Here is a 55,737-nt window from a genome sequence, read left to right as displayed (position 1 = left end):
AGCGGGGGCGAATCCGGGGACGCTCGGGCCGGGCGCGGGATGGTTTCTCAGAATCGAGCGATTTCTGAGCCTCTCGCGCGAGCGATTCCTTTCCGGCGGACGGCGGTCTACATGGGTGAAGGCACGTCCCGAGAACGGAAGAGGATCAGCATGACCGAGGAACGTCAGGTGCTCGCGGTGCTGGACGAGGTCTACGCCGCGTGGGCCGCCGACGACGCGGACGCCGCGCTGGTGTTCGGCAAGGGGGCCGTGGTTCCGTCCGGTGACGCCGAGCCGGGTCCCGCGAGCCGGTCGCTGGAGACCCGGGTGCTGTCTCGGTGGGACGGCGCCTGGCGCGTCGAGTCCTTTCACAGCTGTGCGGCCTGAACCGGGGGAGAGATTCGATGGCGAGCAAGCAGTCCGAAGCGGTCAGGCGGCACTGGGCGGCGGCACGGCTGGCGATGATCAGTCCGGACGCGGAGCAGCCCGACAATGAGTCTTGGGGCGATCTCACCGCTGAACCCCGTGGAGTGGACTACATCGAGGTCGAGGCGGGCGGCCTGCCCGCGATGTGGCTGGTGCCCAAACACGGCGTCCAGGACCGGGTGCTGCTGTGCCTGCACGGCGGCGGCTTCGTCGGCGGCTCGATCTACACGCACCGCAAGATGTTCGGCCATCTGGCCAAGGCGGCCGGAGTGCGTGCGCTGATCGTCGACTACCGCCTGGCCCCCGCCCACACCCATCCGGCGCAGGTGGACGACGTGACCGACGCCTACCGGTGGCTGCTCGACCAGGGAATCGACCCCGCCCACATCGCCTTCACCGGCGATTCCGCCGGCGGCTGGCTGTCGATCACCGCTCAGCTCCGGGCGCGGGAGCGAGGCCTGCCGCTGCCCGCCGCCGCGATGCCGTTCTCACCCTGGACGGACATGGAGGCCGCCGGGGCGTCCTACCAGACCAATCAGGATAAGGACCCGTTTTTCTACGCCGAGACCGTGCGGATGCTCGCGGCCACGTTCCTCGGCGAGGGCGGTGATCCCCGTGACCCGCTGGCGAGCCCGCTGCACGCCGATCTGGCCGGGCTCGGACCGGTGTACATCCAGGTGGGAGGAGACGAGTCGCTGCTGGACGACGCCCGCATGCTCGACGAGCACGCCCGCAAGGCCGGCGTCGACGTCCGGCTGGACGTCTTTCCCGGTATGCAGCACACCTTCCAGATGGCCGCGGGCAGGGCGCCGGAGGCCGACGACGCGATCGGCAGGATGGCCGGATGGGTAGGTCCCCGACTCGGGTTGTGACCGGCCCAGAGCCGAGAAGGGAAGAGGAGGGGCGGGTGCCCGACGAGCACGAGTTCGCCCGCAGTACCGAGCCGTTCCGGCGCGAGCTGCTGGCGCACTGCTACCGGATGCTCGGATCGCTCGACGAAGCCGAAGACCTCGTCCAGGAGACCTACCTGCGGGCCTGGCGCTCCTACGGCACCTTCGAGGGACGGTCATCGCTGCGGGTCTGGCTGTACCGCATCGCCACCAACGCCTGCCTGACCGCGCTGCGCAACCGCGGCAGGCGGGCGTTGCCGTCCGGCCTCGGGGCTCCGGCCGACGACCCCGACGCCCTCCCTGAACACGGGGCGGACCCGGACGTGGCGTGGCTGCAGCCGATCCCGGACGCGCTGGTCACCCCGCAGGAGGACGACCCCGCCGCGATCGTCGCCGCGCGCGAGCACCTGCGGCTCGCGCTCATCGCCGCGCTGCAGTACCTGCCGCCCCGGCAGCGTGCCGTGCTGCTCCTGCGTGAAGTGCTGGGCTTCCCCGCCGCCCAGGTCGCGGCCATGCTCGACACCACGATCCCGGCGGTCAAAAGCGCGCTGCAACGGGCCCGCGCCCGTCTGGACGAAGCCGCTCCCGAACGCGAGCGACTCACCGACCCCACCGCGCCGCACGCCCGCGCACTGCTGGAGCAGTACATCGTCGGCTTCCAGAACGCCGACACCCAAGCCCTGGAACGAGCTCTGCGCACCGACGCCGCCATCGAGATGGCCGGCAGCCGCACCTGGTTCCGCGGCATCGCGACCTGCCTCCGCTACCTCGCCCGGGTGAGCGGATCGCCCGGCGACTGGCGGATGACCCCCACCTTCGCCAACGGCCAGCCCGCCGCGGCGGCCTACCTCCGCGACACCGACGGAACCCACCGCGCATTCGGCGTCGGCGTCCTCACCACAAGCCCTCAGGGCATCACCCGCATCACCGTCTTCGGAGGCGGCCCCGCCCTCCTCGCCAAATTCGGCCTCCCACCCACCTGGAAACCCCCTCTGACCAGATGACCCGCGCTGCGCCCTGGGTCAGGGTGGGGCTGTGATCGGGCGGCGCCGGTACTCGTAGACCAGATGCGTCGTGATCGACTGCACCGATTTCGCCGAGGTGACCTTGCGCCAGGCGAAGGTGCGGAGATGTTCGGCCGACGGTACGGCGACGCGCAGCAGGACGTCGATCTCACCGGACACGACGGTCGCGTCGATCACGCAGGGATCGTCCATCACCGTCCTCAGGAAGCGCTCGACGACGTCCTCGCTCTGGGGACGCAGCCGGACGGCGATCATGGCCTGCATCGGCCGGCCGAGCGCGGCCGGGTCGATCTCCGCGGTGAACCGCTTGATCACACCGCCGCGGACCAGGCGCCGGAGGCGTTCGTGCGTCGTCGACTCGGCGGCGCCGAGCCGCTTGGCCAACTCGCGGTTGGTCAACCGAGAGTTCTCCTGAACAGCGACCAGGATCTCCAGGTCGGCCCGTGACAGTTCCATAAATGACCCGCAGTTTCCGAGAGAGTTCCAGATCATCATAGATACCGGCGAAGGGGCTGTAGCTTTCGCCGCATGCATCCGATCACCTCCTGGGACGAGCCCGGAACCGCGCGCGAACGCTTTCACCGCGACGGATTCGTCGTCATGGAAGCCGCCTTCACGCCCGACCAGTGCCGGTGGGCGCGCGACCGCCTCGCCGGGCTCTTCCAGGGCCGTTTCCCGACCGGGATCTATCCGGACGAGTGGTACTGGCGTGAAGGACTGAGCCGTCCCGACGCGACGCGGCACATGGCCAATGCCTGGAAGTCCGACCACCTCATCGCGTCGATCGTCCAGGCGTCCTGGGTCGGCGACTGGATCGCCTACCTCAACGGATGGCCCGGGACGCGCCTCGGCCAGGACACGGTCTGGATCAAACCTCCGTCGGCGCGGCCGTCGGGCCTGCACCAGGACAACTCCTTCGTCGGCTTCCTGGCGCCGGCGGCGATGAGCACCTGCTGGATGACGTTCGACGACACCCACGCCGACGCGGCGACGATCGAGTACGTCCCCGGATCACACCACTGGCCGACCGCCCCGCTACCGGCCGACTTCCACGACCCGGGCGACCACCGCGCCCGGATGCGGGCGTCCGCCGCCGCCGCGGGAGTCGCGGAGCCGGCCGTGGTCCAACTCGAAGTCCCGGCAGGCACGATCGTCTTTCACGACGGCAACGTCTGGCACGGCGCGGCCGGTTCTCACCGACCGGTGGAAGCGTGGCGCCACACCTTGGCGGCGCATCTCCTGCCCGCCGACGCGCGCTTCACCACCGCGCCGGGCGGCTACATCTACCGCCGCTACCAACTACCCGGCGACGACACGCTTCACGACGCCTTCTTCCCGCCCTATCCGCAACCGGACCCTCGACCAGGCCGCCCTCACCTCCTCACTCTCACAACACAATCCTGAATGAATACCGCTGATTCTCGATCGTGCCGCGCCTGATCACCCCGGCCGCCCGCCTACGTTCGCGGCGCTGCGATGGGTGGTGTCGGACTGGGCGCGTACGATCGCTGGCCATGCTGGGAGTGCATTTCGCCATCACCGACGAGCAGGAGCGGGCCCTGCTGGCCGGAGATGAGGACGCGGTGGCAGAACTTCTCGAAGACCTCGAGGAGAACTGGCGGGACGATGACCTCAAGGTCGATACCGACAAGGCGTGGGAGGCCATCCATCGGTGCCTGGGCGACGGCACGCTCGACTATGAGGGTTATCCGCTTTCGCATGCCGTGCTCGGTGGCCGTCATCTGCACACGGAAATCTACGTGGTGTATGTGTCCGTAGCCGAGGTGCGTGACGTCGCCGAAGCCCTCCGGCCTCTGGGAAGGGATTGGTTGCGGCGGCAATGCGATGCCCTGGGTCCCGGCGGCTATGACGGGCCGCACGACCACACGGCCTTTGAGTACATCTGGACGAATTTCGCAGACGTCCAGAACTTCTATCAGCGAGCGGCCAAGGCCCTCCGCGCGGTCATTTTCACCGCCACCTGAAGGGGTGGAAGCGTCCCCCGGCGGTTCCACTTCCGGATAAACGGTCGATGGGAGCATTCATAGGGCGGTTGTGTTCTTGAATGCCGTCTGGTGGTTCAGTCGGGGGCAGCGGGTCCGCTGAGGCCGTGGTGGAGGATGTCGAGTAGGCGGTGCACCTGGTCGACATCGGTCTCTGAGACGGCGACCGCGTTTGCGAGCGTCAGTACCTCGGTCACGGTGAGGTCTGTGCGTATGGCGCCCGCCTCCTGGGCTTTGGAGAGCAGCTTCTCCGCGGTCGAGGTCAACGAGGTGTGCCAGCGGGCGAACAACTCCGTGCGCCGTTCGCTGCCGCTGTCGGTACCGGCGAAGGCCAGCGTCCGCCTGGTCGCCACGTGGACGGCGAAGGCGCGCAGCCAGGTGAGGAACGCCTCACCGGGGGCCTGGTCACGCAGCAGGGCGGCGCCTCGGTCGCAAAGCGCGGCGATCTCGTCGGCGTAGACCGCCGTGAGCAGGTCATCGCGGGTGGGGTAGTGCCGGTAGAGGGTCGCGTTGCCGACGCCCGCCCGCCGGGCCACCTCGTCCAGGGCGACGTCCGGACCGCGCTCGTCGAAGAGCGCCCTGGCCGCCGCTATCAGCAGCCGGGCGTTCCGGTCGGCGTCCGCGCGGCGCGCCCGTTTGGCAGGGGGCGGCATCTCTGATCTCCCTGGGTTGCTAAACGGGGATGTCCCCGCTTAGCTTAGCCGAGACGATGACCGGGGAGCTCCCCGGTTCGTTCCGGGCGAGGTCGAGTGCCTGCCGGGCCGTCTCAGGAGGAGCGATGACCTTCACCGCCGACGACCGCGTCGCGGTCACCGAGCTGATCTCCATGCACGGCCACCTCTGCGACAGCGGGGAGCTGGATCGGCTGGACGAAGTGTTCACCCCCGACGTCGTCTACGACGTCTCGGATTTCGGGCAGGAGCCCTTGCTCGGCGTCGCGGCCTGCGCCGCCGCGGGACGTGCGCTGGGCGAGCTCAACCCGGTCGGCCATCACGTCACCAACGTCGTCCTCACCGAGATCGCCCACGACCGGGTGCACGCGCGGTCCAAGGGGATCGGTGTCAACGCCGACGGCACCACCGGGAGCGTGACGTACGAGGACGCCGTCCTGCGCGCCCCGCGAGGCTGGCGGATCAGCCACCGCAAGGTCCGCGCGCACCGCACGCCCCTGGGCGGACGAGGCTGAACCGCGTCATCTCGTGCCGCCTTCACCGCATCGCATCAGCGACCGAAATCATCTGGACGGCGTTCAAGGGCAACGCCTCCACACGAAGAGGTACTGCGCGCTGCTGTTGGTGGCCTTGACTTCCAGGTGAATTGGGATGGGCCGGGTCCGCTGGTCGCTCCGCCCGAAGGGCTGCCGCGCCCGAGGGCTGGGCGCGGCAGCGCTGCCGGTCGTGCCGGGGGCCTTCCCCCGGCGGCACGGGGGGTCAGGTAAGCGAGGGTGACATCCGTACCTGCTCAGTGCTTTCGGCGTTGTGCTGTTCGGTCCAAGTGGTCAGGGCGGTGCGGCAGGTGTGGTCGAGGTGGTGCAGCCCGGTCAGGTCCAGCTCGATGGGACGGTTCTTGGGCAGTGCTTCCAGGTCGTCCAGGATTTTGGGCAGTCGCAGGAAAGTGGCGTTGCCCGACAGGTGAGCGTGGACGGGGCCGGAGCCCTCGTCCACCACCTCCAGCTTGATGTGCGAGGTCTGCCAGGCGGCCTTGACCACGGACAGGAGGACGCCGATGAGGACACCCTCGAACATGCTGATGGCGACGATGGCCACGGCGGTTGCCGCGAGGATGACGGCCTCCCCGCGGTGGGCGCGCCACAGGACGGGGAACTGCTCGACGGGCAGGAGCTTGACCCCGGCGTAGACCAGGACACCGGCGAGCGCGGCGAGCGGGATGAGCGCGAGGACCGCCGGCAGCAGGGCGGCGAACAGCAGCAGCCACACGCCGTGCAGAACCCGGGACGCCTTGGTCCTCGCGCCGGCCTGGACGTTGGTGGCGCTGCGGACGATGACCGCGGTCATCGGCAGCGCGCCGAGGGTCCCGCAGACGATGTTGCCCGCGCCCTGGGCGATCAGCTCCCGGTCGTAGTCGGTACGCGGGCCGTCGTGCATGCGGTCCACCGCCGCCGCGCTGAACAGCGACTCGGCGGAGGCGATGAGGGTGAAGGCCAGGACGGTGCCGATCACGCCGGGGCCGAGCGTCGCGAGCACGTCGGTTCCGGGCGGCTGGATGGAGTCGATCAGGCCGCGGACCTCGACCGTCTTCACGTCGAGGCCCAGCAGCCAGGTGACGGCGGTGGCCGAGGACACCGCCACCAGCGCGCCGGGCGCGACGCGCGCCCTGGCGGGCAGGCGCTGCCACAGCGGCATCAACGCCATGGTGCCCGCGCCGATGGCGAAGGAGGGCCACAGCGTGGCGGAGGCGGCCAGGTCACCGGCGAGCCCGGGCAGACCGGCGATCTTTCCGATGCCCGATGCGGGGGCGGCGACGCCGGCCATGGCGTACAGCTGCCCGGCGATGATGACCAGGCCGATGCCGGCGAGCATCCCCTCGACCACGGCGGTCGAGATGCCGCGGAACCAGCTCCCGCATCTCAGCGCTCCGAGCAGCACTTGCAGCAGGCCCGCCGCCAGCACGATCGCGCCGAGGGCGGGCAGGCCGTAGGTCTTGACGGCTTCGTAGACGAGGACGGTCAGGCCCGCGGCGGGCCCGCTGACCTGGAGGCTGCTGCCGGGCAGCAGGCCGGTGACCAGGCCGCCGACGATGCCGGTGACCAGGCCGAGTTCGGCCGGGACTCCGGAGGCGACGGCCACGCCCACGCACAGGGGAAGGGCGACGAGGAAGACGACGAGGGATGCGGCGATGTCATGCCGCGGGATGGCGTTCATGAGGTCCTTGGCAGGTGGCGGGGGGACGGGTTTCGGCGGGGCGGGAGCGGTTCACAGCGGCAGGAAGGCGTCGTCGCCGGGCCGGTGCTCGCACACCAGCCCGGTGTGGACCTCGTAGAACCAGCCGTGCAGCCGCAGCCGCCCCTCGGTCAGGCGGCGGGCGACGCCCGGATAGCCGCGCAGCCGCCGAAGCTGCACCAGGACGTGACGCTGCACGGGACCGGCGAGATCCGCGGCGGGCTGCCCGCCGTCGCCGTCCCGCGGGAACGGGGAGGCCGCGTGGGCCAGCCAGTTCTGGACGGCGGGGACGGCCGTCAGGTCCTCCCCGCGCGCCAGGGCGCCCACCGCTCCGCAGTGGGAGTGGCCGCACACCACGATGTCCGCGACCCCGAGCACTTCGACCGCGTACTCGATCGTGGCCGCCTCGCCGGACGGCCGCTGAAGGCGGTACGGGGGAACGATGTTGCCCGCGGTGCGCATCTCGAACAGCTCACCCGGCTTGGCTCCGGTGATCAGTGAGGGGACGACACGTGAGTCGGAGCAGGTGATGAACAGGGCCTCGGGCGACTGGCCGGCGGCCAGCCGGTCCAGCGCGCCGGCGGCCCGGCGGTGGTAGGAGCGGGCGTGGTCGATGAGGGAGCGCATGTCAGGTGCCTCCTGCGCGCCGACGGGGCGCGTCGATGGGGTGAATTCGGGACGGACCCGGCGGGAGCGTGCGGGCGGCGGGCGGCCGCCCGGGCGCGAGTGGGCGAAGGACGCCTCACCGCCCGAGGGGGTCCGATCGACAAGGTCGGGAAGATGGCGCGGGCCCGTGCCTCACAGCCCGGCCGCCCTGGACGGGGAGCCGGTGCGGCTCGCCCGGAGTGCGTGGGTGACGATCACTCCCAGCGTCCGGGCACGCCCTGGCGCGCCCGCGAACCAGCGGCATGCCAGGAGCGGATACGGCCTCACGAGGGCGAGGAACGGGGACGGTCTGTCAGCAGCGGAGGACCTGCAGCGTGGCAGGTGACGGCGGCTTTCCGACCGGCTCGCACGGCATCCGCGGGCAAAGCGCGCAAGCGCACGGTGCTACCGGCGGACGCAACGTCCCGAGACCTCGGGGCACCGACAGGTTCACCGACGAACCACGCCCAAGCGCCCGTCCCAAGTGTCCGGGCGCCTCTTCAAGCCGGGAGGGGGCGTCGCACATCTGCGCCTCGGAGACGACCGCTCCCAGAAGCGGGTGCGAGTCGGAAGCGGCGGCGGTGTGGGAGAAGAACAACACCGCCACGACAGCGGCCAGCAGTGCCGCGACGGCATGTACCGGACGCCTGCTCCCCGCCACGCCCACCCTCCCTTCCGGCCCCTGCTCCGCGGTAGCGCGATGATCTCTGAGTGCCGCCATTCATTTCGACGATCGACCCGCGGCAAGAGTGCCAAGCTGAGTATAAAAGGCGCGTAATGAGTGGACCGCGAACACGAACGTGCTGATGGGAACAGTCCAACGCCTCACGATCAGTGCAACGCCCGATCAAGGCAGGTGAACGCCCTGGTCAGGCCCGTACCGGGCACAGCGAGCCGACCAGGATCGATCTTGCCTATACCGGCCGTTCCCTTGGCTCGCGGTCGCTGAACTCCCGGGATTCGGGCGAACTTGAAAGTTTCTCGGCATAAACTGCGAGGTCTTCGCCGCCGCTGAGGGTGAATGAATTTCGGGTTCGCCGGGCGATGGGCAATAAAACCAGTTCTGCCCCAATTGTCGTTGGGGTCGCGGGTCTGCTCGTCCGGCATCAACGGCTTCTAGGCGGTCGGCGAAGTTTGAAGTATCATAGATAGTCTCAAATAAGACTATATCGCGTGATCCTTGTTGTGCGTGTTCGTCCGAAAGTGCTGCGGTCAGTGCTCGTGGTTGACGGTGACCCCTACGAGTACTGCGAGGAGGACGACGCAGCCGCCGACCGTTCCATGCTTCGAAGGGACTTCGCCGAGGACGGCCCACGTCCAGATCGGGGTCATCGGGGCGTCCAGTACGTCGATCAGGGCGGCGTCTCTGGACGGGACCCGGCCCGACCCGAGGATCAGGAACACCCGGCCGAGTCCCAAGGTCACGGCCCCGAAGAGCGCGGAGATCGCGAAGTCGTGCGGGTCGAAGCGGTAGCCGCTGACGAACGGGGCCGCCACGGCGCTGCTCAGCAGGCAGGCCATTCCGGAGGCGATCAGCATCGGGGTGTCCCGGTGCGCGCGCGTGATCATGATGATGGCCGCCACGCAGACGGTCATGAGCAGGGCGAGTGCCATGCCCAGCGCGTCGCCCGTGCTGAGCCCGTCGCCGGTCATGATGGCGACGCCCACGATGACTCCCACTCCGCACGCCCAGAAGACCGGCGCCGCCCGCCGTCTGAGGAACGCCAGCTGGAACAGGCCGATGAACAGCGGGATCATCGCGTAGATGACGGAGACATTGACGACCGTGCCCACTCGATAGGCGGCGACGAGGCTCGTCATCCCGAGAGTGAAAAGGCCGGCCACGCACAAGGACGGCCAGCGGAAGTTGGCCCGGTCGAGGACGCGCCGGCGAGTGAAGAGACGGGCGACGAGCCAGATCGCGAGGGTGCCGAACAGCCCTCTGATGAAGAGGAGGTCGGCCAAGGGGAGCGAGACCGCCCGAGTGAACAGGCCGATCGTGCTGAACGACACCGCCGAGCCGAGCATCAGCAGGACTCCGGACAGCCGCTCGGCCGCCTGCGGCTCGAGCACTGCCCGCCGCCCCGGACCGGCGCGCTCCGCCTCCTGGCTCATGAGCGTCCCCTCATCCCGCTCTCGGTGGGTAACCGTATATATGGTTATCGAGAGGGTAACCTATCATGTGGTTATGTCCATGGAGACGGTCGGAGATCGCGATTGGGTCTGGTACGGGGGACGGCTGAGCACCGACTTCGTGAACACCCGCCGGTACCGGTTCGCGGGCGGACGCGAACTGCTGAAAGCGCCGGACGATCTGGCGGCATGGCTGACGGCCGCGAAGCTGACCTCCGCGGACGTCCGGGTCGCGAGCGAGGACTTCGACGCCGCGCTGGAGCTTCGCGAAGCCGTCGATGCGGGCATCCGGGCCACGGTCGCCGATGAACCCGTCCCCGAAGATGCCGTGGACGTCCTGAACCGCTGGCTGGACCGGCCCACTGGCCCGGCGCGACCTCACCTCGTCCTGCACTCCGGGGTCCCCGCCCTGGAGCAGCGGTTCGACCCGCGGGACGCCGCCACCGCACTGTGCCGCGTCGCCGTCGACGCCGCCGAGCTCCTCGGCACCGACGCCCGCCGCACCCTGCGCATCTGCCCCGGCGCGGACTGCAGCGGACGCTTCGTCGACAAGTCGCCGGGCGGGCGGCGGCGCTGGTGCTCCATGGCGGGTTGCGGCAACCGCGCCAAGGCCGCACAGCACCGCCAAGCGGTCAGAACCAACCGCTGATCAGTCTTCTGGTCCCGAACTGGAGAAGGGACGCGGACGGGAGTATTGCAACTACAATCAGTGATGGATCGTTCGCGGCGTGTCAGGGGGCGGGGGTTGGGGGAGGGCGGGCGGCGATCGGGCACGCGGTATTCGGTGCGGGCGCGCGCGACCCTGGTGACCGTCCTCGTCTCGGCGATCGTGCTCGGGCTCGCGCTCTCCCTGACCGGACGGGTCACGCGCGACTGGTTCAGGAACCGGAGCCAGAACCAGGTCGAGCGGACCGTCCAGGAGTTGATCTTCGACATCGACCGGGGGCGGCGGAGCGATCCCGTCCCGGTCGGCAGGGGCCAGGCTGACCTGATCCAGATCCAGACCATGAACGGCCGGGTCATCGCGGCCAGCCCGAAGCTGCGGGGACGTCCCGCGCTGGTGGTGCCGGACGACACCGAGCTGATCAACACCAAGGTGTGCCCGGACTACCTCGACCGGTGCGTGTGGGCGTACGGGATCCGGATGAGGATGTCGGCGTACGGGCGGAACGTGATGGTGCTGGCCGCCTCGCCGCTGCCGGTGCTGACGACCGCGTGGGCGCTGTCCCTGCTGCTGTCGCTGCTCCTCGTGGCGCTTCTGACGTTGATCGGCTGGTGGACGTGGCGGGCCATCGGGCTGGCGCTGGAACCGGTGTCCCGCGTCCAGGAGGAGATGTCGGAGATCGGGGCGAGCAACCTGAGCCGCCGCGTCCCCGTCCCGCACACCGGCGGGCATTTCCGGCGGCTCGCGAACACCGTCAACGACACGCTCGCGCGGCTGGAGGAGGCGGCCTCCCGCGAGCGCCGGTTCACGTCCGACGCCTCGCACGACCTGCGCAATCCGATCGCCGGACTGCGGACACGGCTGGAGGGCGCGCTCGACGACCCAGACGACCACGGGTTGCGGCCGGCGGTGCGCGCGGCCCTGACCGACGTCGAGCGGCTCGGTGACATCGTCGACGACCTGCTGGAACTCGCCCGACTGGACTCCCTCGCGCCGGTGCCCGTCGAGACCCTCGACCTGGCCCGGTTGACGCGCCGGGAGATCGAGCGCCGCGTCCCCGGAACACCGATCACGACCCGGCTGGAACCGGACGTGCACGTCCGGGCCAGCCCGGTGCGGCTGAGCCGGGTCCTGAACAACCTGCTGAACAACGCCGAACGCCACGCCCGGTCGGCCATCGAGGTGCTCGTCGCGCGGGACGGCGGGCAAGCGCGCCTGGAGGTCCTCGACGACGGTTCGGGCGTTCCCGAAGACGAGCGGGAGCGGGTCTTCGAGCGCTTCTCCCGGCTCCCCGAGTCGCGCGGCAGAGATCCGCACGGCACCGGCCTCGGCCTCCCCATCGCCCGCGAGATCGCCGAGGTCTACGGCGGTTCCCTGACCATCCAGGACAGCGGATCCGGCGCCCGCTTCGTCCTGACCCTCCCCCTCGCCCAAGACCCGCCCGCGCCTTAGGCGCTCAGGCGGAGGAGGGTGCCGGAGGTGAGGGTTGCGGATAGGAGTGCGGCAGGTGAAGCCCGATGTGGTGCGGGACGGCGACGTCCCGCCGTTCTCCGAGGCCGCCCGCGCGGCGGTCGCCTGACGGCGCGCGGGCGGCGGGCGCCGCTATCCGGTGACGGAGACGGTGAGGCGGGCGGCGCGGCCCTTCTCGCCCGCCGCCCAGCAGGCGCCGTCCGGGGCGCAGTCGACGGTGTCGAAGCTGCCCACGTCGAACCGCGTCCAGGACCGGCCGCCGGTCAGCGTGAGGTCGCTGCCGGTCGGGCCCACGGCCAGCGCGACCGGGCCGCTGAACCGCGGCCACACGACGCCGGACCGGTACTCGGCGGGCGGACGGTCCGCCGCGCGCCAGGTGCGGCCGCCGTCGCTGGTCGTCGCGGCGGCGGTCGGGGACGGCGCGCCCGGCCGGTAGTCGCCGCCCACCGCGATCCCGTGCCGGGAGTCGCGGAACGCCACCCCGAACACGCCCTGCGACGGGCTGCTCGGCAGCGGCGTGTCGGCGACGGTCCAGGTGCGGCCGCGGTCGCGGGAGTGGAACACGCGGGAGCGGGCGCCGCCGCCGGTGGCGAGCCACACGTCCTGCCTGCCGAGGCTCACCAGACACTGCCCGCTGGCGGCGAACCCGGCCTCGCCCTCCAGCGCGGGCGGCATGCCCTTCGGCGGGAGGACGCGCCAGGAGCGCCCGCCGTCGCTGGTCGAGATGATCCGGAACTTGCCGTCCACCGGGTCGCTCATGGCGAGGCCGTGCCGGGAGTCGAAGAAGGTCACGCAGTCGTAGAACGCCTTCGGCTCGTCGTTCTTGAAGCCGAGCGTCCACGTCCGGCCGCCGTTCGACGTGCTGTAGACGCGGGACGCCTCGCCCTCGCCGATCGCGAGCACCACGGCCCGGTTCGCGTCGAACGCCTCGACGTCGCGGAACTCCAGGCCCGCCGCGTCGGGCGGGGCGACGTTCCGCCAGGTGCCGCCGCCGTCGGTCGTCCGCAGGACGGTCCCGCCGCTGCCCGCCAGCCAGGCCGTCGTGCGGCCGACGGCGGCGAGGCCGCGGAACCGGGCGGCCGACCCGGTCGGGGTGAGCCGCCAGGACGGGCCGCCGATGACGGGCTGCGGCCTCGCGCCCCCCTGCGCGTGCGCCGTCCCGGGCGTCAGCAGGGACGCGCCCACCACCGCGCACACTCCGGCGAACGACAACTTCCGGGCGAACGCCCGCATCGGCTTCATACCGCGCAAGCTAACGAAAGATGATCAAGCCGTCCAGACCCGGATGAGGCGGATGACCGTCAGTTGACGGCCGCGCGGTAGGCGGCTTCGAGCCGCTCGGCGACCGGCGGGGCCGCCGGGTCCGGACGCGGGACGCCGAGGTGCGTCTCGCGCAGCTCGTCCATGAAGTCGGACCACATCGCGGGCCCGCCGTGTTCGAGCAGCTCGGCCCGGACGCGCAGGCCCTCGGTCGTCGGACGGTGCCGCACCCCCCACGCGCCGAGGTGCACGAAGACGGGCACGAGCTGGACGGCCGCCTCGGTCAGGCTGTAGGTGGCGCGCTGCCCGGGCCCGGCGTCGTCGCGGGTGAGCAGGCCGTCGTGGACCAGCCGCTTCAGCCGGTCGGCCAGGATGTTGGACGCGATGCCCTCCTCCGAGCCCGCCTGCAGCTCGCGGAAGTGGCGGCGGCCCGCGAACATGATGTCGCGCAGCACGAGCAGGCTCCACCGGTCGCCGAAGATCTCGACCGTCGCGTTGATCGGGCAGCCCGACCGCGGTCCGTCCCTCATCTCGCCTCTCCGTCTGCTTGCAAACCCGAAGCGGTAATTCCAGCCTACAAGAGCGGACCGGCGATCGTACCGGAGCGGGCGCCCGGCACCCGCACCGGCCTGGCCCGATGCGGGACGCGCGGACGCCGAATGCCATTCTTTGTCACTCGCCGAGTTCTCCTCGTGACGCCTCGGCCGGTAATTGGAGCGGTTCAGAAATGCGGGGTTGTCCGGGCCTCCCGGTTAATGTTCGATGGGATTCGCGAAAGCCGAAGCGTGACAATTGATTGAACATTGAATCAGCAGAGGAGACCGATCGTGGACGAGCCGCCGCGCCCCGCCGGGACCCCCGAGACCGCCGCCGCCCGGCCGGGCCCGGCGCCCCGGCTCGACGTCGGCAGGCCCGTCCCGGTCCGGCTCGGCGGCGACCTCACCGCCCGCGTGGACGCGGCCCGGCTGGACGGCGAGTCGCGCGCCGCCGCGATCCGGCGGCTGCTCGGGGAGCGGCTCGGCGGACCGGCGCTGACCCGCGCGTCCGCGCGCCGGGCGCTGCTCGGCATCGGCGCGGGGCTGGCCGGTGGCGAGCCGGTCACCGGGGCGCCCGCCCACCACCGCGCTCTCGCGACCCTGCTGGACGACGGCGGCCCCGCGCTCGCCATGCGCCCGACCGTGGACGGCGTCGCCGAGACGGTCGAGAACGGCGTCGAGCACCTCGTCGGCCTGCTCGCCGAGGACGACGCCGACCGGGACCGCATGCGCCAGATCATCTGGCGCGACCTGGCCGAACGCGCCGCCAAATGGGCCGGGTCCGACGCGGAATGGGCCGGGCCCGACGCGGAATCCGAGGAAGCCGACGCGGAATCCGAGACGTCCGCCGCAGAGGCGTCCGCCTTGGGATCAGAGGCGCCCGGCGCGGGATCTGAGGAGCCCGCCGACTAGCGGGGCCGCGGTTTTCCGGGACGTCCTCCGGGTATCCGGGTCACCGTCCGGGAGGGACGGCCCGCCGGGGAGGGGGACGGCGTGAGACGGCCGAGGATCGTGATCGTCGGGGCGGGGTTCGCCGGGTTCCACGCCGCCCGCACGCTGGCGCGGCTCGCCCGCGGCCGGGCGGACCTGGTGGTGCTGAACCCGACCGACTACTTCCTCTACATGCCGCTGCTGCCCGAGGTCGCCGGGGGCCTGCTCGACCCGCGCCGGGTCGCGGTGTCGCTGACCGGCGCGCTGCCGGGGGTGCGGCTCGTCCTCGGCGAGGCGGACGGCATCGACGTGGACGCCCGCACCGTCCGCTACTCCGACCCGGAGGACGGGCGCGGCGAACTCCGCTACGACCGGCTCGTGCTCGCCGCCGGGAGCGTCAACAAGCTGCTGCCGATCCCCGGCGTGGCCGAGAACGCGCACGGGTTCCGGGGCATCCCCGAGGCGCTCTACCTGCGCGACCACGTGATCAGGCAGACCGAGCTGGCCGACGCCGCCGACGATCCCGCCGAGCGGGCGGCGCGCCGGACGTTCGTCGTGGTCGGCGCCGGTTACACGGGCGTGGAGGTGACGGCGCACGGCGTCCTGCTCACCGCGGCGCTGTGCCGCCGCCATCCCCGGCTGCGCGACGACCCGCCGCGCTGGATGCTGCTGGACGTCGCCCGGCGCGTCCTCCCCGAACTGGACGAGCGCCTGTCCCGCACGGCCGACCGCGTGCTGCGGCGGCGCGGCGTCGACGTCCGCATGGGCACGTCGGTCGAGACGGCGACGCGGGACGGGGTGCGGCTGACCGACGGCCGCGACGTGCCGACCCGGTCGCTGATCTGGTGCGTCGGCGTCCGTCCCGACCCGCTGGTGGAGTCGCTCGGCCTGGAGACCGCGCGGGGCCGCCTGGTCGTGGACGAGTACCTCAACGTCCCCGGCCACCCGGAGATCTTCGCGTGCGGCGACGCCGCCGCCGTCCCGGACCCGAACCGGCCGGGCGAGGCGACGCCGATGACGGCGCAGCACGCCGTCCGGCAGGGCAGGCAGGCGGCCCGCAACGTCGCGGCCACGTACGGGACGGGCGTGCTGCGCCCCTACCGGCACCACGAGCTCGGGTTCGCCGTCGACCTCGGCGGCGCGCAGGCCGCCGCGAACCCGCTCGGCGTCGCGCTGTCCGGCCCGGCCGCGAAGGTCGCGACGCGCGGCTACCACCTGCTGTCGCTGCCGGGGAACCGCGTCCGGACGGCCGCCGACTGGGCGCTGAACGCGGTGCTGCCGCGGCAGCTCGTCCAGCTCGGGCTGGTGCGGTCGCCGACCGTCCCGCTGGAGACGGCCGCCCCGGAGATCCCGCTGATTCCGCACTGAACGGCGTCCGGCGCCTCGAATTCCGGGGACGGCGGACTGGTTTCCCTGCGGCCGGACGTGGATCATGTGAGAATCACGCGAATTGAAGTCCCGACGCGGGAGAGCGCACATGCGAGGCGACGGCACGACCCCGGCGCGGATCCCCGGACCGCCCGTAGCGGACGACGGAGCCACCGCCATTGTCGCGGCGGGCGGGCTGCACAACTACCAGCTCATGCTGCACGCCGAATACGGGCCCGTGGTGCGTTTCCCGCTGCCCGGCGCCGACCTCGCGGTATCGGTCGCGGACCCGGTGCTGCTGGAGGCCACGGCGGGAATCGACAAACGGCCGGAGAAGCTGTTCGAGTTCCTCGCGCCGCTCCAGGAGTCGGGAAACCTGCAGACCATTCCGGCCGACGAGCACGGACCGTGGCGGCGCGTGATGCTGTCGGTGCTGGCGGGGCGTCCGTCGCACGAGGCGCATTTCGCGCGCTTCACCGCGCTGACCGCCGAACTGGCCGACCGGTGGGCGGAGCGCGCGGCGCACGGCCCGGTGAAACTGCAAAAGGACCTCAGCGAACTGTCGCTCCGCATGATCTGCGAATACGCGCTCGGCAGCGGCCTGGACTCGGACGAGTCCGCCGGACGGGTCGTGACGGCGTTCGAGGACGTCCTCACCGAGCACCTCGCCCGGCTCTACCACGTGGACGCCCCCGGCACCGGCGAGGGCGGCGCGAGCAGGGCGGACGACGCGCTCGCCTACCTGCGCGCGACCGTCGACCGGGTGCTCGCCGCGCACCGGGCCAACCCCGCCGAGGCCGACCGCAGCGACATGATCGCGGCGCTGGTGGCGGCGGGCGAGTCCCCGGCGCGCATCCGCGACTCGGTCCTCATGACGATGCTGGCCGCACACCACACCACCGGCGTCGCCATTTCCTGGACGCTCTACCTCCTGTCCCGGCACCCGGACGAAGCCGAACGCGTCGCCGCCGAAACGGACCGGGTGCTGGGCGACCGGGACGTCCCCGAATACGGCGACCTCAAGAAGCTGACCTATCTCGACTCGGTCCTCAGGGAGTCGATGCGCCTCTACCCGCCCGGCCCCTACGGCGCGCGCGAGGCCACCGAGGACCTGATCATCGGGGAATACGCCGTCCCGGCGGGCACGACCATTTTCTACCCGTTCTGGGCCGTCCACATGAACCCCGAGTACTGGCCCGAGCCGCATAGGTTCGACCCCGGACGGTTCACGCCCGAGGCGTCCGCGGGACGCCCCCGTTTCGCCTACATCCCGTTCGGGCTCGGGCCGCGCAGTTGCGAAGGCTCCGTGCTCGCTATGGTCGAGGCGCAGCTCGTCCTCGCCATTCTGCTGAAAAGGTTCCGCTTCCGGCCGACGGCCGGGCAGAACGTCACGCCCATCGAGCGTTTCGTCCTGTGGGCGGCCGAGGACATCCGAATGGACCTGACCCCGCGCTGAAACCGGGGGTCAGCTCACCCAGGTGAGCAGCGCCTCCCCGTGCCGGGGGTCGCGGAGCTGCGCGAGCGCCTGCTGCTCGAGCTGGCGGACCCGCTCCCGCGTCAGCCCGATGTGGTCCGCGATGTCCTGGAGCGTGTGCGGGCGGCCGTCGTTCAGCCCGTACCGGAGCGTGAGGATCACCGCCTCGCGCGGCGGCAGCCGGTCGACCATCGCCCGCACCTCCGCCGCGAGCTGCTGGAACTCGACCAGGTCGGGCCCGGCGGCGGCCGGGTCCGCGATCAGGTCGCCGACCCGGGTGTCGTCGTCCCGGCCGATGACGGTGTCCAGGCTGACGACGTCCCGCGCCACCCGGCGCAGCGAGACGATCTTCTCGACGGTCTCGCCCGCCTCGGCCGCGACCCGCTCGTCCGTCGGCTCGGTGCCCGCGTGCTCCAGCGCCCGCTCGATCCGGGTCAGCTTGGACAGGTCCTCGACGACGTGCGCGGGCAGCCGCACCGTCCGGGCCTTCTCGGCGAGGCCGCGCCCGATCGCCTGCCGGATCCACCACATCGCGTAGGTGGAGAACTTGTAGCCCCGCGCGTAGTCGAACTTCTCCACCGCGTGGATCAGCCCGAGGTTGCCCTCCTGGATGAGGTCGAGGAACGACATCCCCCGGTTGGGGAACTTGCGCGCGGTCGACACGACCAGCCGCAGGTTGGCGCGGATCATGTGGTCCTTGGCGCGCTCCCCGTCGGCGGCGACCGCCTCCAGCTCCGCGCGGTCCGCGCGGTCCGCGGCGGCGCCGACGATCTCGTCGCCACTCTCCGTGTCCAGCAGGTGCCGCGCGTAGACGCCCGCCTCTATCCGCTTGGAGAGCTCGACCTCCTCGGCGGCGGTCAGCAGCTCCGTCCGGCCGATCTGGGTGAGGTACTGGCCCACCAGGTCCGGTTCGTCGTCCGGCCCGTACGGCTCGCTCCTGCCACGACTTTCGGCCCTGCTCCGGCCCTCGGTTCCGCTCCGAACCATTGGCCTTCCCCCTTCGGCCTGTGCGTCCGGCAGGTCACTCCTACCCGCAAGAAATCGGGACAATCCCGGCTGACCGCCCGGGGCGCGCTAACGTAGGGTGATCTTTCCCCCCGAGACGGGAGCGACTGGTGGACGCCGACCGTGAGCCGCAGCCGGTGGAGATCCGAGACGACGTGCCCGCTTCCGCCCGGGTGTACGGATGGGCCCTCGGCAGCAAGGACAACTACCAGGTCGACCGCGACTTCGCGATGCAGACCGCGCCCGTCTTCCCCGAGTCGATCGACATCACCCGGCAGAACCGGCTGTTCCTGTACCGGGCCGTCCGGTACCTGGCGGAGGAGGCCGGGATCCGGCAGTTCCTCGACATGGGCTGCGGGCTGCCGACCGACAACAACGTCCACCAGGTCGCGCAGCGCTTCGCGCCGGACGCGCGGGTCGTCTACGTCGACATCGACCCGATCGTCCTCGTGCACGCCAGGGCGCTGCTCGCGGGCGACGGCTCCACCGTCGTGATCACCGCCGACTTCCGCGACCAGGAGAAGCTCCTCGACCACCCCGACGTGCGGCGGCTGATCGACTTCGACGAGCCGCTCGCGGTGCTGTTCCTGTCCGTCGGGCACCACCTCCTCGACGCCGACGACCCGCACCGCATCCTGCACACCGTGATGGACCGTGCCGTCCCCGGCAGCCACCTCGCCTTCTCCCAGATCGTCATCTCCGACACGGAACGGGCCGCCGAGCTGGACCAGCGCATGAACACGGCGGGCATCCCGTGGCAGAACCGCAGCCGCGAGGAGGTCGACGCCCTGCTCCTGGACGGTCTCGAACCCGTCGAGCCGGGCCTCGTCAACCTGCTGCACTGGCGGCCCGACCCCGACCAGCCGCCGCTGCCGCCCGTCCCGGAGGAGCTGGCGGCGTTCGAGGGCGCGTCGAAGATGGGACGCGACATGTGCGAGTACGGCGGCGTCCTCCGCAAGCCCTGACCTCGGCGGTCACCCGGGGGCGGCGCCGGACGCCGCCCCCGCCGGATGTTGGACGATCTCCACCGCCGCACGTCCGGCGATTACTTTTCACCGTCCCGGCGGTCCAATCTGGTGAGGCCCGGCACCACGATTGGAGCGCCCCATGCACGAGCGGACGAGTGCGACCCGGCCCGCCCCCAGGGACGGCGGCCCGCTCGAACGGGCGATCGGCTTCGCGCTGACCTCCGTCCAGGGGGTCACGCCCGGCATGATGGCGCGCCCCACCCCGTGCGAACTGTGGGACCTCGAAGCGCTCCTGCTGCACCTGCGCGACTCCCTCGCCGCGCTGCACGAGGGAATGAGCACCGGCCAGGTCGCGATGGAGCCGGACCCGAGCGTCCTGCTGGACGACGATCCGGTGTCGGCGGTGCGGGTGCGGGCGGTGCGGCTGCTGCGGGCGTCCGGTGCGCCCGAGCGGGTGGACGTCGGCGACCGGCACGTCGCGGGCGAGCTGATGGAGGCGGCGGGCGCGATCGAGGTGGCGGTGCACGGCTGGGACATCGAGCAGGCGTCCGGGCGCCGCAAGCCGATCCCGGAGCCGCTGGCCGGCGAGCTGCTCCGGGTCTGCCCGATCGTCGTCCCGGAGGAGGTGCGGCGGCCGCTGTTCGCCGACCCCGTCGAGCCGGCCCCGGGCGCCTCGCCCGGGGACCGGCTGGTCGCCTTCCTCGGCCGCCGCCCCCTGAACTGAAAGGGGCCGCTCAGCGGCGGCGGTTCTCCGGCCTGAGGGACGGGTTCCCGGTCAGGTGGTTGATGCTCGGCATGTCCGTGCCGGGCGGGACGACCTCGTCGATCGCGTCCAGCGTCGCGGCGTCGAGCCGGACGTCGGCGGCGCCGAGCAGCTCGTCGAGCTGCCCGAGCGTCTTCGGCCCGATGATCGTGGACGTGATCGCCGGGTGCTCGCCGACCCACGCGAGCGCGAGATGGGTGAGCGACAGGCCCGCGTCGTCGGCGATCTTCGTGAGCCGCTCGACGGCGTCGTACCGGACGGGCACCGACGGGTCGTTCTCGATGCCGCGCGGGGACGCGCCCATGATCCCGTCCGAGCCGAACCGGGCGCCCGCCGGAGTCGGCTCGCCGCGCCGGTACTTGCCGGTCAGCCAGCCGCCCGCGAGCGGGCTCCACGGCATCACGCCCATGCCGTGCCGCTGGGCCGCCGGCAGCATGTCCACCTCGACCGACCGCGCGAAGATCGAGTACTGCGGCTGTTCGCAGACGAACCGCGCCGTCCCGCGGCGGTCGGCCGACCACTGCGCCTCGACGATCCAGTCGGCGGGGAAGGACGAGGAGCCGAGGTAGAGCACCTTCCCCTGCCGGACGAGGTCGTCCAGCGCGCCGAGGGTCTCGTCGATGTCGGTGTCCCAGTCGTAGCGGTGCATCTGGTACAGGTCGATGTGGTCGGTGCCGAGCCGCCGGAGGCTGTCCTCGACGGCGCGGAAGATCCACCGGCGCGACCCGCCCCGCATGTTGCGGTCGTCGCCCATCGGGTTGAAGAACTTCGTGGCGAGGACGACGTCGTCCCGCCGCCCCTTGAGCGCGCGGCCGAGGATCTCCTCGCTGTCCCCGCGCGAGTACATGTCGGCGGTGTCGATGAAGTTGATCCCGGCGTCGAGCGCGCGGTAGAGCATGCGCTCGCACTCGCCCTGGTCGGATTCGGCGATCGAGCCGAACATCATCGCGCCGAAGCACTGGGTGCTGACCTCGACACCGGTACGGCCGAGCTTGCGGTACTGCATGCGGACAACCCTCTCGGTTGGCGGACGTCCAGGACGTTACGCGCTGGAGTGCGCTCAAGGTCAAGCCCGCCGCATCGCCCGGTGTCCGGCATGGCACCGGAAAATCTCCCTATTGTTCGCGCGCGCCCGGCCCGGGAGGTGTTTCGCGAGGTGCGCCCAGGGCAGTCCGCAGTCGTGACGATCATGAACGGGCCGCCGGAACTCGGCGTGGACCTGCTCGGGATCGAGGCCGGGACGTCCGGCTCGGCGCCGGCGCCGAGCCTGCGGCTCCGGCTGCGGCGGCTGGACGGCGGGCCCGTCCAGTGCGTCCTGCTCACCGCGACCGTGACGATCGCGGCGGGCCGCCGCGGCTACGACGACGCGGAGCGGGACCGGCTCGCCGCGGTGCTCGGCCCGCCGGCGACCTGGCCGCCCGGCGGGCTGCCGTGGGCGCGGGTCGGCGCGACCGTCCCGACGTTCCGCGGCGGGACCGAGACGGCGATCGCGCTGCCGTGCGGGCACGGCATGCCGGACGCGGCCGGCCGGTACCTGGGCGCGCTGCGGGGCGGGCACGTCCCGCTCGACCTCGCCTTCGACGGGACGGTGTTCTACCCCGGCGGGGACGGGTCGGCGCGCACCGGGCAGGCGCCCTGGCGGCACGAGGCCGCCGGGCTGCTCGCCGTCCGCACCTGGCGGGACCTCGCCGACCGCCGCGACGCCCCGCTCCGGCTGGACGAGCCGTCCAGATGAACGACGGCCGTCCGGGCGACGGGCCCTCCGGGGGGAACGCGGTGACGAAGACGTCCGGCCGTCGGCCGGTCAGCGGGAACACGCACGAATTCGCAGGGGGGAGGAAAGGACATGAGGAAGGGGAAGCGAGTCGGCCCGGCGCTGCTGCGGCTGACGATCGCCCTGTTCGCCGTCGCGGTGCTAGCCGTGGCCGCGAAGGAGGTCCCGGCGCGCCGCCGGAGCCGCGGGCGCAAGTCCGCCTGAGCGGGCCCGGCGCATGACCACGATCGAGCGCCAGCTCGTCGGCTACCTGAAGGACGCGCACACCCTTCAGGAGCACGTGGAGGCCGCCCTCAGCGAGATGCTGACCACGGCGGCCGGAGAGCCCGCGATGTGCCTGCCGCTCGGCCGGTTCGCCGAGCGGTGCCGGGCGCACACGCGGGAGGTGGAGGCGCGGTTGCGGGCGCACGGGTCCGCGCCGTCCATCGTCCGGGACGCGGGCGCGCTGTTCGCGGCGGTCGCCGAGGCCGCGCTCGGGCGCAGCCGCGGCGACCGCGCCGGACGGCACATGCGGGACGCCTACGTCGCCGCCCACCTGCAGATCGCCGCGGGGGAGATGCTGCGCCGCGTCGCCGAGCGCGCGGGCGACCCGGAGACGGCGCGGGTCGCGGCGGCGATGTGCGAGGACGCGTACGCGATGTCGCGGGAGCTGTCCGGGCTGTGGGACCTCGCGGTGGAGATGTCGCTGCGGCAGCACGGCGTCCGGGACGTCCCGCCGCCGCACCCCGACGGCGGCTGAGCGCCGGGTGGTGGGGCTGTCCCCACCATCTTGTTAGGAGCCAGCCGTAATGACCTATCGCCCCTTGGCGCGGTGGAATCGTGCGCATGATCATCCAACGTTTCGCGGTCCCGCGCGCCGCCGTGGCGGTCGCCGCGCTCGGCCTGGCCGGGGCCGTCGGCTGGACGGGCACCTGGGCGGGCACGGCATCGGCCGCGCCCTCCGGAGGGCCCGGGCCCGGCGGCGGCCTCGCCCGGTTCGCCGGGCAACACGTCGCCTGGGGCGCGTGCCCGGAGGGCGCCGCCGACCTGAAGGAGGCGGGCGCGCAGTGCGCGGAGCTGACCGTCCCGCTCGACTACGCCGCCCCGGACGGCGCCACGATCACGCTCGCGGTCTCGCGGATCAAGGCGACGGACAGGGCGCACCGGCGCGGCATCCTGCTGGCCAACCCGGGCGGGCCCGGCGGGCCCGGCCTCGACTACACGGCCTCGCTGCGGCCCGTCATGAAGGACGCGGCCGGTCGCTACGACCTGATCGGCTTCGACCCGCGCTTCATCGGCCGCAGCACCCCGATCTACTGCGGTCTCTCCCCGAAGGCGCAGGAGACGCACTCGCGGCGGGAGGCGTTCGAGGCGTCCGTCCGGAGCGCGCGGGAGACCGCGGAGCGCTGCTACGAGCACGGGGACAACGCCGCGCTGCTGCCGCACGCGTCCAGCCGCAACGTCGCCCGCGACATGGACCTGATCCGGGCCGTCCTCGGTGAGCGGAAGCTGTCGTACTTCGGCACCTCGTACGGCGCGGACCTGGGCGCGGTCTACACGCAGATGTTCCCGCACCGCTCCGACCGGATCGTGATCGACAGCGTCACCGACCCGACGAAGACGCAGTACGAGAACTTCCAGGCGGGGGGACCGGCGCAGGAGCGCGCCCTGGACGAGTGGGCCGCCTGGACGTCCGAGCGCGCCGCCGAGTACCGCCTCGGCACGACGCCCCGCCAGGTCAGGACGACGGTGGAGCGGCTGAGCGCCCGCGTGGACCGGGGCCCGATCCGGCTCGGCGACCATTACGTGGACGCGAACATACTGGGCCTCCTCACGCGCCAGTTCGTCAACAACGAGGAGGACAACGAGCTTCTCGCGCGGGCCATGCGCAATTTCGTGGACGCGGCGGAGGGACGGCAGGTCCAGCCCATTCCCGAGCTGAAGATGTGGCTCGAACTGTTCAGCAAGCCGGACCCGGCGATGGACAACCTCTTCAACGGCGGGAACGCGGTCTTCTGCGGGGACGGCGGCTGGCCCGCCGGGGGATGGCCGTCCGATCCCGAGCAGTATTGGCGGAGCATCCAACAGGCCCGGCGTACGCAGCCGGTGTTCGCGGCGACGGCCAACGCCATTTTCCCGTGCCCGTTCTGGAAGACGAAGCCGCGCGAGTCGGGCACCGCGATCGACAACAGGGTGCCGGTGCTGATCTTGCAGGCCAGGCGCGACAACAACGTCCCCTATCCGGGCGCCGTCTCGCTGCACCGGGCGCTGAAAGGCTCGCGCCTGCTGTCCGCCGACATCCGCTCGCACGGCGTGTACGCGCGCGGCATCGACGGGCTGACGCCCGTGCCCTGCGCGGACGACGCCGTCAACGCCTACCTGCGCACCGGCGTCCTGCCCGCCGCCGACATCGACTGCCCGAAGCCGGGGGAGGCCCGATGACCGCAGCGAAGCGAGGATCATCGGGCCTCCCGTTTCGGGGGTCTGGGGGGCGTCCCCCAGCAGGGCAGGGCCCGGTGACCGCAGCGAAGCGAGGATCATTGGGCCTCCCGTTTCGGGGGTCTGGGGGGCGTCCCCCAGGTGGGCAGGGTCGGATGAGGAGGCGTGCCGTCGCCGCGCTGGCCGCGGGTGCGCTGATGGCGGGGCTGCTGCCGTCGGTCGCCGCCGCCGCCCAGCCGGGCCGGGACGGTCTGCAGGGCGACGTCGACGCGATCCGGGCGACCGGCGCGACGGGGGTGCTCGCCGAGGTGCGGACGGCGGGCGGCGCGCACGCCGCCCGCGCCGGGGTCGCGGACCTGCGGACGGGGCGGCCCGTTCCCTGGAATTCCTATTTCCGTATCGGCAGCGACACCAAGACGTACACGTCGGTGGTCGCGCTCCAACTGGTGAGCGAAGGAAAGCTCCGGCTGACCGACACCGTCGAAAAATGGCTGCCGGGGGTCGTCCGTGGGAAAGGGAACGACGGCCGGAGAATCACCGTCAAAAATCTCCTCCGGCACACCAGCGGGTTGAACGATTATGTGGCGGTCCAACTCGGCGACGGCGGTGACTTGACCCCGGAGAAGTTCCGGGAGAACCGTTTCCGGGTCTCCACTCCGCAGGAGAAGGTGGCGGCGGCGATGTCCAAACCGCCGCTCTGGGTTCCGGACACGTCCAACCCGGCCGAGGAGACCCATTGGGGCTACTCCAACACCAATTATGTGCTGGCCGGTCTGATCATCGAGAAGGTCACCGGACATCCCTGGGAGCAGGAGGTCCATGACCGGATCATCGAGCCGCTCGGGCTGCGGCACACGATCACGCCGGGGACGTCGGCGTACGTCCCGCAGCCGAGCGCGACCGCGTACACGCGGTTCCCGGGGCACAAGGAACTCGTCGACACGTCGGTCAGCGTGAGCGGCGGCTCGGACGGCGCGATCATCAGCACGCCGGGCGACCACACGGCCTTCCTGCGCGCCCTGCTGGGCGGGCGCCTGCTGGCCCCGGCGCAGCTCGCGCAGATGAAGCAGACCGTCCCGGTGGACGACTGGATCCTCGCGGACGGCGTCCGGTACGGGCTCGGCCTCGCCTGGCGTCCCGTCAAGGGCTGCGCGGGCGGGGTCTGGTTCCACGGCGGGACCTTCTTCGGGATCATCTCCGAGTCCGGGGCGAGCGCGGACGGGCGGCGCGCCGCGAGCGTCGCCGTGTCCACGTTCCGGCCCGGCGACCCGGCCCAGGACGCCCAGGACAGGGCGTCGCTCCGGCTGGTCGACCGCGCGGTCTGCGGCGCCGGCTGACGCGCGGGCCGACCGGGCGACCTCGCTGATCAACGGCCCGGACGGGCGGCCGGGCCGCCCGTCCGGGCCGTTTCGCCACCCTCGCCAGGGGATTATCGCCCAGGCGTAAGCATCTCCTGACTTGACCGTTTGGTATCCGCTGGGTGGTTGTCCGAAATTCTCATGGAACGTGCCGCAATGTCATACCGGATCGGTGCTCTTTCGGATCGCGGCGGAGGGGGAACGGCGCAGGTCGCGCGCCGTCCTGCGGTCCGCGGGGTGGGACGGATCGGTGGGGCGCGGGGGACGCGAGGGTCCGTCCAGGGCGTGTGGTGGGTCCCTTAACGGAAGGGGTTACCAGCCGGTAGTCCTGCGCCGATTTACCGGGGTGCTGACATAATTTACGCAACGGAGACATGGTTGTGTCCGATCGTTCACATCCGGAACTGAGACACATCATGCATTTGCCGGTATGTTGCGGTGTGCTCGTCTTCCGATAGCAATCGCGATTGTTGAGATGATCCTCTGGCATAAGGAGGAGTGCGGTGACCGGAGCGGAAACAATTTCCCACGATGAGTTGCAATCGTGGCTTCTTGACAGGATCGCCTTCTACCTCGACAGGCCGGCGGAAAACATCGACCCGACGGTCGAGCTCGCCCGCTACGGCGTCGACTCGGTGTACGCGATCAGCATCATCAGCGACATCGAGGACCACCTCCAGGTCGAGGTCGACGTGGCCGAGGCCAGGCGCCGGGAGACGGTCACCGCCCTCACCGACTACCTGCTCGAACTCGTCGGGTGATGGGCGGTCCGCCGTCCGCCGGGCCCGCCCGGACCTTCATGGTGGTGCTCGGCGACAGCGTGGCCGAGGGCCAGGACGACCCGGACCCGGCGGGCGGCTGGCTCGGCTGGGCCGGGCGGCTGGCCCGCCACCTGGGCGTTCCCGCCGACGAGCTGCTCAACGCGTCCGACCCGGGGGCGAAGGTCGACGACGTGGTGCGCGACCAGCTGCCGGGCGTCCGGAAGCTGAGCCCGCGCCTCGTCGTGCTCGGCTGCGGCATGAACGACGCGCTGCGCGGCTACGACCCCGCGGTCGCCGCCGCCTGCTTGGACGAGCTGTTCGGCTGGGCCGTCGAGCGCGGCGCGGTCGCGCTCGCGATCCCGGTGCCCCGGCCGCCGCTGCTCGACCTCGCGCCCATGTCGCAGTTCCGCAAGACGCGGACCGTCCAGCGCATTCACGACTTCAACGCGGAGCTGGCCAGGGCCAGCGCCGACTTCGGCATGCCCTTTCCCGCGCGCGAGTCGGTGGCGAAGGTCGCCGACCCCGTGATGTGGAGCGCCGACGGGATCCACCTGAACCCGAGGGGACACGCCTATGTCGCGGAGGTGATCGCGGACATCGCACGGAGCCTGCTCGGGGAGCGGGCGATCTGAGCTCGGGGCCATTCCAAGACTGGGACAGAGATGAACGGACAATCCACCTTCGCCCGTGTTTCCCAGCCGCTGACGCTCATACCGCTCGCGCCGGTGCTGCTCGTCCAGGCATGGCGGACGGCGCGCCGCACCCCCCGCCTCGACCCCGCGGCGGGGGACGAGCACGGCTTCGCGCAGGCCGCCGGACCGGACGCGGACGCGTACCGCGTCGTCGTGATCGGCGAGTCCACGGCCGTGGGCGTCGGCGCGTCCCGGCACGCGGAGGCGCTGCCCGGCTTCCTCGCCGAGGCCCTGCGCGACCGGCTGCGCCGCGGCGTCGCGTGGTCGGTGTCCGGCGAGAGCGGCGCGACGGCCCGCCGCGTCGCGACCGGGCTCGTCCCGCCGCCCGGCGGCGACCGGACCGACCTCGTGGTGCTCGCGGTCGGGATCAACGACCTGATCAAACGGCGTCCGCTGCGCCGCTGGGCAACGGACCTCGCCGACCTGCTCGGCGTGCTGCGCGGCCGGTACGCCGGCGCGACGCTCGTCGTCGCGGGCATGCCGCCCGTGCACCGGTTCCCCGCCGTCCCGCAGCCGCTGCGGCTCGTGCTCGGCGCGCGGGCGCGGGCGATGGACCGGATCATGCGCGACACCGCCCGCGCCGCGGGCGCCGTCCACGCTCCCATGGACGAGGCGATGGCGCGCGACCGCGCGCTGTTCGCCGCCGACGGCTTCCACCCGTCCCCCGCCGGTTACCGGGCCTGGGCCGAAGGGCTCGCCCGCGCCGCCGTCCCGACCGGGGCCGCGCGGTGACCCGTCCGCCAGGCGATCGAAGGGAGCAGCACAGGTGACGGTCTCCGGAACGTTCCGGACGGCGGTGGAGGCGAAGGACCTCGCCGCGATCGCGGGCGCGCTCGATCCCGGGATCGAGTTCCTCAGCCCGGTGATGGTGAAGCCCTACCTCGGGCGCGACTCGGTGATGGCGCTGCTGGGCGTCCTGCTGGAGGTGTTCGAGGAGTTCCGCTACACCGACGAGCTGGTCAGCCGCCCGCCGGACGTCCCGGCGCAGGCGCTGGTGTTCTCCGCGCGGGTGGCGGGCAAGGCCGTGCAGGGCCTCGACCTGCTGAGGTTCGGCGAGGACGGCCTGGTCACCGGCCTGACGGTGATGGTCCGCCCGCTGCCCGCCGCGATGACGCTCGCCCGCGTGGTCGGGCGGCGCATGGAGGAATCCAGCGGAGAGGCGAACACGGAGGCGAACGGGGCGGAGGCGTCCGGAACGGGGGGATCTGGGGGAACAGGGGGCACGTCCGGCCTGCCCGCAACGGAGCAGGCACAGCCGTAGGGAGCCGGCGCAGCCAAAGGGAGTCGAAGGAAACGATGGACAGCAAGGTCCCCGCACACCCCGCACAGCACCCCGCGCACCCCGGGAACCCTCCGGACCCCGTGCGCGCCGCCGACCGGGCGGACCCGGCCGGTCCCGCCGCGCCGTCCGCCGACCCGCCGGACGCGCCGCAGCGGCGCGCGTCCCCGCCCGGGCGCGCGCGGCTGTCCCCGGCGCACCGGATCGCCGCCGACCTGGACGGCTATCTCGGCGACCCGATGGACGAGGCCGCCGGCCCGTTCTCCTACAAGGCGATCGTGGAGGCGGAGGAGCGCGACGAGATCCCGCCGGGCGCCGTGGACGCCGTCCGCGCCTGGGGCTTCCCGAAGTACCTGGTGCCGAGCGTGCTCGGCGGACGGCTGTCCACGCTGGAGGAGTTGTTCCTCGTCACCCGGGGCATCTCGCGGCGCAGCGTCACCGTCGCCGTGATGTACGGGTCGGGGCTGCTGGCGGTGAACCCGGTGTGGCTGTGGGGCGACGAGCGGCAGCGCCGGACGGTCGCCGACGGCGTCCTGGTCGGCGACCTCGCCTGCTTCGGCGTCTCGGAGGCCGACCACGGCAGCGACGTGATGGCCTCGGAGTCGGAGGCGGAGTTCGACGGCGACGAGCTGGTGCTGACCGGGACGAAGTGGCCGGTCGGCAACGCCACCCGGGGCCGTTTCGTCACCACCTACGCCCGCACCGGCGCCCGCGACTTCTCGCTGATCCTGGTCGACAAGCGCGAGCTCGACCCGAAGGTCTGGTCGACGCTGCCGCCGGTGCGGACGGTCGGGCTGCGCGGCCACGACCTGAGCGGCGTGGTGTTCGTCGGGGCGCGGGTCCCGGTCGACCGGGTGATCGGGCGGCGCGGGTCCGGGCTTGTACAGACGCTGAAGACGCTGCAGATCACCCGGACGGCGATCGCGGCGCTGTCGGTCGGGACGATGGACGCGGTCGTCCGCATCGGGATGGAGTACGCGCGGTCCCGCACCCTGTACGGGGCGGACATCTACCAGATCCCGGTCATCCGCGACCACCTGGTGAAGGCGCACCTGGACCTGCTGATCGCCGAGTGCACGACGCTCCCGGTGGCACGGGCGCTGACGGTCGCGCCGGGGCGGCTGAGCCTGTGGTCGTCGATCGTGAAGTACTTCGTCCCGGTGATGGGGGAGGAGGTCGTCGCCAGCATCGGGACGGTCCTCGCCGCACGCGGCTACCTGCGCGAGGGCGTCGCGCACGGGGTGTTCCAGAAGTTGCAGCGCGACCACGCGATCGCGAGCATCTTCGAGGGCACCACGCACGTGAACCTCGCCAACGTCGCGGCGCAGCTGCCGTTCCTGGTCCGTCCCCCCGAGGAGACGGGTAAAGAGGACGCGCTGCTCACCGACCTGTTCCGCTGGACCCGCACCCCGCCCGCGTGGTCGCCGGACGGCCGCCTGCTCCAGCTCACCAACGAGGGCCGCGACGAGATCGGCCAGCGCTTCGAGGAGATCTCCGAGGAGCTGCTGGCGGCGGCGAACGCGCACGCCGCGCCCGGCGTGGCGGCCGAGTTGAAGGACCTGATGTCCACGATCGGCGGTTTGCGCGTCCGGTTGGAGGAGGGCATCCGCGCCGACGAGGGCGACACGACCTCGGTGACGGCGCTGGCCCGCGCCAAGCGGTACTGCGAGCTGCACGCGATGATGTCGTGCGTCCTGACCTGGCTGCACAACCGGCACGAGTTCGGCGGCCCGTTCGCGGACGGGCAGTGGCTCGTGCTGTGCCTGCAACGCCTGCTGCAACGCTCGCAGCCCGACATGGTCCTGTCGGAGGAGTTCCTGCCTCCGCTGGAGGACGTGATGTTCCGCGGCTTCGACGAGCGGCGCTGGTTCTCCCTGCTGTCCCTGGCCGAACTGCTGCCCGACGAAGAGGACGAGTGATGACCGATGCACGCGCATGGGGACTTCGTGTCACTCGTCCGGCAGAACATCCGGGAACACGGTGACGACCGGACCTTCACCTTCATCAGCGAAGCGCGTGGACGTGCCTCTCGCGAGGGGCGACCCCCCGCACTCCCCGGACTGGACCAGAGATATAAGGAGAACGTGCTCGGCTTCGCCGAGCTGGACCGGATGGCCCGCGCGCTCGCCTGCCGCCTGGAGTCGCGCGGCCTGCGGGACAGGGCCGTCCTCCTCCTCTACCCGGAGGGGCTGGAGTTCCTCAAGGCGTTCCTCGGGTGCCTGTACGCGCGGGTCGTCGCCGTCCCCGCGCCCTTACCCGCCCTGGACGCCGGACGCTTCGACCGCACCCGCCGCATCATCGACGACGCGGGCGTCTCGTTGATCCTGACCGACGCAGCCCACCGCGACGCCATCGCCGCATGGCTGGCGGACGCCGGGCTCAAGGGCCGCGTCCATTGTCTCGACACCGAGAGCACGACTGTCGGCGACCCGGGCGACTGGGAGCCGCCGGAGTTCGACCGGGGCACGCTCGCCTTCCTCCAGTACACGTCCGGGTCGACCAGCGAGCCGAAGGGCGTGATGGTCACCCACGGCAACCTGCTCACCAACGGCGAGGAGATCAAGCGCCGGATAGAGGGGACGTCCGACACGGTGGGCGTCGGCTGGGTGCCGCACTACCACGACATGGGGCTGGTCGGTCAGTTCCTCCAGCCGCTGTACCTCGGCTGCCGGTACGTGTTCACTTCGCCGATCACGTTCATCAAGCGTCCCGTGCTGTGGCTGGAGCTGATCAGCCGGTACCGGGGCACGATCACCGTCGCCCCGAACTTCGGCTACGAGCTGGCCTTGCGCCGCGTCACCGACGCGCAGCTGGACGGTCTCGACCTGTCGTCGCTGCGCGTGGTGAAGAACGGCGCGGAGCCGGTCCGGGCCGCGACGCTGGAGCGGATCGCGGAGCGGTTCGCCCCGGCCGGGTTCCGCCCGGCCATGTGGATGCCCTGCTACGGGATGGCCGAGACGACGCTGCTGATCACCGCCGCGCCGCTCGGCGGCGGGCCGCTCGTGCGCGGGTTCGACGCGGGCGAGCTCGCCCTCGGCCGCGCCGTCCCCGCGGCGGACGACGCGGGGGACGGCGAAACGCGCAGGCTGGTGAGCTGCGGACGTCCCGTCACCCTGGACGTCGGCGTCGTCGACCCCGAGACCCGCGCCCGCCTCCCCGACGGGCTGGTCGGCGAGATCTGGGTGCGCGGCGGCAGCGTCGCGGCCGGGTACTGGGCGAACCCGGCGGCGACCGGCGCGGCGTTCGGCGCCCGCACGTCCGAAGGCGACGGCCCCTACCTGCGGACGGGCGACCTCGGCTTCCGCTTCGACGGCGAGCTGTACGTCACCGGTCGCATCAAGGACCTGATCATCGTCAACGGCCGCAACATCCACGCCCACGACGTGGAGGAGGTCGCCCGGGACGTGCACCCGGCGGTCCTCGCCACCGCCGCGTTCACCGTGGACGGCGGGGACGCCGAGCACGTCGTGGTCGTCCAGGAGATCAGCACCCGGGCCGCCGCCGGGACGCCCCTGGACGAGCTGGCGTCCCTCGTCAAGGCGAAGGTCGCCCGCGCGTTCGACCTGCCGGCGCTGAGCGTCGTCCTCGCCGGGCGCGGAACGGTCCGGCGGACGACGAGCGGCAAGCTGCAGCGCGGCCTGACCAGGGAGGCGTTCCTCGGCGGGGACGCCGCCGCCCTGGCGGGCGACGTCGAGCCCGCGCTCGCGGAGCTGTTCCCCTCGCTCGTCCCCGGCCGGGCGACGCCCGCCTGACGCGGAGGTGAACAACCGGTGTCCCCGAAAATCTGCCCTTACCAATACTAGTCAAAAGCATGACTAATCATGTCGTTGTCTGCTAACGTCTGCCTCACCCTGAGTCAAGGCGGGGAGAGAAGGCCGATGGCGCTACGTCACGCGGTGCTGGCGGCGCTGCTCGATGGCGAGTACAGCGGCTACCAGCTGGCGAAGATCTTTGATTTGTCGGTCTCCAACTTCTGGCATGCCGTACCGCAGCAGCTCTACTCGGAGCTGTCGAGGTTGGAGACCGAAGGACTCATCAGCGGGCGGCAGGTCATCCAGCACGACCGTCCCAACAAGCGCGTCTACACCGTCACCAAGGCCGGTGTCGACGAGCTCGAGCGGTTCGCGACGACCCCGGCGAAGCCGGGGATCATCCGCGAGAACCTGCTCGTGATGGTCCAGGCCGTCGACCACATCTCCGCGCCGTCCGTCATCGCGCAGCTCGAAGACCGGGCGGTGGCGTCCGCCGCCAAGATCGAGGTCTTCGAACGCACCCTGAAGCACCTGCGCGGCGACCTCGACGAGGACACCTTCCTGCGCACGGGCACCCCGGTCGGGCCGTACCTGACCTGCCTGCGGGGCCTGCGCTTCGAGCAGGAGAACTACGAGTGGTTCACCAGCACCGCCCGGTTGCTGCGCACCCGGGCGGGCACCCATGTCGAGGAGGGGGAGCCGTCATGAGAGCCGTCATGGCGGGCCGCCCGTCCTCGCCCGGCACCGTGCCGCCGCATGCCCGGACGGCGGCGGCTCCGGCGCCAACCCCCCGCGCCCACCCCGGCGCCGCGTCCGCGCGGCACCGGACCGGGCCGACACGCCTTAGTCAAGGAGGCGTTCACCATGTCGGGCGAACACCACACCATCGAACTACCTAGCACCCTTCCCCAACCCCACGAGGCGACCGAGGCGAACGGAGCGGGCCAGGCCAACGGCGCGTCCCGGCCGAACGGCCTGCGGGCCATGGACGAGCCCGCGGTCCTGCTGGGCGAGCTGACGCTGCCCGCCGAGCGGGAGTCGGTCCCGCGGGCGCGGCGGTTCGGCCGGTCCGTCGCGGCGAACTCCGGCGCCGGGCACACCGGCGACGACGCCGAGGTCCTGGTCTCCGAGCTCGTCACGAACGCCGTCCGGCACGCGCCGATCCCCGGCGCCGCGCTGCGGCTGCGGCTGCTGCGCGCCGGGTCCCGGCTCCGCATCGAGGTGCACGACCACAGCGCCGCCGTCCCGCGGCAGCGCGAGGTCGACCTGATGGAGGAGACCGGGCGCGGCTGGTTCCTCGTGGCGGTCCTCGCCGACCGGCACGGCACCGACCACACACCGTCCGGCAAGTCGGTCTGGTGTGAGATCCGGGCCTGGCCGCGGGACGAGGGTCCCGGGCACTAGCGGTCCTCGCCGCCCCGCTGTTCCACGGCGATGGGATGCATCATGCCCGTTGAGTACTTCCACGCGGACGGGCGACAGGCCACGGCCGCCGAGGCCCAGCAGATGCTGCTGGACGTGCGGGGACGCCTGCTCGCGCAGGACGTCATCCGCGTCGGCGCCGTCGTGGTGGTCGTCTCGACCTGGTTCACGGTGGTCGATCTCGGCCGCGCCGCCAACGGCAGGCCGCTGCTCTGGCAGACCATCGTGTCCGACACGTCCATGCACGCCGACATCGGGCAGTACACGACGCGGGACGGCGCCGCGCGCGGGCACGCGCGCGCCGTCGAGATGATCACCGGCCGCCTGCGCGGCCTGGTGGCCCGCGCCGCCCTGGACGAGGCGCACCCCTGACCGCCGCTCCGGCGGCGCCATCGGGTGAGCCGTGTCCTGGACGACCCGTGCCCACGAACTGAAACGACCGACATGAGCGGGCCGCACAGCCGGGCCCGTCCCCCGCACAAGGTTGTGATCTGATGGTTGGCGAAGGCCGGCCGGCGGACGCCCACGCGGCCGCCCCGAACAGTGCACCCCCTGGCCCCGACGTCCCGGCGGACTCCGGCCGCGGGCCGCGGCGGAGGCGTCCGATCCGGCTGCGGATCACGGCGCTGCTGCTGGTCCCGCTGGTGTCCCTCATCACTTTGTGGGCGTTCGCCGCGAACATCACGCTCGGCGACGCGTTCGACAAGTACGACTTCTCGACGACGTACGAGAAGGTGGGCCTCCCCGGCATCAACCTGGTGAACCTGCTCCAGGCGGAGCGGTCCTTAAGCGTCGTCGCGCTCACCACGCGCGACGACGCGGCCAGACAGAAACTGACCGGGCTGCGGACGAAGGTGAGCGCCGTCGAGGCGTCCTTCCGCCGGACGTCGCTGTCGGCGGAGGCGCAGGACGCGGCCCGGCCCGAGACCAAGCAGCGGCTCGCCGCCGCGCTCAAGGCGCTGGACCGGGTGCCGCAGCTGCGCGCCGAGGTGGACTCGGGCACGGCCGAGCCGCTCGACGTGATCAACTCCTACAGCACCGTCCTGGACCAGGTCATCGCGGTGTTCAACGGCCTGGTGTCGGTGAACGACGTCGCGATCCTCACCCAGGGCAAGGCGCTGATCAGCCTCGGCAACGCCCGCGCCTACATGCTGCGCGAGGACTCGCTCGTCACCGCCGCGATGGCGCGGAACGGGCGGCTCACCCCGGCCGAGCACATCGCGTTCGTGCAGTGGGCGGCGGAGGGGCGGCGCGAGTTCGACGCCGGGCTCGCCGACCTGAACGACGAGATCAGCGGGCCGCTGCGGCAGCTCGCCGCGTCCGACGGGTTCCGCCGCTACCGCGCGGCCGAGACCGCGATCGTCAACGCGCGCGACGACCGGCTGCCCGCCGCCGCGTCCGACTGGCAGGCCACCACGCAACTGCTGTCGCAGGCGTGGGCGCAGAAGGTCACGCAGGCGAGCCTCGCGCTGAACGAGATGGCCGAGCCGATCGGCAAGCGGATCGTGATGCGGCTCGTCCTCGCGGGCGGGTTCGGGCTGCTCGCGGTCGTCGCGTCGATCGTGCTGTCGCTGCTCGCGGCGCGCAGCCTGTCCCGCGAGCTGCGCGGGCTGCAGCGCGCCGCGCTGCGCCTCGCCGAGGACCGGCTGCCGGACGTCGTGGCCCGGCTGCGGCGCGGCGAGGAGGTGGACGTCGCCGCGGAGGCGCCGCCGCTCGTCATCGGCCGGACCAAGGAGGTCGCCCGGGTCGGGGACGCGTTCACGAAGGTGCAGCACACCGCGATCGAGACCGCCGTCCGCGAGTCGTACCTGCGGCAGGGCATCAGCCGCGTGTTCCTCAACGTCGCGTGGCGCAGCCAGTCGCTGCTGCACCGCCAGCTCCGCATGCTGGACGAGATGGAGCGGAGCGCGTCCGACCCGAAGGCGCTCGAAGACCTGTTCCGGCTCGACCACCTCACCACGCGCATGCGCCGCCACGCGGAGGGCCTCGTGATCCTCTCGGGGACGTCGCCGGGACGCGGGTGGAGCCGTCCCGTCCATGTCGAGGACGTGCTGCGCGCCGCCGTCGCCGAGGTCGAGGACTACACCCGCGTCGAGGTCGTCGTGCTGGGCGGCGGCGCCGCGCTGATCGGCGAGGCCGTCGCGGACATCATCCACCTGCTCGCGGAGCTGATCGAGAACGCGACCGTGTTCTCGCCTGCGCCGACCGAGGTGCTGGTGCGCGGGGAGATGGGCGCGAACGGGTTCGCCGTCGACGTCGTCGACCGGGGCATCGGGCTCGACCAGTCCGAGCTGGACGCGCTGAACCTGCGGCTCGCCCGCCCGCCCGAGTTCGACCTCGCCGTCACCGACCGGCTCGGCCTGTTCGTCGTCGGCCGCCTCGCCGGGCGGCACGGCATCAAGGTCGCGCTGCAGCCGTCGCTGTACGGAGGGGTCAGCGCGGTCGTGCTGATCCCGCGCCGCCTGATCGTGGACGTCGAGCAGCCCGACGACGAGGACGCCCCGGCCGCCGCCGCGCCCTCCGCGCAGGGCAACGGCACCGCGCCCGCCGCGCAGGGCAACGGCGCCGCCCCGACCAACGGCTCGCTCGCCCGGACCGGGCTGCGGAACTGGCCCACGCCGGACGCGTCCGCGTCGACGGCGATGCTGAACGCGCCCGTGTACGACACGTCCGTCCGCGAGACGACCGTGCGCGACACGGCGCCCCAGACGCCGGTCGTCCCCGAGGGACTGCCGGAGTACGACGCGACGGTGGGGTTCGATGCGCCGTCCTCGCGAGAGGAACGGCCCTCGTACGACCGGTACGAGACCCCGCCGACGTACGAGACCCCACCGTCGCCGTCGTATGGGCCGACGTACGAACAGTCGTACGAGCCAGGGCCCGCGCCCGCGTTCGACGCGACGCGACCGTTCCTGGCGTCCGGCCCCCAGGGCCCGGGCCACGACCCGTACGGGACGGGCTCCGCGCCCGCCTCCTTCGGCGAGACCCAGGCCCAGGCGGGCAACGGCGGGCGGGCCCCGCTGCCGCGCCGGGTGCGCGGCGGCAACCTCGCGCCGCAGCTCCGGGACGCGCTGCCGCCCGGCGACGGGCCGTTCGGGGCCCCGCCGGCCGACCCGCCGCCCGCCGAGGCCCCGGCCGGCGACGCGGTCGCCGCGTGGGAGGAGCGCTCGGCGGAGGCGTCCCGCGACCTGTTCGCGTCCCTCCAGGCGGGCTGGCTGCGGGGCCGGGACGACGACGAAGGACCAGGCGGACCCGCCGACGACACGGAGGAAAGAGCATGACGCAGCAGCAGGGAGTCGCGGCCGAGCTGAACTTCCTCCTGGACGACCTCGTCGACCGGGTGCCGCAGATCCGCAAGGTGGTCGTCCTGTCCCGGGACGGCCTCGTGATGGGCATGTCCCGCGGCGTCGGCCGCGAGGACGCCGAGTACCTCGCCGCGCTCGCGGCCGGGTTCCACAGCCTCGCCGCCGGGGCGCGCCCGCAGCTCGCCTCCGGCGAGATCCGGCAGACGATGGTGGAGATGGAGAACGGGCTGTTCTTCGTCGTCCCGGCCGGGGCGAACAGCTGCCTCGCCCTGCTGAGCGAGGTCGGCGCGAACGCGGGCCTCGTCGCCTACGAGATGACGATGCTGGTCAAGCGCGTCGGCCGGCAGCTCTCCACGGGCCTCAGGCGGGGCGGGCCCGGACCGGGAGCCGGGTGACCCGCCGTGGACCCCGGCGACACGCCCGGCGCCCCCGCGCGGGATCACGGCGCCCCCGCGCGGGACCACGGCGCCCACGACCACGGGGCGCCCGGCCGGGAGCGGTGGCTGGACGCGGCCGCCGGGCCCATCGTCCGGCCCTACGCGGTGACGCGCGGGCGCACCCGGCCGACCGGCGAGCCGCTGGACATCGTGACGATCCTCGTCGCGACCGGCCGGCGGCCCGCCGAGCCCGGCCGGCTCGCCCGCCCGCAGCGCCGGATGCTGGCGCTGTGCCGCCGCCCGTACGCCCTCGCCGACCTGGCGTCCGACCTGGACCTGCCGTTCGGCGTGATCCGGGTGCTGGCGGGCGACCTGCTCGACTCGGGGCTCCTGGACGTCCAGCGGTGGACCGCGCCCGCCGCCGTGCCGTCCCCCGGTGCGGACGCCGGTGCGCCGCCGCCCGCCACCGTCCCGCCGCATCTGGACCAGAACCTGCTCAGGAGGGTGCTCGATGAGCTCCGCGCGCTCTAACTCCCCGGAGGCCCCCGAGGCCCCCGCCGACGAGCGGCTGGACGGCCCGCGCGTCGCGCTGAAGATCCTCGTCGCCGGCGGGTTCGGCGTCGGGAAGACGACGCTGGTCGGCGCGGTCAGCGAGATCCGGCCGCTGCGCACCGAGGAGGCGCTGACCGACGTCGGCGCCGCCGTGGACGACCTCGACGGCGTCGCCGCGAAGACCACCACGACCGTCGCGATGGACTTCGGCCGCATCACCCTGCGGGACGGCGTCGCCGTCTACCTGTTCGGGACGCCGGGCCAGGAGCGCTTCTGGTTCATGTGGAACGAGCTGTCGCGCGGGGCGCTCGGCGCGGTCGTCCTCGCCGACACGCGGCGGCTGATGGCGAGCTTCGCCTCGATCGACTACTTCGAGCGGAAGGGGACGCCGTTCGTCGTCGCCGTCAACTGCTTCGACGACGCCGACCGCTACGACCCGCCGGAGATCCGGACGGCCCTCGACATCGACCCGCACGTCCCCGTCCTGCTGTGCGACGCGCGCCGGACGGGGTCGGCGAAGGAGGTGCTGGTGTCCCTCGTCGAGCACGCGCTGCGGCTCGCCGGCGGCGCCGGCAGGCGCGGCTAGCCGCCCCGGGCGGCGGGGCCGTCGGCCAGGCGCGGGCGGCGGGGCCGTCGGCCGGGCGCGGGCGCGGCCCGGAGCGTCCGGGCGGGGCTACTCCTCGCCCGGGCGCGGCGGCCCCATGACTATCTCGTCGACCGCGACGGCGTGCCCGTCCGAGCATCTGACCTGCGACGTCACGGCCTCGCCGCAGCCCGCGTGGGTGAGCCTGACCTGGCGCCCCTCGTCGCCGGGCAGGTACGTCTCGCCCCATTCCATGAGGCCGACCAGCGTGGGCGCGAGGTCCTGGCCCATCTTCGTCAGGTGGTACTCGTAGCGGGTGCGCTGCCCCGGCTCCTGGTACGGCTCCCGGCTGAGCAGCCCCGCCTTGACGAGGTGCCGCAGCCGGGCCGTCACCGCCGACTCGGTCATCTCCAGGTTGCGGACGAAGTCGCCGAAGCGGTTGGTCCCGAAGTACGCCTCGCTCAGCACGAGGACGGCCGACGGCGGACCGAGCGCGGCCAGCGTCCGCGCGACCGGGCAGTTCTGCATCGACCAGGCGTCGCGGTCGGCGAAATGCCCCTCAAGTGCGATTGTCACGCGCCCACTATAAACCTGCTGACTTCGCTTGACCAAAGTCAGCCTGCTCGCTAGCCTCGCTGACTATGGTGGAACAAAGTCAGGTACCCGCCCTCGGGGGCCGACGGGTGCGGCCGGGGCTGGTGCTCGCGGTGCTCTCCGTCGCGTCCTTCATGGCGGGCCTCGACCTGTTCATCGTCAACGTCGCCTTCAACGACATCGGCCGCGACTTCGCGGGCGCGCCGATGGCCGACCTGTCCTGGGTGCTGAACGGCTTCGCCATCGTGTTCGCCGCGCTGCTCGTCCCGCTCGGCCGGCTCGCCGACCGGTACGGCCGCAAGCCCGGCCTCCTCCTCGGCCTCGCCGTCTTCACGCTCGCCTCGCAGGCGTGCGCGATGGCGCCGTCCCTGTGGTGGCTGGTCGCGTTCCGCGTGCTGCAGGCCGCGGGCGCGGCGGCGCTCATCCCCACCAGCCTCGGGCTCCTGCTCTCCGCCTACCCGGCCGAGCGGCGCGGCGGCGCCGTGCGGGTCTGGTCGGCCGCGTCCGCGCTCGCCGCCGCGGCCGGGCCCGCGGTCGGCGGCGTGCTCGTCGAGCTGTCCTGGCGGTGGGTGTTCGAGGTGAACGTCCCGATCGGGATCCTCGCGATCCTGCTGGCGTGGCGGTTCGTCCCCGACTCGCGGGAGGGCGTCACCGCCCGCGTCCCCGACCTGCCGGGCACCGCCGTCCTCACCGCCGCGATCGCGCTGCTCGCGCTCGCCGTCGTCAAGATCAACGACTGGCCGGGGGAGCAGACCGTGCTCGCCTGCGGCGCCGCGCTGCTCGGCCTCGCCTGGTTCTGGCTGCGCTCGCTGCGCCACCCCGCGCCGGTGATCGAGCCGTCGCTGCTCGCCGTGCGCACCTTCTCCTGGTCGAACGCCGCGATCCTGCTGTTCACCGTCGCGTTCGCCGCGAACCTCCTGCTCGGCGTGCTGTGGATGCAGCAGGTCTGGCACTACTCCGCCGTCACGACCGGGCTCGCCGTCGCGCCCGGCCCGCTGATGGTCCCGATCATGGCGCTGGTCGCCGGACGGCTGGCCGCGGCGCGCGTCCCGGTCGGTCTGATCACCGCCGCCGGGTGCATGCTCTGCGCGTTCGGCGTCGTCATGATCGCGATGAGCCTCGGCCCGGCGCCCGCTTACGCGTCCGAGCTGCTGCCGGGCTGGCTCATCGGCGGGACGGGCGTCGGCCTCGCCCTCCCCACCATCCTGTCCGCCGCCGCCGTGGAGCTGCCGCCGCACCGGTACGCGACGGGCAGCGCCGTGCTGAACATGAGCAGGCAGATCGGGAGCGTCCTCGGCGTGAGCCTCGCGGTCGCCGTCCTCGGCGTCCCGCACGGCTACCCGGACGTCCACGACTCCTACGTCGACGCTTGGCTGATGGTCGGCGGGTTCATGGCGATCGCAGCGATCGCCGCCCTTGGCATGACCCCGCGCAGACCACGGCCTTCCCCATCCCCCGTCCCCGAGACAGAAACGGAAGTGGTCGCCGGTACTTCATAATTCCTCGCCTTGACACACGGGGTACCGGACGAAACCTTGACCCGGACCTTCACAGGCCCGGTTCGTCCGAACGCCCCGCACACACAACAGGCACCTCCATCCGGAGGAGGTGCCTGTTGTGCCTTTTCTCCGTGCCTCAGCCTTGTACGGCGGTGATCAGGACGAGGACCAGCGCCGCGACCGCGAACAGGCTGGTGCGTCGAGTTCGGCCCCGCGTCCGGGTGACGGCGTCCGGTCGGGCGGGAGGAGTGCCCGGCGCGGCCGGGCCGCTCTATGGTTACGGCGTGAAGGTTTCTGCGGAATGCCGGACTCGTCCCGGCGACGCGCGCCCGTCCCGCCGGATCGGCCCGGACGGGACGCGGCCGTGCGGGTGAGCGGGCGGATCGCGGCCGCGTGCGTCCTCGCGGGCGGCCTGCTGGCGGCGTGCGGGCAGGACGGCGGCGAATCGCTGATGGACAAGTCGACGCTGGTCGTCGGCGTGCGCCCGGACCTGCCCGGGCTCGGGCTCCGCCGCGCGGACGGGAGCTTCGAGGGCTTCGACATCGACGTCGCCCGGTACATGGCCGACCGGCTCGGCAAGAAGGTGCGGTTCGTCCAGGTGCTGTCGGCCGAGCGGATACCGGCGCTGACGTCGGGACGCGCCGACCTGGTGCTCGCGACGCTGTCGGTCACGCCCGAGCGCAAGACGCAGGTCGCGTTCGCGGGGCCGTACTCGATGTCCTTCCAGGACGTCCTGGTGCGGTCGGACGAGCGCGCCGTCAAGGGCGTCCGCGACCTGAAGGGCCGCAGGTTCTGCGGGGTCGAGGGCTCGGACCCGGTGAAGCGGCTGCTGGCGATCAACGGGATGACCGCGCAGATCGTCAAGGCCAGGGACTACGACGAGTGCATGGCGCTGATCAAGCAGCGCCGGGTGGACGCGATCACCACGAACGACGTGATCCTGGCCGGGCTGATCCGCCGGGAGGGCGGCGGGTTCCGGCTGGTCGACGCGCGGATCAGCGAGCAGAACACCGGCATCGGGCTGCGCCGCGGCGACCTCGACGGCTGCGAGGCCCTGAACCGGGCCATCACCCGGATGTACCAGGACGGGACGGCCGCCAAGCTGATGAACAAGTGGTTCGGCGGCACCGGCCTCAACGTCTCGAACGTCGAGATCCCCCAGTTCGAAGGCTGCGACTAGCCCCGGCCGGACGATTCGCGTCGCCTTTCCCGTTCGGTGGTCATGCCCGCGCGGTGGCGAGGACGCGGGTCAGTTGGGCGGCGACGGCGGGGGAGAGGCCGCGTTCGCGTCGCCGGGTGTCGATCCGCGCGCGGAGCTGCCCGACCCGCCGGTGCACGTCGACCTTCCGGTCGGCGGCGAGGTCGTCCGCGAGGTCGGCGATCGCGGCGTCGAGGTCGATCGCGACGTCCGAGCGGATCTCCCCGGCGGCGTAGCCGCGGCTGACGATCGGGCGCATCTGGCCGAGCGCGGACGCCACCCGGCCCCGGCCGCGCGGCGGCGTCGCGACGCTCGCCGTCGCCGCCGGGACGACGACCGGCGCGCGCGGTCCCGACACGAGGACCGCCACACCGGCGGTGGCCGGGATCGCCGCCACGACGGCGAACGCGGCGAGCCGCGCTCCCGCGCCGTGCCTGCGCCGGGGTGGGCGCAGCGTCCGGGTCCGGTGGTCGTGGGACGGCCGCTGGTCGGGGAGAGGGACGATGAGCTGGGTCGGGGCGAAGGCGGCGGGCGGGCCGAACGCGGCGTTCACCGGTCTCGGACCGCGCTGGAGCAGGGCGGCGGCCTTCGCGGCGGACGGGCCGTCCGCCGGCGTCGCGTCCAGGCACAGCGCGGCGACCGGCGCCGGGCCCCCGGACGTCCCGGACGGCAGGCACGCGGTGATGAGCGCGCCGAGCGCGCGCACGTCGGCGGCCATGTCCGCGCCGGACGCGGGCCCGCCGCCCGCCCCGAGGCCGATGACCTTGGCGTCTCCGTCCACGAGCATGACCTTGCGGGGGGACAGCCGGCCGTGCGCGATTCCGGCGGCGTGCGCGGCGTCGAGCGCCCCGGCGACCCGCTCGGCGACGTCCGCGGCCTCGGCCACGGAGAGCGGGCCGTGGCGCAGGAGGTCGGCGAGCGTCCCGCCGTCGAGGAACTCGGTCACGGCGTAGGAGACGGCGCGTCCGGCCCGGCCGCGGGCCCGGTCGCTGTCGTAGACGGTCTCCAGCGCGGGATGGGTCAGCCCGGCGGCGCGGCCCACGCCCTGCTGGAACGCGCGGTGCGCGGCGGCGCTCCGGGCCGCGGGCAGCTTGACCGCGACGGTCCGGCCGAGCAGCTCGTCGCGGGCCCGCCACACCTCCGTCGTCCCGCCCCGGTCGAGGCGCTCCACGAGCAGGTAGCGCTCCGTCAGCCGCACGCCCGATTCCACTCGAACCAACCTCGTCGCACGTCCAGGCCGGGCTCCGTCTCCGGCGTGCCAGGTGATACGGGTGGACGCCGCCTCCCGGTTCGACCGGTCACACGCCCGCCGGGGAGCGCTCCGCGCGCCATTCGGCCAGCAGCTCGCCGAGCCGCTCCTCGTACCGGACGACGTTCGCCGTCTTGACGTCCTCGTATCCGCGGATCATGTCGGGCAGCTCCGCGATCCGCACCGCGACGTCGAGCCTGCCGGGGCCCTCCCCGAGTCCGGCGACCAGCTCGTTCACCACGGCGACGTAGCCGGTGACGAGACGGCGTTCGGCGCGGCGCTGCGCGGTCGCGCCGAACGGGTCGAACGGGGTGCCGCGCAGCCGCCGCATGGCGCGCAGCGCGCGGAACGCCGGGCGCGCCGTCCGTCCGAGCGCGATCTTCTTGTCCACCCCGACCGCGCGGAGCAGCGGCGGATGCAGCATGTACCGGACGGACGCACCCGTCCCGAACTGCTCCTCCACCCGCCGCGCCAGCTCCGGGTCGAGGTGCAGGCGGGCCACCTCGTATTCGTCCTTGTAGGCCATCAGCTTGTAGAGGTTGCGCGCGACGGCGACCGCGAGGCGCTGCCCGTCCGCGCCCGCGGCGCGGTCGGCGGCGGTGGCGACGCGCATGACGGCGGCGAGGTACCGCTCGGCGAGCGCCAGGTTCTGGTACGCGGCGAGGTCCGGGACGCGGACCCGCAGCACGCGGGCCAGTTCCCCGTCCGCGCCGGACTCGTCGACCAGGCGCATCGCGGCCTCCGCGGTGCCGTCCAGCGGACGCGGGGCCGCGGTCGGAGCCGCCGGTTCCGCCGTCCAGCCCGGTTCGAGGACGAGCCGCCGCCCCGCCCGGAACGCCTGCACGTTCGCGTCCACCTGGACGCCGTTCAGCGCGAGCGCCCGTTCGATCGCGTCCGCCGACAGCGGCAGCAGCCCCGCCTGGTAGGCCGCGCCGACCACGACGAAGTTGGCGGTGGTCGTGCCGCCGAACCAGCGTTCGGCGAGGCCGAGGGCGTCGAGCGCGACGAGCCGGTCCGCGTCGGTGCGGTCCGCGATCCGCCGGACGAGCGCGGCGCTCGGCGGCAGCCCCGCCGCCGTGTCGGTGATCATGCGTCCGGTCGGGACCTCGCTGGTCGACACGACGGCGGCGGTCCGGCCGGGCGCGCAGCGGCGCAGGTTCGGCTCGGACGTCCCGGCGAGCGGGTCGAACACGAGGTAGGCGTCCGCGCCGCCCGCACCGACCATGCCGGGACGGTCCGCCCCAGCGGACCCGATCCGCAGGTGCGACACGACCGCGCCCGCCTTCTGGCTGAGCCCGGTCTGGTCGAGTGCGCGGGCGTGCCGCCCGTCGAGGAGCGCCGCCATGGAGAGCACTTGGTTGACGGTGACGACGCCCGTCCCGCCGATGCCGACGAGCAGGACGTCCGCGCGTTCCGGCCGCCGCACCGGCTCGGCCAGCTCGCCGATCTCCGGCAGGCGCTCCTTCGCGGCCCGCGTGCCGGGGGTGACGGTGATGAAGGACGGGCAGTCGCCGTCCACGCAGGAGTAGTCCTTGTTGCAGGACGTCTGGTTGATCTGGGTCTTGCGGCCGAACTCCGTCTCGACCGGCTCCACGCTCAGGCAGTTCGACTTCACGCCGCAGTCGCCGCAGCCCTCGCACACCGCCTCGTTGATCAGCACGCGCGTCGCCGGGTCGGGGACGAGGCCGCGCTTGCGCTTGCGCCGCGTCTCCGCCGCGCACGCCTGGTCGTAGATCAGCACGGTCACGCCGGGTGTCTCGCGCAGCTCGCGCTGGACGGCGTCGAGGTCGTCGCGGTGCCGGACGCGGACGCCGGGCGCCCAGTCCGTCCCGCGCGGGTGGCGGGACGGGTCGTCCGCGACCACGGCGATCTTCGCGACGCCCTCGGCGGCCAGCATCCGGGTGATCGCCGCCGGGTCGGAGCCGCCGTCCGCGTCCTGCCCGCCGGTCATCGCCACGGCCGCGTTGTAGAGGATCTTGAAGGTGATGTTGGTTCTGGCGGCGACGGCCTGCCGCACGGCGAGGCTCCCCGAGTGGAAGAACGTTCCATCGCCCAGGTTCTGAAAAAGATGCTCCGTCTCACTGAACGGTGCCGCGCCGACCCACATCGCGCCCTCGCCGCCCATCTGCGTGGTGCCGATGCTGCGGTCCTGGAACACGGTCATGACGTGGCAGCCGATCCCGCTCGCGGCGATCGACCCGTCCGGGACGACCGTCGACCGGTTGTGCGGGCACCCTGAGCAGAAATAGGGGGTCCGAGCGGCCGTCCCGAGGAGGTTGATCTTCGGCTTGCGGGGCCGGAGCACGGGATCGCGCAGGTCGACGTGCTCCTCGCCGAGGCGGTCGGCGAGCAGGCGGGCCAGGGCCCTGGTGATCCGGTCAGCGTCCAGGCCGCCGTCCGCCGGGACGAGCGGGGCCCCGTCCGGCCCGTTCTTCCCGTACACGGCCGGACGTTCCGCCAGGTCGTACAGGACGTCCCGGAACTGCGTCTCGACGAACGCCCGCTTCTCCTCGACCACGACGATCTCGCGGAGCCCACGCGCGAACTCCCGCGCCCGGCCCGCGTCCAGCGGATGGATCAGCGCGAGCCGCAGCAGCCGCACGCCCCGCCGCTCCAGCGCCGCGTCGTCCAGCCCGAGCCGGTCGAGCGATTCGCGCAGCTCAAGGTAGGTGCGACCGGCCGCGACCAGGCCGATCACCGCGTCCCCGGCGGCGCCCTCGATCCGGTCGAGCCCGTTGGCGGCGGTGTAGGCTGTGGCCGCCTGCAGCCGTCCCTGCAGGACCTCACTCTCCAGCGACGTCGTGTCCTTGAGGTCCACGCCCGGACGGCGGGTCGGCTTCCAGGGCCGCCCCTGCCAGGTGAACTCCGGGAGCACCGGGTCGGGGACGGGCTCGACGTGCACGATCTCGTGCGAGTCGGCGACGTCGGTGACGAGCTTGAACCCCGTCCACGCGCCGCTGAACCGCGACATCTCGAACCCGTGCCGGCCGAGGCGCAGCACGTCCCCGACCGACGCCGGGACGAGCACCGGCATGAACGCCTCCGCGAGCGCGCCCTCCGTCGCCGACGGCAGCGTGGACGACTTGCAGGACGGGTCGTCCCCCACCACGGCGAGCACCCCGCCCCGCGCGGACGTCCCGAGCCAGTTCGCGTGCTTGAAGGCGTCCAGCGACCGGTCGACGCCCGGCGCCTTCCCGTACCAGAGGCCGAAGACGCCCTCGAAGCGCGGCCCCGGCAGGTGCTCCACGAGTTGCGACCCGTAGACGGCCGTCGCCGCCAGCTCCTCGTTCACGCCCGGGACGAACCGGATGTCGTGGCCGTCCAGGAGTTCCGCGTCCCGCATGAGCTGCTGGTCGAGGCCGCCGAGCGGCGAGCCCCGGTACCCGGACACGAACCCGGCGGTCGTCCAGCCGCGCCGGGCGTCCGCGCGCCGCTGGTCGAGCAGCAGCCGGACGAGCGCGTGGACACCGCCGATCGCGATCCGTCCCCGGTCGAGTTCCAGCCGGTCGCGGAGGGGAGATGCGAGGGTGCTCATTCCTGCATTAGCCCGCCCCGGTGAGCGGTGTGCAAGATGTCCGGACGATAATTGAGCAGATTGCTCAAATCGACCCTGCTCCGCCGCGGGAGGCTGCGCATCGTGACCCGTGCCACCCTGCTCGACCTGCAAGTCCTCCGCCGCCTCGTGGAGCAGCCGCGGATCGGCGTCACCGAGCTGGCCGCCAAGCTCGGCATCGCCCGCAACACCGCGCACGCCCGCGTCGAACGGCTCGAACGCGAGGGCGTCATCGGGCACCGCGGCCGGGAGGTCGACCTCGCCGCGCTGGGCTTCGAGCTGACCGCGTTCGTCACCCTGGAGGTCGCGCAGGGCAGGTTGCGGGAGGCGGCCGTCGCGCTCGCCGCGATCCCGCGCGTGCTGGAGGTGCTCGGCATCACCGGGGAGGGCGACCTGCTGGTCCGCGCGGCCGCGCCGAGCGCCAAGGAGCTGCACGAGGTGATCGACTCGATCCTCGCGTGCCCCGGCGTCCGGCGCAGCCACACCTCGATCGTGCTCACCCACCAGGTCCCGTTCCGCATCGGACCCCTTCTGGAGGACGAAGAGAGACGCGCCCGGTCCGCCGACCGGTAGCCGTGCGCGCGGCGGCCTCAGTCGCCGAAGACGCCGGACGTCGCGTTCACGAACGTCGCCGTGATCGCGCCCGCCGCGTCGGACGCGAGGAACGCGGCCGTCCCGGCGATCTGGTCGAGGGTGGGGGAGCGGCGCAGCATCCGCATCTCGGCGAGCCGCTTGAACAGGCCCTCGCGGGCGGCGTCGTCCAGGTCCATGCCGGTGGCGGCGAGCTTCTCGCGGGTCAGCGTCTCGGGGAGCCCGGCCGTCCAGATGCCGACGACGCGGACGCCGCTCGGCCCCGCCTCCTGCGCCAGGTTCCGGACGAGCGCGTCCATCGCCGCGTCGGCCGGGCCCGTCCCGCCCATCATCGGGCTGCCCTTCGCGGACCCGCTGTTCAGCGTCAGCACCACCCCGGAGCCCTGCGCCGCCATGAGCTTCGCGGCCGTCCGCGCGGTGAGGAAGTTCGCGGTGATCGCGGTGGTGACGGGGCGCAGGAAGTCGTCGGCGGGGATCTCCGTCAGCGGGACGCCGTGCATGTCGCCGCGCGAGACGAGGTTGAAGGACACGTCGAGGCTCCCGGCCCGCTCGATCACGCCCTCGGCGTGCGCCTCGACGGCCTGCTCGTCCAGCGCGTCGACCACGGCGACCTCGGCGTGCCCGCCCGCAGACGTGATGTCGGCGGCCACCGCCTCCAGGGTCTCCCGGGTGCGCCCGGCCAGGTGGACGGTCGCGCCGTGCAGGGCGAAGGCGCGGGCGACGGCGGCGCCGATCGAGCCGGCGGCGCCGTAGATGATCGCGTTCTTGTTCTCCAGCATGGTCTGCTCCGTTTCGTCGGTTGCGAACGGAGGTTGAGACGCGCGCCCGCGGAAAACTAATCGGTCAGCGTCAGCGGCAGCCCGAACGCCGGGAAGAGGTGCGGCTCGAACGACGTGATCTCGGCGATCAGGCCGTCCTCCACGCGGAGGACGTCGAGGACCTGCGCCCGGTACACGCGCGTCCCCGGACGCTGCACGTATCCGCCGACCGCGGGCTGCCCGTTCGCCCGCGTCGGCAGGTGCCGCCAGCGTCCGAAATAGGTGGGGGACGCCGGGTCGAACGTCGGCCCGAGCATCGTGACGATCGCGTCGCGGCCGCCGAACCACAGCGGGTTCGGGGGCATGGTGATCCGCGCGTCCGCGCGGAGCATCCCGGCCATCGCGCCGACGTCGCCGTCCGCGGCGGCGCGCATGTAGCGGTCGAGCAGGGCCCGCTCAGCCTCGGACGGGTCGGCGCCGCGCGCCCATTCGTGCCGCCGCTCCGGCAGCCGCCCGCGCAGCGCGGGCCGCGCCCGCTGCAGCGCGCTGTTCACCGAGGCCACGGTCAGGTCGAGGGCCGCCGCGGTGTCGGCGGCGGGCCAGCCGAGCACGTCCCGCATGATCAGGACGGCGCGCTGGCGCGGCGGCAGATGCTGGATCGCGGCGAGGAACACCAGCTCCAGCGTCTCCGCCGACTCGGCCGCGGCCGCCGGGTCCCCGTCCGGGAACGGCTGCAACCAGGGCAGGAACGACGACGCCTCCACCCCGTCGCTCGGCGGGACGGGCGACGGCCCGTACCGCTGCGGCCTCCGCTCGTTCTTCCTTAGGAAGTCGAGGGTCGCGTTCGTGGCGATCTTGTAGAGCCAGGCGCGGAGGCTGGCGCGCCCCTCGAACCCGTCCCGGTTCCGCCACGCTTTCAGCAGCGTCTCCTGGACGAGGTCCTCGGAGTCGTCGTACGAGCCGACCATGCGGTAGCAGTGCACCTGGAGTTCCCGCCGGTACGGCTCGACGAGATCGGCGAACGACCATTCGTCGCCGCTCCGCACGGCGGCGGCCTCATCCGATTCCGTAACACCGCTTTCCGTAACACCGCTTTCCGTGACGGCGGTCTCCGTGACGGCGGTCTCCGTGACGGCGGGTTCTGCGATGGCTGGTTCTGCGATGGCGGGATTCGTCACGGGTTCGGGCGTGACGGTTCGCGTGCGCGAGGCGTCCCGCGCCACCCGCGCGATGCTCCGGAGTCTGCGGACCGACGACGAAAGGCTCTCCACGCCCGAATAGAACGGCTCGGGCTTCTCCGGGACGAGCCCCTTCACCTGATGCTCGATCTCCGAGATGAGCTCTTGGACGCCCCCGCCGCCGGTAGCCTGCCGCGTCCGATACGCCTTCTGGCGGCACGCCGCCGAACAGTAGACCGACGCCCGCCCCGGCTTCCCACCCGAGACCGGAAGGCTCTTCCCACACGTCCGACACACATTCCCCGCCACGCGCCCGACCCTAACCCCGTTCGCCGCGATGAGTTCCGCGCGGGACGCGGGTCTGTCTCCATGACCGTTGGAAAACCACGGAGGACGCCATGCCGAAAACCCCGGAGCCCGGCCGCCCGCCCATCGTCGACCTGGCCACCTGGCAGGCCGCGCGCGACGAACTGCTCGTCCGCGAGAAGGCCCATACGCGGGAGGGCGACGCCATCGCCGCCGCCCGCCGCCGCCTCCCGATGGTCGAGTTCGACGGGACGGTCGAAGTCGTCGGCCCGGACGGCCCCGTCCCATTCCTCGACCTGTTCCAGGGCCGCGACGAATTGGTGGTCTACAAGCACATGTGGTGGGACGGCGCGCCTCACCAAGGCCAATGCGAAGGCTGCACCACGACGGCCTAGTCTATCAAGGACGCCGTCTACCTCAACGCACGCGGCGTCTCGTACGCCGTCCTGACCACGGGCCCCTGGGACGAAGTGGCCCCGTACCTCGAATTCATGGGCTACACCGAACCCTGGTATTCCGTGCGCGGCGTGGACGGCCCGGCAGGGGGCCCGATGGGATACATCACCGCCTATCTGCGCGACGGCGACCGCACTTTCCTCACCTATTCCACGACCGGACGCGGAAACGAGCGGGTGAACCCCTCCCTCGGCCTGCTCGACCTGACGCCCTACGGGCGCGGCGAGGCGTGGGAGGACGTCCCCGAAGGGTGGCCCGAGGGCGGTCACGCCTGCTGGTACTGGCGCTCCGACGCGGACGGAAACCCGACCAACGGCCCGACGAGCCGTCCCGTCCCCCAATGGACCCGCCCCGGCGCGACGCCCGCGGAAACCCTGGGCCGGAACGCCGACCCCCACTGACGCGCGCTACGGCTTGCGGAGGACGCCGCCGTATTCGGTGAGGTCGCGGCCCAGTTTCGAGGCGCCCGCGTAGCGCTTCAGCTCGGCGGGGACGGGCGCGAGGCGCGGCTGCTCCAGGTCGGGACGCCAGTTCACGACGTCGACCAGGCCGGGCTCGACCGGCTCCAGGCCCGCCGGGAGGAGGGCGTCGGTCTCGGCGCGGTTCCGGGTCCGCCAGCGGAGGCCGGCGCCGTTGGATCGGGCGTCGATGTCGGCGGCGCGCTCGGGGTCGGAGCAGACGATCTGCGTGAACGCCAGGTGGCTGCCGGGGACGGCCCGGTCGATGACGGTGCTCAGGATGCGGCTCGGGTCGTCCTCGTCGAGCAGGTGGTGGCCGACCGAAAGGAACAGGACGGCGAGGGGCTCGTTGAAGTCGATGAGACGCACCACGTCCGGGTGGGCGAGGATCGTCTCCTGGTCGCACATGTCGGCGGTGATCACGGCGGTGGAGTCGTCGTCGGCGAGCAGCGCGCGGGCGTGCACGAGCACGATCGGGTCGATGTCGACGTAGACCACGCGGGTGTCGGACGCGAACCTCCGCGCGACCTGGTGCACGTTGTCATTGGTCGGCAATCCGCAGCCCATGTCGAGGAACTGCCGGATCCCGGCCTCCTGCGCCAAATACCGGACGGCCCGGTAAAGGAACAACCGGTTCTGCCTGGCCAGGTCGATGAACTCGGGGAACTCCGGCAGGTTCTGCAACATGAAGTGCCGGTCGGCCTCGTAGTGGTCCTTGCCGCCAAGGGCCCAGCCGTAGATGCGGGCGGCCGTGGGCACGTCGTGGTGAATCTCGGTGGGGATGTCCTCGGCTGCGGCCACGGCGTACTCCTGAGCGTCCATACAAGCGGATTATCCAGCATTCCAGGCTAGCGGCCCATAGAGCGTTTCCCGGTGGAAACCCGACAAAAACGATCATGGACGGCCGGGGGCGCGCCGCTCGACGCTGGATCGGTCCGATGCCTGGCGACGGCATCAGACCGTCCTACAACTCGATGACCAGCAACACAGCGCACCTCGCAGCCCACGGACCGATCCAGCCGCGCCCCCTCAAGCCGCACGCCGACCCCCGCCCGGACCCTCGAAGATCGCGTCCCTCGACATTGGCGCGTTCCGGCCTGTAACGCACACCCCAGGTGGCGAATCCGAGCCACACCCCATGACACGACGCCCTCAACGAGATAGGCGCGGGGCCTCGGCCGTCCGGTCAGGAAGGCTTGACGATGCCGAGGCCGTCGGCGCCGACCTTGATGGAGGACTCGTCCAGGTTCCCCTCGGCGATCGGCTGGAGGCGGCCGTCCAGGTCGTGGACGGGGCTGGCCTCCTTGTACCAGGACTCGATCACCGCGTTGCCCCAGAAGTCGCGGCGGCGGTCGTCGTGGACGTTCCACCGGTGCGTCTCGTAGTCGGGGTCGCCGGTGAAGTAGTCGGACGTGTAGACCTCCACCCGGTGCCCGTCGGGGTCGCGGAGGTAGACATAAAAGGCGTTGGAGACACCGTGCCGTCCGGGGCCGCGCTCGATGTGGTGCTCCTTACCGAGCGCCCCGAAGATGTCGGCGGTGTGCAGCACCTGGTGGGACTCGTGCGTCGCCATCCCGATGTGGTGCAGGTACGGGCCGGGGCCGTGGGTCAGCGCGACGTCGTGGACGGTCGGCTTCCGGAACATCCACGCGGCGTACAGTTCGTGCTCGCCCTCGATGGTCTCCGAGCAGCCGAACCCGAGCGACCTGTAGTACTCGTAGGCGGCGGGGATGTCGGGCGTGCAGATGTTGTAGTGGTCCAGCCGCGCGATCTGGGCGCCGCGATGCAGGTCGTAGCGCTGGATGAGGCGCTCGCCGCGGGCGATGTCGTGGAAGAACTCGACGGGGACGCCGAGCGGATCCACGACGCGGACGGCGTCCCCGACGCCGCGCGTCCCGGTCCCCGCCGGAACGCGGCGGACGGGACAGCCGCGCTCGGCGAAGAACCGTTCGGCCCGGTCGACGTCCTCGGGAGCGCGAACCCGGTAGGCGAGGTGGTCGAGCGCCGCCACGGGCGCGGCGCGCAGCACGACGGAGTGGTGGGTCAGCTCATCAGAGCCGCGCAGGTAGAGCGCGTCCTCGTCCTCATGCTGGACGTGCATGCCGAGCATGTCGACCCAGAACCAGCGCGACGCCGCCAGATCGGTCACGGCGAGCTGCACGTAAGCGGACCGGACGACATCGGGGGCTGCACTCATGTTTCCTCCTGCACCCAGAAGCGAAGAACGTTCGCCGCCGCGCGTCCGCCTCGTCACGGAACGCCGCACAACGATGCTCGGCCCCCTGACCAGCGGTAAGTAGGGACCTTCGTCCCCCACCCCAAACTCTTTGGTCCCAAACGACCCGTGTCGGGGTGGGCCGGTCCCAGTCGGGTTCGTCGCCGTCGAGATGGGCGATCAGGGACTAGTGGGAGCAGCGCTTCCATCTCGCGCAGGGTAAGGCGACTCTCCTGGAGCAGTCCTAAGTCGCCTTTACCGCGGTGGCGGGGTGCGGGGCCGTGGCCCCCACCCGGGTGGGGTGGGGGCGGGCTTACTTCTTTTGTTCGGCTGCTCGGGGGTCGAATGCTCCGAGCAGGCTCAGCACCGACAGAACCAGGACGAGCGTTCCGCCGAATGCCGCGCCGCCGAACAAGATCGTCGCTGAGACCGAAGCGCCGTCCGCTCTCTTGAGCAGCGCCGCGACAAGAGCGACGATCGTGCTCATCAGGGCCGCGACCACGATGAACAGATACTTCACTTGCCAATCACCACCTCTCCCTCTCGGCTGCCTTCCCCGCTGACAGGCGGCCGAGGCGCGATCGGTGGTGAACCTAAAAGTAGAGGTTGGAGCGCGTCGCCCGACCTAACCAGGTCGTGATAGGCCCCTTCCCCGCCCTGGGCAGGAGCTTGTTTCTAGGATCCTGACGTTCTGCGCTGGGACATTCGGGCAACCGTGGGGGGCCGGGGGGACAGGAAAAGGGGCACATCTTGCGATCTCGGGCCGCGTCCCTTGATCGGCGTTTCTCGTGACGGGCAGACTCCGACCGAGGACGCGTCCACCAAGGGGAGACGACCGCATGCTGCACGCCCGGAAACCTGATGAGCGGCGCGCCGATCGGAGCACAAGAGTTCCCCCACGTTCCAAGAACGGCGAGGCTTTCGGACCGGCGAAACCTTCCCATCGTGCGATCGCGGAATTGCAGGGATTGGCTGGGAACACTGCGGTGGCCCGGGTGATTCAGTCCGCGCGGGATGGCTGCGGACCTGCCGCCGAACAGACCGTCCAGCGGTCGCAGGTGGACGAGGTGCTCCGCACTCCCGGCAGGCCGCTGGACGCGCCGCTGCGCGCGGAGATGGAGGCGCGCATGGGGGCGGACTTCAGTGATGTCCGTTTGCATACCGGCACGGCCGCCGAGCGGTCGGCGGCGGAGATCGGAGCCAGCGCCTACACCTCTGGAAGCGACGTGGTCATCGGCAAGGGAGGCGTCGACAAGCACACCCTCGCCCACGAACTCACCCATGTCATCCAGCAGCGACGCGGCCCCGTGGCGGGTACGGACAATGGCGACGGGCTGAAACTCTCCGACCCCTCCGACCGGTTCGAGCGGGAGGCCGAACTCAACGCGGCACGCGTCATGGGCGGCCAGGACCCGGCCGCCGAGGCATACGCGGACGGCGAGGCGGCCATCGCCCGGAAGCCGGCCGCGTACACGGCCAGCGTCCAGCGCTATCACGTCGTCGAGCCGGGCGCCGCCGACTACCCGAGCAAATGGCGCAAGCGGAAGCTCGGCCCCAGCGAGGACCGGGCAGGGGATGAGGAGTTCTTCATCCGACAGGGCGTCAATGCCAATGGCAGTTACTACGACAGCACAGATCCACCCGAACCCCACCTGCTTTATGAGGGCGCGGTCTCCTTGGCCATCTCCGATAACTTCGATCTGGCGGCGCACGACCCCGTCGACGGGGCCGAGGCCAAACACTTCTTCGCCACCGAGGCCAAGATCAAGGAAGCCAACGATCTCCTTGGGGACAGCGGGGGAAGAGTGCGCCTGACCAAGACCGGAAAGTATCTCAGGATCGAGGGCGGCGGACGGGAGAAGCGCCTGTTCGAGGTCATGCCCGACGCCCAGGTGCCCGGGACCGGCGGCGCGAGGGCCAAGGGCCTCGACGCGCGCGCACCGCAGCGATGCAACGCCATGGCGCAGTTCGTCACCGGCAGCCACAACATCACCATGGGCACGACCCGATACTTCAAGATCCTTGGCGGTCTGGTCGACGAGCTGGCCCCCGGCAACAATTTCGAGGACGGCATCACGGCGGCCATGAACCAGAGCAACAGGGCTGCATACGACCAGCTCAGCCAGGCGATGAGCCGCGCCTTCCAGGACCTGATGCGCGACAACCCCGAACAGGTGGAGAACACGCTCAGGCGCCTGGGATTCAACGAGTTCGCACCCGCGCCCGACCCCGGCCAGTCCATCAGCACGATCGGATATGGCGACGCCGAGCAGGAGGCCGAGCGAGCGCGCAAGTGGGAAGGATTCGAATACCACTTCGGTGGAGTCGTCGCGAAAAGCGGTACGGACTACATCACCATGGAGAACTACGCCCGTGGCGAGCTCCGCGACACGCTCGACTCCGGCGACCCGCTCTGGTATTTCCGGATGTACGGCGCCGCGACCCCGCTGCAAAGCTGGCACCGCGGCTGGTTCGCGTCCGGGCAATTCAGAGGAGCCGTCCTGACCATCGTCCTCGAACACTGACCGCTGACCTGCGCGGACCGCCGCCGCGCAGCGGACCCGCCTCCGTTTTCCAGGGACGGAGGCGGGTTCGAATTCTCAGCTGCGAAGGCAGACCGTTTCTTGTTTTCGCCATTCGAGCCACGCACGCACGTCCACGAAGGGCTAGGAGTTCTTGAGAACTCGGGTGAGGTCGTGGAGGGCGCGAGGGGTGAGGACGAGCTTGGGGCCGTCCGGGTTCTTGCTGTCGCGGATGGCGATGGTGTTGCCGAGGCGGGCTAGCTCGACGCAGTTGCCGCCGTTTCCGGAGCTGTAGGACGCCTTGCGCCATGTGGCGATGTTCGGGGCCATGGGGGGCTAGGCGTTCTTGATGTGGCGGGTGAGGGAGACGAGGGCGTGAGGGGTGAGGAGGAGTTTGGGCCCCTCGGGGTCCTTGCTGTCTCGGATGGCGACGGTGTCGCCGAGCCGG

At 72.1% G+C, this 55,737-nt stretch carries 54 protein-coding genes and 1 pseudogene (1 of these 55 cut by a window edge); 36 read left to right on the top strand and 19 right to left on the bottom strand.

The annotated features are described in order from the left end of the window. Positions 1-150 precede the first annotated feature (150 nt). Genes FXF68_RS16845 through FXF68_RS16835 form a run of 3 tightly spaced genes read left to right on the top strand, consistent with a single transcriptional unit; the run spans position 151 to position 2,299 of the window. Positions 151-366, top strand: coding sequence for a hypothetical protein (locus FXF68_RS16845; protein WP_148760155.1), 216 nt, complete (start codon positions 151-153; stop codon positions 364-366). Between the two features lie 17 nt (positions 367-383). After that, entirely contained in the window at positions 384-1,277 is an 894-nt protein-coding gene (locus FXF68_RS16840; RefSeq protein ID WP_148760153.1) for an alpha/beta hydrolase, read from the top strand. Beyond that, positions 1,250-2,299, top strand: coding sequence for a sigma-70 family RNA polymerase sigma factor (locus tag FXF68_RS16835; RefSeq protein WP_148760151.1), 1,050 nt, complete (start codon positions 1,250-1,252; stop codon positions 2,297-2,299). Before FXF68_RS16840 ends, FXF68_RS16835 begins: the two co-directional genes overlap by 28 nt. Before the next feature lie 18 nt (positions 2,300-2,317). Here FXF68_RS16835 and FXF68_RS16830 read toward each other — a convergent pair whose 3' ends face one another. Beyond that, a complete protein-coding gene (locus tag FXF68_RS16830; RefSeq protein ID WP_187437961.1) occupies positions 2,318-2,776 on the bottom strand; it encodes an Lrp/AsnC family transcriptional regulator in 459 nt (152 codons plus the stop codon). Positions 2,777-2,848: 72 nt separating this feature from the next. Here FXF68_RS16830 and FXF68_RS16825 point away from each other — a divergent pair, with 72 nt between their 5' ends. Further along, positions 2,849-3,724, top strand: a complete 876-nt coding sequence (locus tag FXF68_RS16825; RefSeq protein ID WP_148760147.1) for a phytanoyl-CoA dioxygenase family protein — start codon at positions 2,849-2,851, stop codon at positions 3,722-3,724. Positions 3,725-3,834: 110 nt separating this feature from the next. Next, positions 3,835-4,305 carry a YfbM family protein gene (locus tag FXF68_RS16820; protein WP_148760145.1) on the top strand — a complete coding sequence of 157 codons (471 nt, stop codon included), beginning with the start codon at positions 3,835-3,837 and terminating at the stop codon, positions 4,303-4,305. Positions 4,306-4,400: 95 nt separating this feature from the next. Here the strand turns inward: FXF68_RS16820 and FXF68_RS16815 are convergent, their stop codons facing one another. Next, positions 4,401-4,976, bottom strand: coding sequence for a TetR/AcrR family transcriptional regulator (locus tag FXF68_RS16815; RefSeq protein ID WP_222869965.1), 576 nt, complete (start codon positions 4,974-4,976; stop codon positions 4,401-4,403). Between the two features lie 125 nt (positions 4,977-5,101). Here FXF68_RS16815 and FXF68_RS16810 point away from each other — a divergent pair, with 125 nt between their 5' ends. Next, complete coding sequence (locus FXF68_RS16810) at positions 5,102-5,509, top strand: nuclear transport factor 2 family protein (RefSeq protein ID WP_148760143.1); 408 nt, start codon at positions 5,102-5,104, stop codon at positions 5,507-5,509. A gap of 244 nt (positions 5,510-5,753) precedes the next feature. On the opposite strand, the gene FXF68_RS16805 is transcribed toward FXF68_RS16810, so the two are convergent. The 3 genes from FXF68_RS16805 to FXF68_RS16795 all read right to left on the bottom strand — a co-directional run bounded on the left by FXF68_RS16805 (position 5,754) and on the right by FXF68_RS16795 (position 9,983). Next, on the bottom strand, positions 5,754-7,205 hold the full coding sequence (locus FXF68_RS16805) for a SulP family inorganic anion transporter (RefSeq protein WP_148760142.1): 1,452 nt from the start codon (positions 7,203-7,205) through the stop codon (positions 5,754-5,756). A 51-nt stretch (positions 7,206-7,256) separates the two neighbouring features. After that, positions 7,257-7,850, bottom strand: a complete 594-nt coding sequence (locus FXF68_RS16800; protein ID WP_148760140.1) for a carbonic anhydrase — start codon at positions 7,848-7,850, stop codon at positions 7,257-7,259. 1,230 nt (positions 7,851-9,080) lie between these two features. Then, a complete protein-coding gene (locus FXF68_RS16795) occupies positions 9,081-9,983 on the bottom strand; it encodes a DMT family transporter (RefSeq protein ID WP_148760138.1) in 903 nt (300 codons plus the stop codon). 73 nt (positions 9,984-10,056) lie between these two features. On the opposite strand from FXF68_RS16795, the gene FXF68_RS16790 reads away from it, so the two are divergent. Both FXF68_RS16790 and FXF68_RS16785 read left to right on the top strand, forming a co-directional pair. Next, positions 10,057-10,650 carry a CGNR zinc finger domain-containing protein gene (locus FXF68_RS16790; RefSeq protein ID WP_187437960.1) on the top strand — a complete coding sequence of 198 codons (594 nt, stop codon included), beginning with the start codon at positions 10,057-10,059 and terminating at the stop codon, positions 10,648-10,650. A 135-nt stretch (positions 10,651-10,785) separates the two neighbouring features. Further along, a complete protein-coding gene (locus FXF68_RS16785) occupies positions 10,786-12,117 on the top strand; it encodes a sensor histidine kinase (protein WP_246178745.1) in 1,332 nt (443 codons plus the stop codon). 150 nt (positions 12,118-12,267) lie between these two features. Here FXF68_RS16785 and FXF68_RS16780 read toward each other — a convergent pair whose 3' ends face one another. Together FXF68_RS16780 and FXF68_RS16775 are read right to left on the bottom strand one after the other, a co-directional pair. Next, positions 12,268-13,377, bottom strand: a complete 1,110-nt coding sequence (locus FXF68_RS16780; RefSeq protein WP_222869964.1) for a WD40/YVTN/BNR-like repeat-containing protein — start codon at positions 13,375-13,377, stop codon at positions 12,268-12,270. 59 nt (positions 13,378-13,436) lie between these two features. Continuing rightward, entirely contained in the window at positions 13,437-13,925 is a 489-nt protein-coding gene (locus tag FXF68_RS16775) for a winged helix-turn-helix transcriptional regulator (protein ID WP_148760132.1), read from the bottom strand. A gap of 297 nt (positions 13,926-14,222) precedes the next feature. Here FXF68_RS16775 and FXF68_RS42400 point away from each other — a divergent pair, with 297 nt between their 5' ends. From FXF68_RS42400 to FXF68_RS16760, 3 genes are all read left to right on the top strand, one after another. Beyond that, positions 14,223-14,843, top strand: coding sequence for a hypothetical protein (locus FXF68_RS42400; protein ID WP_187437959.1), 621 nt, complete (start codon positions 14,223-14,225; stop codon positions 14,841-14,843). Positions 14,844-14,924: 81 nt separating this feature from the next. Next, complete coding sequence (locus FXF68_RS16765) at positions 14,925-16,229, top strand: NAD(P)/FAD-dependent oxidoreductase (protein WP_148760130.1); 1,305 nt, start codon at positions 14,925-14,927, stop codon at positions 16,227-16,229. Between the two features lie 109 nt (positions 16,230-16,338). Further along, a complete protein-coding gene (locus FXF68_RS16760) occupies positions 16,339-17,685 on the top strand; it encodes a cytochrome P450 (protein ID WP_148760128.1) in 1,347 nt (448 codons plus the stop codon). A 9-nt stretch (positions 17,686-17,694) separates the two neighbouring features. Here the strand turns inward: FXF68_RS16760 and FXF68_RS16755 are convergent, their stop codons facing one another. After that, positions 17,695-18,690, bottom strand: coding sequence for a sigma-70 family RNA polymerase sigma factor (locus FXF68_RS16755; RefSeq protein ID WP_148760126.1), 996 nt, complete (start codon positions 18,688-18,690; stop codon positions 17,695-17,697). Positions 18,691-18,818: 128 nt separating this feature from the next. Here FXF68_RS16755 and FXF68_RS16750 point away from each other — a divergent pair, with 128 nt between their 5' ends. Together FXF68_RS16750 and FXF68_RS16745 are read left to right on the top strand one after the other, a co-directional pair. After that, a complete protein-coding gene (locus FXF68_RS16750; RefSeq protein WP_148760124.1) occupies positions 18,819-19,673 on the top strand; it encodes an SAM-dependent methyltransferase in 855 nt (284 codons plus the stop codon). A gap of 142 nt (positions 19,674-19,815) precedes the next feature. Then, positions 19,816-20,400: a TIGR03086 family metal-binding protein gene (locus FXF68_RS16745; protein ID WP_148760122.1), complete on the top strand. Its 585-nt coding sequence runs from the start codon at positions 19,816-19,818 to the stop codon at positions 20,398-20,400. A 10-nt stretch (positions 20,401-20,410) separates the two neighbouring features. On the opposite strand, the gene FXF68_RS16740 is transcribed toward FXF68_RS16745, so the two are convergent. After that, positions 20,411-21,445, bottom strand: coding sequence for an aldo/keto reductase (locus FXF68_RS16740; RefSeq protein ID WP_148760120.1), 1,035 nt, complete (start codon positions 21,443-21,445; stop codon positions 20,411-20,413). Positions 21,446-21,628: 183 nt separating this feature from the next. On the opposite strand from FXF68_RS16740, the gene FXF68_RS16735 reads away from it, so the two are divergent. The 18 genes from FXF68_RS16735 (at position 21,629) to FXF68_RS16650 (ending at position 38,715) form a co-directional block, all read left to right on the top strand. Then, entirely contained in the window at positions 21,629-22,174 is a 546-nt protein-coding gene (locus tag FXF68_RS16735) for a DUF6084 family protein (RefSeq protein ID WP_246178788.1), read from the top strand. Between the two features lie 111 nt (positions 22,175-22,285). Next, positions 22,286-22,417 (top strand): hypothetical protein, encoded by a 132-nt coding sequence (locus FXF68_RS44480; protein ID WP_281288931.1) that lies wholly within the window; start codon positions 22,286-22,288, stop codon positions 22,415-22,417. A 13-nt stretch (positions 22,418-22,430) separates the two neighbouring features. Continuing rightward, positions 22,431-22,952, top strand: coding sequence for a DUF892 family protein (locus tag FXF68_RS16730; RefSeq protein WP_148760116.1), 522 nt, complete (start codon positions 22,431-22,433; stop codon positions 22,950-22,952). An 86-nt stretch (positions 22,953-23,038) separates the two neighbouring features. Beyond that, positions 23,039-24,634, top strand: a complete 1,596-nt coding sequence (locus FXF68_RS16725) for an alpha/beta hydrolase (RefSeq protein ID WP_148760114.1) — start codon at positions 23,039-23,041, stop codon at positions 24,632-24,634. Between the two features lie 152 nt (positions 24,635-24,786). Further along, entirely contained in the window at positions 24,787-25,968 is a 1,182-nt protein-coding gene (locus tag FXF68_RS16720) for a serine hydrolase domain-containing protein (protein ID WP_148760113.1), read from the top strand. A gap of 524 nt (positions 25,969-26,492) precedes the next feature. Beyond that, on the top strand, positions 26,493-26,750 hold the full coding sequence (locus FXF68_RS16715) for an acyl carrier protein (RefSeq protein WP_067904962.1): 258 nt from the start codon (positions 26,493-26,495) through the stop codon (positions 26,748-26,750). After that, positions 26,750-27,382: an SGNH/GDSL hydrolase family protein gene (locus tag FXF68_RS16710; protein ID WP_148760111.1), complete on the top strand. Its 633-nt coding sequence runs from the start codon at positions 26,750-26,752 to the stop codon at positions 27,380-27,382. The genes FXF68_RS16715 and FXF68_RS16710 overlap by 1 nt, the downstream gene beginning before the upstream one ends. Positions 27,383-27,412: 30 nt before the next feature. Beyond that, positions 27,413-28,174 carry an SGNH/GDSL hydrolase family protein gene (locus FXF68_RS16705; RefSeq protein ID WP_148760109.1) on the top strand — a complete coding sequence of 254 codons (762 nt, stop codon included), beginning with the start codon at positions 27,413-27,415 and terminating at the stop codon, positions 28,172-28,174. Positions 28,175-28,208: 34 nt separating this feature from the next. Beyond that, positions 28,209-28,703: a nuclear transport factor 2 family protein gene (locus tag FXF68_RS16700; RefSeq protein ID WP_148760107.1), complete on the top strand. Its 495-nt coding sequence runs from the start codon at positions 28,209-28,211 to the stop codon at positions 28,701-28,703. Between the two features lie 35 nt (positions 28,704-28,738). Further along, on the top strand, positions 28,739-30,640 hold the full coding sequence (locus FXF68_RS16695; RefSeq protein WP_222869963.1) for an acyl-CoA dehydrogenase family protein: 1,902 nt from the start codon (positions 28,739-28,741) through the stop codon (positions 30,638-30,640). Positions 30,641-30,805: 165 nt separating this feature from the next. Beyond that, a complete protein-coding gene (locus FXF68_RS16690) occupies positions 30,806-32,473 on the top strand; it encodes a fatty acyl-AMP ligase (RefSeq protein ID WP_222869962.1) in 1,668 nt (555 codons plus the stop codon). Between the two features lie 126 nt (positions 32,474-32,599). Next, the gene (locus FXF68_RS16685; protein ID WP_148760103.1) at positions 32,600-33,181 is read left to right on the top strand and encodes a PadR family transcriptional regulator; all 582 of its coding nucleotides are present in this window, start codon (positions 32,600-32,602) and stop codon (positions 33,179-33,181) included. Between the two features lie 156 nt (positions 33,182-33,337). After that, positions 33,338-33,877 (top strand): ATP-binding protein, encoded by a 540-nt coding sequence (locus FXF68_RS16675; RefSeq protein WP_187437958.1) that lies wholly within the window; start codon positions 33,338-33,340, stop codon positions 33,875-33,877. 42 nt (positions 33,878-33,919) lie between these two features. Further along, the gene (locus tag FXF68_RS16670) at positions 33,920-34,267 is read left to right on the top strand and encodes a hypothetical protein (protein ID WP_148351979.1); all 348 of its coding nucleotides are present in this window, start codon (positions 33,920-33,922) and stop codon (positions 34,265-34,267) included. Between the two features lie 122 nt (positions 34,268-34,389). Then, a complete protein-coding gene (locus FXF68_RS16665) occupies positions 34,390-37,176 on the top strand; it encodes a sensor histidine kinase (RefSeq protein ID WP_148760097.1) in 2,787 nt (928 codons plus the stop codon). Beyond that, complete coding sequence (locus FXF68_RS16660; protein WP_148351981.1) at positions 37,173-37,595, top strand: roadblock/LC7 domain-containing protein; 423 nt, start codon at positions 37,173-37,175, stop codon at positions 37,593-37,595. The genes FXF68_RS16665 and FXF68_RS16660 overlap by 4 nt, the downstream gene beginning before the upstream one ends. 6 nt (positions 37,596-37,601) lie before the next feature. Continuing rightward, a complete protein-coding gene (locus tag FXF68_RS16655) occupies positions 37,602-38,108 on the top strand; it encodes a DUF742 domain-containing protein (RefSeq protein WP_148760095.1) in 507 nt (168 codons plus the stop codon). Beyond that, complete coding sequence (locus tag FXF68_RS16650; RefSeq protein WP_148760093.1) at positions 38,089-38,715, top strand: GTP-binding protein; 627 nt, start codon at positions 38,089-38,091, stop codon at positions 38,713-38,715. The genes FXF68_RS16655 and FXF68_RS16650 overlap by 20 nt, the downstream gene beginning before the upstream one ends. 87 nt (positions 38,716-38,802) lie before the next feature. On the opposite strand, the gene FXF68_RS16645 is transcribed toward FXF68_RS16650, so the two are convergent. Next, positions 38,803-39,288: a winged helix-turn-helix transcriptional regulator gene (locus FXF68_RS16645; protein ID WP_222869961.1), complete on the bottom strand. Its 486-nt coding sequence runs from the start codon at positions 39,286-39,288 to the stop codon at positions 38,803-38,805. A 65-nt stretch (positions 39,289-39,353) separates the two neighbouring features. Between FXF68_RS16645 and FXF68_RS16640 the strand changes: the two genes are divergently transcribed. Then, a complete protein-coding gene (locus FXF68_RS16640) occupies positions 39,354-40,805 on the top strand; it encodes an MFS transporter (protein ID WP_148760091.1) in 1,452 nt (483 codons plus the stop codon). Positions 40,806-41,106: 301 nt separating this feature from the next. Next, the gene (locus tag FXF68_RS16635; protein WP_148760089.1) at positions 41,107-41,985 is read left to right on the top strand and encodes a transporter substrate-binding domain-containing protein; all 879 of its coding nucleotides are present in this window, start codon (positions 41,107-41,109) and stop codon (positions 41,983-41,985) included. Positions 41,986-42,025: 40 nt separating this feature from the next. On the opposite strand, the gene FXF68_RS16630 is transcribed toward FXF68_RS16635, so the two are convergent. Together FXF68_RS16630 and FXF68_RS16625 are read right to left on the bottom strand one after the other, a co-directional pair. Beyond that, positions 42,026-43,201: a protein kinase domain-containing protein gene (locus tag FXF68_RS16630; protein ID WP_148760087.1), complete on the bottom strand. Its 1,176-nt coding sequence runs from the start codon at positions 43,199-43,201 to the stop codon at positions 42,026-42,028. A 100-nt stretch (positions 43,202-43,301) separates the two neighbouring features. Further along, the gene (locus FXF68_RS16625; RefSeq protein WP_148760085.1) at positions 43,302-46,787 is read right to left on the bottom strand and encodes an indolepyruvate ferredoxin oxidoreductase family protein; all 3,486 of its coding nucleotides are present in this window, start codon (positions 46,785-46,787) and stop codon (positions 43,302-43,304) included. Between the two features lie 102 nt (positions 46,788-46,889). Here FXF68_RS16625 and FXF68_RS16620 point away from each other — a divergent pair, with 102 nt between their 5' ends. Continuing rightward, complete coding sequence (locus FXF68_RS16620) at positions 46,890-47,378, top strand: Lrp/AsnC family transcriptional regulator (protein ID WP_246178744.1); 489 nt, start codon at positions 46,890-46,892, stop codon at positions 47,376-47,378. Between the two features lie 17 nt (positions 47,379-47,395). Here the strand turns inward: FXF68_RS16620 and FXF68_RS16615 are convergent, their stop codons facing one another. Further along, the gene (locus FXF68_RS16615; protein WP_148760083.1) at positions 47,396-48,175 is read right to left on the bottom strand and encodes an SDR family NAD(P)-dependent oxidoreductase; all 780 of its coding nucleotides are present in this window, start codon (positions 48,173-48,175) and stop codon (positions 47,396-47,398) included. 56 nt (positions 48,176-48,231) lie between these two features. Further along, complete coding sequence (locus tag FXF68_RS16610) at positions 48,232-49,302, bottom strand: RNA polymerase subunit sigma-70 (RefSeq protein ID WP_222870002.1); 1,071 nt, start codon at positions 49,300-49,302, stop codon at positions 48,232-48,234. A 428-nt stretch (positions 49,303-49,730) separates the two neighbouring features. Here FXF68_RS16610 and FXF68_RS16605 point away from each other — a divergent pair. Beyond that, a pseudogene (locus tag FXF68_RS16605) lies at positions 49,731-50,495 on the top strand (DUF899 family protein). Between the two features lie 6 nt (positions 50,496-50,501). Here FXF68_RS16605 and FXF68_RS16600 read toward each other — a convergent pair. The 3 genes from FXF68_RS16600 to FXF68_RS16590 form a co-directional block, all read right to left on the bottom strand. Then, entirely contained in the window at positions 50,502-51,374 is an 873-nt protein-coding gene (locus tag FXF68_RS16600) for an SAM-dependent methyltransferase (protein ID WP_148760079.1), read from the bottom strand. Positions 51,375-51,738: 364 nt separating this feature from the next. Further along, the gene (hpaD, locus tag FXF68_RS16595) at positions 51,739-52,749 is read right to left on the bottom strand and encodes a 3,4-dihydroxyphenylacetate 2,3-dioxygenase (RefSeq protein WP_148760077.1); all 1,011 of its coding nucleotides are present in this window, start codon (positions 52,747-52,749) and stop codon (positions 51,739-51,741) included. A gap of 331 nt (positions 52,750-53,080) precedes the next feature. Further along, complete coding sequence (locus FXF68_RS16590; RefSeq protein ID WP_148760075.1) at positions 53,081-53,287, bottom strand: hypothetical protein; 207 nt, start codon at positions 53,285-53,287, stop codon at positions 53,081-53,083. A gap of 319 nt (positions 53,288-53,606) precedes the next feature. Here FXF68_RS16590 and FXF68_RS16585 point away from each other — a divergent pair, with 319 nt between their 5' ends. Continuing rightward, positions 53,607-55,292: an eCIS core domain-containing protein gene (locus tag FXF68_RS16585; RefSeq protein WP_148760074.1), complete on the top strand. Its 1,686-nt coding sequence runs from the start codon at positions 53,607-53,609 to the stop codon at positions 55,290-55,292. Between the two features lie 141 nt (positions 55,293-55,433). Here the strand turns inward: FXF68_RS16585 and FXF68_RS16580 are convergent, their stop codons facing one another. Next, a complete protein-coding gene (locus FXF68_RS16580) occupies positions 55,434-55,619 on the bottom strand; it encodes a DUF397 domain-containing protein (RefSeq protein WP_148760072.1) in 186 nt (61 codons plus the stop codon). Positions 55,620-55,625: 6 nt separating this feature from the next. After that, positions 55,626-55,737, bottom strand: partial view of a DUF397 domain-containing protein gene (locus FXF68_RS16575; protein WP_148760070.1) — the 3' portion only. The gene runs 74 nt beyond the window's last position; only the last 112 of its 186 coding nucleotides appear in the window; the start codon falls outside the window, past its right edge — the gene reads right to left on this strand; the stop codon is at positions 55,626-55,628.

The organism is Actinomadura decatromicini, from assembly GCF_008121305.1.
In the GTDB taxonomy this organism is placed as follows: domain Bacteria; phylum Actinomycetota; class Actinomycetes; order Streptosporangiales; family Streptosporangiaceae; genus Spirillospora; species Spirillospora syzygii.
Note: the sequence above shows the minus strand (reverse complement) of the source record. Positions and strands in the feature narration are given on the sequence as shown.

Excerpts from the sequence above, each read along its gene's own strand:
- FXF68_RS16735 (WP_246178788.1), top strand. The coding sequence starts at position 21,629 with ATGAACGGGCCGCCGGAACTCGGCGTGGACCTGCTCGGGATCGAGGCC.
- FXF68_RS44480 (WP_281288931.1), top strand. The coding sequence starts at position 22,286 with ATGAGGAAGGGGAAGCGAGTCGGCCCGGCGCTGCTGCGGCTGACGATC.
- FXF68_RS16825 (WP_148760147.1), top strand. The coding sequence starts at position 2,849 with ATGCATCCGATCACCTCCTGGGACGAGCCCGGAACCGCGCGCGAACGC.
- FXF68_RS16640 (WP_148760091.1), top strand. The coding sequence starts at position 39,354 with ATGGTGGAACAAAGTCAGGTACCCGCCCTCGGGGGCCGACGGGTGCGG.
- FXF68_RS16840 (WP_148760153.1), top strand. The coding sequence starts at position 384 with ATGGCGAGCAAGCAGTCCGAAGCGGTCAGGCGGCACTGGGCGGCGGCA.
- FXF68_RS16830 (WP_187437961.1), bottom strand. The coding sequence starts at position 2,776 with ATGGAACTGTCACGGGCCGACCTGGAGATCCTGGTCGCTGTTCAGGAG.
- FXF68_RS16725 (WP_148760114.1), top strand. The coding sequence starts at position 23,039 with ATGATCATCCAACGTTTCGCGGTCCCGCGCGCCGCCGTGGCGGTCGCC.
- FXF68_RS16815 (WP_222869965.1), bottom strand. The coding sequence starts at position 4,976 with ATGCCGCCCCCTGCCAAACGGGCGCGCCGCGCGGACGCCGACCGGAAC.
- FXF68_RS16800 (WP_148760140.1), bottom strand. The coding sequence starts at position 7,850 with ATGCGCTCCCTCATCGACCACGCCCGCTCCTACCACCGCCGGGCCGCC.
- FXF68_RS16845 (WP_148760155.1), top strand. The coding sequence starts at position 151 with ATGACCGAGGAACGTCAGGTGCTCGCGGTGCTGGACGAGGTCTACGCC.
- FXF68_RS16835 (WP_148760151.1), top strand. The coding sequence starts at position 1,250 with ATGGGTAGGTCCCCGACTCGGGTTGTGACCGGCCCAGAGCCGAGAAGG.
- FXF68_RS16615 (WP_148760083.1), bottom strand. The coding sequence starts at position 48,175 with ATGCTGGAGAACAAGAACGCGATCATCTACGGCGCCGCCGGCTCGATC.
- FXF68_RS16585 (WP_148760074.1), top strand. The coding sequence starts at position 53,607 with ATGCTGCACGCCCGGAAACCTGATGAGCGGCGCGCCGATCGGAGCACA.
- FXF68_RS16705 (WP_148760109.1), top strand. The coding sequence starts at position 27,413 with ATGAACGGACAATCCACCTTCGCCCGTGTTTCCCAGCCGCTGACGCTC.
- FXF68_RS16775 (WP_148760132.1), bottom strand. The coding sequence starts at position 13,925 with ATGAGGGACGGACCGCGGTCGGGCTGCCCGATCAACGCGACGGTCGAG.
- FXF68_RS16600 (WP_148760079.1), bottom strand. The coding sequence starts at position 51,374 with ATGGACGCTCAGGAGTACGCCGTGGCCGCAGCCGAGGACATCCCCACC.
- FXF68_RS16580 (WP_148760072.1), bottom strand. The coding sequence starts at position 55,619 with ATGGCCCCGAACATCGCCACATGGCGCAAGGCGTCCTACAGCTCCGGA.
- FXF68_RS16695 (WP_222869963.1), top strand. The coding sequence starts at position 28,739 with ATGGACAGCAAGGTCCCCGCACACCCCGCACAGCACCCCGCGCACCCC.
- FXF68_RS16660 (WP_148351981.1), top strand. The coding sequence starts at position 37,173 with ATGACGCAGCAGCAGGGAGTCGCGGCCGAGCTGAACTTCCTCCTGGAC.
- FXF68_RS16790 (WP_187437960.1), top strand. The coding sequence starts at position 10,057 with ATGTCCATGGAGACGGTCGGAGATCGCGATTGGGTCTGGTACGGGGGA.
- FXF68_RS16710 (WP_148760111.1), top strand. The coding sequence starts at position 26,750 with ATGGGCGGTCCGCCGTCCGCCGGGCCCGCCCGGACCTTCATGGTGGTG.
- FXF68_RS16810 (WP_148760143.1), top strand. The coding sequence starts at position 5,102 with ATGACCTTCACCGCCGACGACCGCGTCGCGGTCACCGAGCTGATCTCC.
- FXF68_RS16635 (WP_148760089.1), top strand. The coding sequence starts at position 41,107 with ATGCCGGACTCGTCCCGGCGACGCGCGCCCGTCCCGCCGGATCGGCCC.
- hpaD (WP_148760077.1), bottom strand. The coding sequence starts at position 52,749 with ATGAGTGCAGCCCCCGATGTCGTCCGGTCCGCTTACGTGCAGCTCGCC.
- FXF68_RS16795 (WP_148760138.1), bottom strand. The coding sequence starts at position 9,983 with ATGAGCCAGGAGGCGGAGCGCGCCGGTCCGGGGCGGCGGGCAGTGCTC.
- FXF68_RS16685 (WP_148760103.1), top strand. The coding sequence starts at position 32,600 with ATGGCGCTACGTCACGCGGTGCTGGCGGCGCTGCTCGATGGCGAGTAC.
- FXF68_RS16625 (WP_148760085.1), bottom strand. The coding sequence starts at position 46,787 with ATGAGCACCCTCGCATCTCCCCTCCGCGACCGGCTGGAACTCGACCGG.
- FXF68_RS16665 (WP_148760097.1), top strand. The coding sequence starts at position 34,390 with ATGGTTGGCGAAGGCCGGCCGGCGGACGCCCACGCGGCCGCCCCGAAC.
- FXF68_RS16805 (WP_148760142.1), bottom strand. The coding sequence starts at position 7,205 with ATGAACGCCATCCCGCGGCATGACATCGCCGCATCCCTCGTCGTCTTC.
- FXF68_RS16760 (WP_148760128.1), top strand. The coding sequence starts at position 16,339 with ATGCGAGGCGACGGCACGACCCCGGCGCGGATCCCCGGACCGCCCGTA.
- FXF68_RS16650 (WP_148760093.1), top strand. The coding sequence starts at position 38,089 with ATGAGCTCCGCGCGCTCTAACTCCCCGGAGGCCCCCGAGGCCCCCGCC.
- FXF68_RS16670 (WP_148351979.1), top strand. The coding sequence starts at position 33,920 with ATGCCCGTTGAGTACTTCCACGCGGACGGGCGACAGGCCACGGCCGCC.
- FXF68_RS16820 (WP_148760145.1), top strand. The coding sequence starts at position 3,835 with ATGCTGGGAGTGCATTTCGCCATCACCGACGAGCAGGAGCGGGCCCTG.
- FXF68_RS16755 (WP_148760126.1), bottom strand. The coding sequence starts at position 18,690 with ATGGTTCGGAGCGGAACCGAGGGCCGGAGCAGGGCCGAAAGTCGTGGC.
- FXF68_RS16745 (WP_148760122.1), top strand. The coding sequence starts at position 19,816 with ATGCACGAGCGGACGAGTGCGACCCGGCCCGCCCCCAGGGACGGCGGC.
- FXF68_RS16720 (WP_148760113.1), top strand. The coding sequence starts at position 24,787 with ATGAGGAGGCGTGCCGTCGCCGCGCTGGCCGCGGGTGCGCTGATGGCG.
- FXF68_RS16730 (WP_148760116.1), top strand. The coding sequence starts at position 22,431 with ATGACCACGATCGAGCGCCAGCTCGTCGGCTACCTGAAGGACGCGCAC.
- FXF68_RS16675 (WP_187437958.1), top strand. The coding sequence starts at position 33,338 with ATGTCGGGCGAACACCACACCATCGAACTACCTAGCACCCTTCCCCAA.
- FXF68_RS16740 (WP_148760120.1), bottom strand. The coding sequence starts at position 21,445 with ATGCAGTACCGCAAGCTCGGCCGTACCGGTGTCGAGGTCAGCACCCAG.
- FXF68_RS16780 (WP_222869964.1), bottom strand. The coding sequence starts at position 13,377 with ATGAAGCCGATGCGGGCGTTCGCCCGGAAGTTGTCGTTCGCCGGAGTG.